This window comes from Helicobacter vulpis (assembly GCF_003660395.1).
GTDB lineage: Bacteria > Campylobacterota > Campylobacteria > Campylobacterales > Helicobacteraceae > Helicobacter > Helicobacter vulpis.
Map to the genome: position 1 here is coordinate 1 of NZ_QXQT01000009.1, position 56,383 is coordinate 56,383.

At 48.8% G+C, this 56,383-nt stretch carries 54 protein-coding genes, 6 tRNA genes and 2 pseudogenes; 38 read left to right on the top strand and 24 right to left on the bottom strand.

Going from position 1 to position 56,383, the window contains the following annotated elements; translation table 11 throughout:
* Positions 1 to 223 precede the first annotated feature (223 nt).
* Genes EAO38_RS04130 through EAO38_RS04140 form a run of 3 tightly spaced genes read left to right on the top strand, consistent with a single transcriptional unit; the run spans position 224 to position 3,589 of the window.
* Positions 224 to 1,549, top strand: a complete 1,326-nt coding sequence (locus tag EAO38_RS04130; protein ID WP_121021506.1) for a short-chain fatty acid transporter — start codon at positions 224 to 226, stop codon at positions 1,547 to 1,549.
* 10 nt (positions 1,550 to 1,559) lie between these two features.
* Positions 1,560 to 2,921 (top strand): TrkH family potassium uptake protein, encoded by a 1,362-nt coding sequence (locus tag EAO38_RS04135; RefSeq protein ID WP_121021398.1) that lies wholly within the window; start codon positions 1,560 to 1,562, stop codon positions 2,919 to 2,921.
* Complete coding sequence (locus EAO38_RS04140; protein ID WP_121021400.1) at positions 2,918 to 3,589, top strand: potassium channel family protein; 672 nt, start codon at positions 2,918 to 2,920, stop codon at positions 3,587 to 3,589. The genes EAO38_RS04135 and EAO38_RS04140 overlap by 4 nt, the downstream gene beginning before the upstream one ends.
* Position 3,590: 1 nt before the next feature.
* Here the strand turns inward: EAO38_RS04140 and EAO38_RS04145 are convergent, their stop codons facing one another.
* Both EAO38_RS04145 and galE read right to left on the bottom strand, forming a co-directional pair.
* The gene (locus tag EAO38_RS04145; RefSeq protein ID WP_121021403.1) at positions 3,591 to 4,403 is read right to left on the bottom strand and encodes an SDR family NAD(P)-dependent oxidoreductase; all 813 of its coding nucleotides are present in this window, start codon (positions 4,401 to 4,403) and stop codon (positions 3,591 to 3,593) included.
* Entirely contained in the window at positions 4,396 to 5,421 is a 1,026-nt protein-coding gene (galE, locus tag EAO38_RS04150; RefSeq protein WP_121021405.1) for a UDP-glucose 4-epimerase GalE, read from the bottom strand. Before galE ends, EAO38_RS04145 begins: the two co-directional genes overlap by 8 nt.
* 72 nt (positions 5,422 to 5,493) lie before the next feature.
* On the opposite strand from galE, the gene EAO38_RS04155 reads away from it, so the two are divergent.
* Together EAO38_RS04155 and EAO38_RS04160 are read left to right on the top strand one after the other, a co-directional pair.
* Positions 5,494 to 5,979 (top strand): hypothetical protein, encoded by a 486-nt coding sequence (locus EAO38_RS04155; RefSeq protein ID WP_121021407.1) that lies wholly within the window; start codon positions 5,494 to 5,496, stop codon positions 5,977 to 5,979.
* A gap of 52 nt (positions 5,980 to 6,031) precedes the next feature.
* Positions 6,032 to 6,574: an acyl-CoA thioesterase gene (locus EAO38_RS04160; RefSeq protein ID WP_104752017.1), complete on the top strand. Its 543-nt coding sequence runs from the start codon at positions 6,032 to 6,034 to the stop codon at positions 6,572 to 6,574.
* Here EAO38_RS04160 and pdxA read toward each other — a convergent pair.
* The 3 genes and pseudogenes from pdxA to EAO38_RS04175 form a co-directional block, all read right to left on the bottom strand.
* On the bottom strand, positions 6,571 to 7,491 hold the full coding sequence (pdxA, locus tag EAO38_RS04165; RefSeq protein WP_121021409.1) for a 4-hydroxythreonine-4-phosphate dehydrogenase: 921 nt from the start codon (positions 7,489 to 7,491) through the stop codon (positions 6,571 to 6,573). The genes EAO38_RS04160 and pdxA overlap by 4 nt on opposite strands.
* Entirely contained in the window at positions 7,481 to 8,260 is a 780-nt protein-coding gene (locus tag EAO38_RS04170) for a pyridoxine 5'-phosphate synthase (protein ID WP_121021411.1), read from the bottom strand. The genes pdxA and EAO38_RS04170 overlap by 11 nt, the downstream gene beginning before the upstream one ends.
* Positions 8,251 to 9,223, bottom strand: a pseudogene (locus EAO38_RS04175) (glycosyltransferase family 4 protein). The gene EAO38_RS04170 and the pseudogene EAO38_RS04175 overlap by 10 nt, the downstream one beginning before the upstream one ends.
* A 39-nt stretch (positions 9,224 to 9,262) precedes the next feature.
* Here EAO38_RS04175 and EAO38_RS04180 point away from each other — a divergent pair.
* The 6 genes and pseudogenes from EAO38_RS04180 to EAO38_RS04205 all read left to right on the top strand — a co-directional run bounded on the left by EAO38_RS04180 (position 9,263) and on the right by EAO38_RS04205 (position 15,913).
* Complete coding sequence (locus EAO38_RS04180) at positions 9,263 to 9,853, top strand: phosphatase PAP2 family protein (protein WP_162982674.1); 591 nt, start codon at positions 9,263 to 9,265, stop codon at positions 9,851 to 9,853.
* A gap of 60 nt (positions 9,854 to 9,913) precedes the next feature.
* Positions 9,914 to 11,590: a methyl-accepting chemotaxis protein gene (locus tag EAO38_RS04185; RefSeq protein WP_121021413.1), complete on the top strand. Its 1,677-nt coding sequence runs from the start codon at positions 9,914 to 9,916 to the stop codon at positions 11,588 to 11,590.
* 137 nt (positions 11,591 to 11,727) lie between these two features.
* Entirely contained in the window at positions 11,728 to 13,404 is a 1,677-nt protein-coding gene (locus EAO38_RS04190) for a methyl-accepting chemotaxis protein (protein ID WP_121021415.1), read from the top strand.
* 35 nt (positions 13,405 to 13,439) lie between these two features.
* A pseudogene (locus EAO38_RS04195) lies at positions 13,440 to 14,081 on the top strand (UPF0323 family lipoprotein); the annotation flags it as partial.
* A gap of 123 nt (positions 14,082 to 14,204) precedes the next feature.
* A complete protein-coding gene (locus tag EAO38_RS04200) occupies positions 14,205 to 15,377 on the top strand; it encodes a glutathionylspermidine synthase family protein (RefSeq protein ID WP_162982675.1) in 1,173 nt (390 codons plus the stop codon).
* The gene (locus tag EAO38_RS04205; RefSeq protein WP_121021422.1) at positions 15,377 to 15,913 is read left to right on the top strand and encodes a PepSY domain-containing protein; all 537 of its coding nucleotides are present in this window, start codon (positions 15,377 to 15,379) and stop codon (positions 15,911 to 15,913) included. The genes EAO38_RS04200 and EAO38_RS04205 overlap by 1 nt, the downstream gene beginning before the upstream one ends.
* On the opposite strand, the gene corA is transcribed toward EAO38_RS04205, so the two are convergent.
* From corA to EAO38_RS04220, 3 genes are read right to left on the bottom strand one after another with little or no spacing between them, the layout of a single operon-like run.
* Positions 15,910 to 16,863, bottom strand: a complete 954-nt coding sequence (gene corA / locus EAO38_RS04210; RefSeq protein ID WP_121021424.1) for a magnesium/cobalt transporter CorA — start codon at positions 16,861 to 16,863, stop codon at positions 15,910 to 15,912. The genes EAO38_RS04205 and corA overlap by 4 nt on opposite strands.
* 42 nt (positions 16,864 to 16,905) lie before the next feature.
* The gene (locus tag EAO38_RS04215; RefSeq protein ID WP_121021426.1) at positions 16,906 to 18,126 is read right to left on the bottom strand and encodes a phosphoglycerate kinase; all 1,221 of its coding nucleotides are present in this window, start codon (positions 18,124 to 18,126) and stop codon (positions 16,906 to 16,908) included.
* Positions 18,120 to 19,115, bottom strand: coding sequence for a type I glyceraldehyde-3-phosphate dehydrogenase (locus EAO38_RS04220; RefSeq protein WP_162982676.1), 996 nt, complete (start codon positions 19,113 to 19,115; stop codon positions 18,120 to 18,122). Before EAO38_RS04220 ends, EAO38_RS04215 begins: the two co-directional genes overlap by 7 nt.
* A 144-nt stretch (positions 19,116 to 19,259) precedes the next feature.
* Here EAO38_RS04220 and EAO38_RS04225 point away from each other — a divergent pair, with 144 nt between their 5' ends.
* The 10 genes from EAO38_RS04225 (at position 19,260) to dnaK (ending at position 30,124) form a co-directional block, all read left to right on the top strand.
* Complete coding sequence (locus EAO38_RS04225) at positions 19,260 to 19,568, top strand: HU family DNA-binding protein (RefSeq protein WP_121021428.1); 309 nt, start codon at positions 19,260 to 19,262, stop codon at positions 19,566 to 19,568.
* A 24-nt stretch (positions 19,569 to 19,592) separates the two neighbouring features.
* Positions 19,593 to 19,669, top strand: a tRNA-Arg gene (locus EAO38_RS04230).
* Positions 19,670 to 19,742: 73 nt separating this feature from the next.
* Complete coding sequence (locus EAO38_RS04235) at positions 19,743 to 21,050, top strand: TolC family protein (protein WP_205588348.1); 1,308 nt, start codon at positions 19,743 to 19,745, stop codon at positions 21,048 to 21,050.
* 9 nt (positions 21,051 to 21,059) lie between these two features.
* On the top strand, positions 21,060 to 21,755 hold the full coding sequence (locus EAO38_RS04240; RefSeq protein WP_121021430.1) for an efflux RND transporter periplasmic adaptor subunit: 696 nt from the start codon (positions 21,060 to 21,062) through the stop codon (positions 21,753 to 21,755).
* Between the two features lie 9 nt (positions 21,756 to 21,764).
* The gene (locus tag EAO38_RS04245) at positions 21,765 to 24,812 is read left to right on the top strand and encodes an efflux RND transporter permease subunit (RefSeq protein ID WP_121021432.1); all 3,048 of its coding nucleotides are present in this window, start codon (positions 21,765 to 21,767) and stop codon (positions 24,810 to 24,812) included.
* On the top strand, positions 24,812 to 25,375 hold the full coding sequence (locus EAO38_RS04250; protein WP_121021434.1) for an outer membrane beta-barrel protein: 564 nt from the start codon (positions 24,812 to 24,814) through the stop codon (positions 25,373 to 25,375). Before EAO38_RS04245 ends, EAO38_RS04250 begins: the two co-directional genes overlap by 1 nt.
* An 87-nt stretch (positions 25,376 to 25,462) precedes the next feature.
* On the top strand, positions 25,463 to 26,611 hold the full coding sequence (locus tag EAO38_RS08880) for a tRNA methyltransferase (protein ID WP_162982677.1): 1,149 nt from the start codon (positions 25,463 to 25,465) through the stop codon (positions 26,609 to 26,611).
* 283 nt (positions 26,612 to 26,894) lie between these two features.
* Entirely contained in the window at positions 26,895 to 27,692 is a 798-nt protein-coding gene (locus EAO38_RS04260) for an HrcA family transcriptional regulator (protein ID WP_121021435.1), read from the top strand.
* Positions 27,693 to 27,703: 11 nt separating this feature from the next.
* Positions 27,704 to 28,222 (top strand): nucleotide exchange factor GrpE, encoded by a 519-nt coding sequence (grpE, locus tag EAO38_RS04265; RefSeq protein WP_121021437.1) that lies wholly within the window; start codon positions 27,704 to 27,706, stop codon positions 28,220 to 28,222.
* A 21-nt stretch (positions 28,223 to 28,243) separates the two neighbouring features.
* Positions 28,244 to 30,124, top strand: a complete 1,881-nt coding sequence (gene dnaK, locus EAO38_RS04270) for a molecular chaperone DnaK (RefSeq protein WP_121021439.1) — start codon at positions 28,244 to 28,246, stop codon at positions 30,122 to 30,124.
* Here the strand turns inward: dnaK and EAO38_RS04275 are convergent.
* The 3 genes from EAO38_RS04275 to EAO38_RS04285 are packed head-to-tail and all read right to left on the bottom strand — an operon-like array spanning position 30,114 to position 33,914.
* On the bottom strand, positions 30,114 to 30,860 hold the full coding sequence (locus tag EAO38_RS04275) for an MIP/aquaporin family protein (protein ID WP_121021441.1): 747 nt from the start codon (positions 30,858 to 30,860) through the stop codon (positions 30,114 to 30,116). The genes dnaK and EAO38_RS04275 overlap by 11 nt on opposite strands.
* 9 nt (positions 30,861 to 30,869) lie before the next feature.
* Positions 30,870 to 32,357 (bottom strand): glycerol kinase GlpK, encoded by a 1,488-nt coding sequence (glpK, locus tag EAO38_RS04280; protein ID WP_121021443.1) that lies wholly within the window; start codon positions 32,355 to 32,357, stop codon positions 30,870 to 30,872.
* A 9-nt stretch (positions 32,358 to 32,366) separates the two neighbouring features.
* Positions 32,367 to 33,914 (bottom strand): glycerol-3-phosphate dehydrogenase/oxidase, encoded by a 1,548-nt coding sequence (locus EAO38_RS04285; RefSeq protein ID WP_121021445.1) that lies wholly within the window; start codon positions 33,912 to 33,914, stop codon positions 32,367 to 32,369.
* A 122-nt stretch (positions 33,915 to 34,036) separates the two neighbouring features.
* Here EAO38_RS04285 and EAO38_RS04290 point away from each other — a divergent pair, with 122 nt between their 5' ends.
* The 4 genes from EAO38_RS04290 to EAO38_RS04305 all read left to right on the top strand — a co-directional run bounded on the left by EAO38_RS04290 (position 34,037) and on the right by EAO38_RS04305 (position 39,331).
* The gene (locus EAO38_RS04290; protein WP_235852514.1) at positions 34,037 to 34,885 is read left to right on the top strand and encodes an outer membrane beta-barrel protein; all 849 of its coding nucleotides are present in this window, start codon (positions 34,037 to 34,039) and stop codon (positions 34,883 to 34,885) included.
* Positions 34,886 to 34,914: 29 nt separating this feature from the next.
* Entirely contained in the window at positions 34,915 to 36,975 is a 2,061-nt protein-coding gene (locus tag EAO38_RS04295; protein ID WP_121021449.1) for a carbon starvation CstA family protein, read from the top strand.
* Between the two features lie 43 nt (positions 36,976 to 37,018).
* Positions 37,019 to 38,458: a type I glutamate--ammonia ligase gene (glnA, locus tag EAO38_RS04300; protein WP_121021451.1), complete on the top strand. Its 1,440-nt coding sequence runs from the start codon at positions 37,019 to 37,021 to the stop codon at positions 38,456 to 38,458.
* Positions 38,459 to 38,617: 159 nt separating this feature from the next.
* Positions 38,618 to 39,331, top strand: a complete 714-nt coding sequence (locus EAO38_RS04305) for an HpaA family protein (RefSeq protein ID WP_121021453.1) — start codon at positions 38,618 to 38,620, stop codon at positions 39,329 to 39,331.
* Between the two features lie 24 nt (positions 39,332 to 39,355).
* Here EAO38_RS04305 and EAO38_RS04310 read toward each other — a convergent pair whose 3' ends face one another.
* From EAO38_RS04310 to EAO38_RS04365, 12 genes are read right to left on the bottom strand one after another with little or no spacing between them, the layout of a single operon-like run.
* The gene (locus EAO38_RS04310; protein ID WP_121021455.1) at positions 39,356 to 39,670 is read right to left on the bottom strand and encodes a hypothetical protein; all 315 of its coding nucleotides are present in this window, start codon (positions 39,668 to 39,670) and stop codon (positions 39,356 to 39,358) included.
* Positions 39,660 to 40,979 (bottom strand): DHH family phosphoesterase, encoded by a 1,320-nt coding sequence (locus EAO38_RS04315; protein ID WP_205588344.1) that lies wholly within the window; start codon positions 40,977 to 40,979, stop codon positions 39,660 to 39,662. Before EAO38_RS04315 ends, EAO38_RS04310 begins: the two co-directional genes overlap by 11 nt.
* On the bottom strand, positions 40,979 to 41,731 hold the full coding sequence (locus tag EAO38_RS04320; protein WP_121021457.1) for a 7-carboxy-7-deazaguanine synthase QueE: 753 nt from the start codon (positions 41,729 to 41,731) through the stop codon (positions 40,979 to 40,981). Before EAO38_RS04320 ends, EAO38_RS04315 begins: the two co-directional genes overlap by 1 nt.
* Positions 41,728 to 42,363 carry a 6-pyruvoyl trahydropterin synthase family protein gene (locus EAO38_RS04325; protein WP_121021459.1) on the bottom strand — a complete coding sequence of 212 codons (636 nt, stop codon included), beginning with the start codon at positions 42,361 to 42,363 and terminating at the stop codon, positions 41,728 to 41,730. Before EAO38_RS04325 ends, EAO38_RS04320 begins: the two co-directional genes overlap by 4 nt.
* A gap of 3 nt (positions 42,364 to 42,366) precedes the next feature.
* Positions 42,367 to 43,026 (bottom strand): hypothetical protein, encoded by a 660-nt coding sequence (locus tag EAO38_RS04330; RefSeq protein ID WP_121021518.1) that lies wholly within the window; start codon positions 43,024 to 43,026, stop codon positions 42,367 to 42,369.
* 36 nt (positions 43,027 to 43,062) lie between these two features.
* Entirely contained in the window at positions 43,063 to 43,830 is a 768-nt protein-coding gene (gene surE, locus EAO38_RS04335) for a 5'/3'-nucleotidase SurE (protein WP_121021461.1), read from the bottom strand.
* Positions 43,827 to 44,711 (bottom strand): polyprenyl synthetase family protein, encoded by an 885-nt coding sequence (locus EAO38_RS04340; protein ID WP_121021463.1) that lies wholly within the window; start codon positions 44,709 to 44,711, stop codon positions 43,827 to 43,829. The genes surE and EAO38_RS04340 overlap by 4 nt, the downstream gene beginning before the upstream one ends.
* On the bottom strand, positions 44,698 to 45,699 hold the full coding sequence (locus EAO38_RS04345; RefSeq protein WP_235852515.1) for a DUF7488 domain-containing protein: 1,002 nt from the start codon (positions 45,697 to 45,699) through the stop codon (positions 44,698 to 44,700). Before EAO38_RS04345 ends, EAO38_RS04340 begins: the two co-directional genes overlap by 14 nt.
* A gap of 6 nt (positions 45,700 to 45,705) precedes the next feature.
* On the bottom strand, positions 45,706 to 46,008 hold the full coding sequence (locus EAO38_RS04350; RefSeq protein WP_121021466.1) for a YbaB/EbfC family nucleoid-associated protein: 303 nt from the start codon (positions 46,006 to 46,008) through the stop codon (positions 45,706 to 45,708).
* Positions 46,002 to 46,370 carry an aspartate 1-decarboxylase gene (panD, locus tag EAO38_RS04355; protein ID WP_121021468.1) on the bottom strand — a complete coding sequence of 123 codons (369 nt, stop codon included), beginning with the start codon at positions 46,368 to 46,370 and terminating at the stop codon, positions 46,002 to 46,004. The genes EAO38_RS04350 and panD overlap by 7 nt, the downstream gene beginning before the upstream one ends.
* Before the next feature lie 8 nt (positions 46,371 to 46,378).
* Positions 46,379 to 48,595, bottom strand: a complete 2,217-nt coding sequence (locus EAO38_RS04360; RefSeq protein WP_121021470.1) for an AAA family ATPase — start codon at positions 48,593 to 48,595, stop codon at positions 46,379 to 46,381.
* A gap of 17 nt (positions 48,596 to 48,612) precedes the next feature.
* Positions 48,613 to 49,029, bottom strand: coding sequence for a universal stress protein (locus EAO38_RS04365; protein WP_121021472.1), 417 nt, complete (start codon positions 49,027 to 49,029; stop codon positions 48,613 to 48,615).
* Between the two features lie 80 nt (positions 49,030 to 49,109).
* On the opposite strand from EAO38_RS04365, the gene bioD reads away from it, so the two are divergent.
* The 5 genes from bioD to EAO38_RS04390 are packed head-to-tail and all read left to right on the top strand — an operon-like array spanning position 49,110 to position 52,644.
* Positions 49,110 to 49,772, top strand: a complete 663-nt coding sequence (gene bioD, locus EAO38_RS04370; RefSeq protein ID WP_121021474.1) for a dethiobiotin synthase — start codon at positions 49,110 to 49,112, stop codon at positions 49,770 to 49,772.
* A gap of 47 nt (positions 49,773 to 49,819) precedes the next feature.
* A complete protein-coding gene (gene sodB, locus EAO38_RS04375; protein WP_121021476.1) occupies positions 49,820 to 50,461 on the top strand; it encodes a superoxide dismutase [Fe] in 642 nt (213 codons plus the stop codon).
* Positions 50,461 to 51,237 (top strand): thiazole synthase, encoded by a 777-nt coding sequence (locus EAO38_RS04380; RefSeq protein WP_121021478.1) that lies wholly within the window; start codon positions 50,461 to 50,463, stop codon positions 51,235 to 51,237. Before sodB ends, EAO38_RS04380 begins: the two co-directional genes overlap by 1 nt.
* Positions 51,234 to 51,929, top strand: a complete 696-nt coding sequence (cmoA, locus tag EAO38_RS04385) for a carboxy-S-adenosyl-L-methionine synthase CmoA (RefSeq protein WP_121021480.1) — start codon at positions 51,234 to 51,236, stop codon at positions 51,927 to 51,929. Before EAO38_RS04380 ends, cmoA begins: the two co-directional genes overlap by 4 nt.
* Before the next feature lie 22 nt (positions 51,930 to 51,951).
* Positions 51,952 to 52,644, top strand: coding sequence for a tetratricopeptide repeat protein (locus tag EAO38_RS04390; RefSeq protein WP_121021522.1), 693 nt, complete (start codon positions 51,952 to 51,954; stop codon positions 52,642 to 52,644).
* Positions 52,645 to 52,658: 14 nt separating this feature from the next.
* Here the strand turns inward: EAO38_RS04390 and EAO38_RS04395 are convergent, their stop codons facing one another.
* Positions 52,659 to 53,687, bottom strand: a complete 1,029-nt coding sequence (locus EAO38_RS04395; RefSeq protein ID WP_121021524.1) for a bifunctional 3,4-dihydroxy-2-butanone 4-phosphate synthase/GTP cyclohydrolase II — start codon at positions 53,685 to 53,687, stop codon at positions 52,659 to 52,661.
* A gap of 102 nt (positions 53,688 to 53,789) precedes the next feature.
* Between EAO38_RS04395 and EAO38_RS04400 the strand changes: the two genes are divergently transcribed.
* The 8 genes from EAO38_RS04400 (at position 53,790) to EAO38_RS04435 (ending at position 56,371) form a co-directional block, all read left to right on the top strand.
* Entirely contained in the window at positions 53,790 to 54,488 is a 699-nt protein-coding gene (locus EAO38_RS04400) for a 5'-methylthioadenosine/adenosylhomocysteine nucleosidase (protein WP_121021483.1), read from the top strand.
* A gap of 42 nt (positions 54,489 to 54,530) precedes the next feature.
* Positions 54,531 to 54,603 (top strand) — tRNA-Thr (locus EAO38_RS04405).
* Positions 54,604 to 54,605: 2 nt separating this feature from the next.
* Positions 54,606 to 54,691, top strand: a tRNA-Tyr gene (locus EAO38_RS04410).
* A gap of 2 nt (positions 54,692 to 54,693) precedes the next feature.
* Positions 54,694 to 54,770, top strand: a tRNA-Gly gene (locus tag EAO38_RS04415).
* Between the two features lie 17 nt (positions 54,771 to 54,787).
* Positions 54,788 to 54,863: transfer RNA gene (locus tag EAO38_RS04420), tRNA-Thr, on the top strand.
* Positions 54,864 to 54,909: 46 nt separating this feature from the next.
* Positions 54,910 to 56,109, top strand: a complete 1,200-nt coding sequence (tuf, locus tag EAO38_RS04425; RefSeq protein WP_121021485.1) for an elongation factor Tu — start codon at positions 54,910 to 54,912, stop codon at positions 56,107 to 56,109.
* Between the two features lie 8 nt (positions 56,110 to 56,117).
* Positions 56,118 to 56,276 carry a 50S ribosomal protein L33 gene (gene rpmG, locus EAO38_RS04430; protein WP_013468982.1) on the top strand — a complete coding sequence of 53 codons (159 nt, stop codon included), beginning with the start codon at positions 56,118 to 56,120 and terminating at the stop codon, positions 56,274 to 56,276.
* Between the two features lie 19 nt (positions 56,277 to 56,295).
* A tRNA-Trp gene (locus tag EAO38_RS04435) sits at positions 56,296 to 56,371 on the top strand.
* Positions 56,372 to 56,383 lie beyond the last annotated feature (12 nt).

The following is a 56,383-nucleotide window of genomic DNA, read 5'->3' on the forward strand; positions in this document are numbered from 1 at the left end:
GGATGGCTTTAGCTTGCTCTTGTGTCTGTGCAAAATTGTAGAGTTTGGGGAGTTCTTGCTCTAGGGTGTAGGGGGTGAAGAGGGTGTTGTGCAGGGGGGAGATGTAAGAGTCAAAGAGAGTGGGCATGGGGGTCTTCTTGTGATCTACCTTGTTGTAGTTCTTTGGGGTATTTTAGCATGGGATGGGGGGCATTTTGGCTATACTTGGGGCGAAAGGATTTGCATGCGCTCTTTTGTCTTGTTTTTGCAAAATTACGCGCCCTCGCCCTTCATCTTTGCCATCGCGCTCACTTTGGTGGCGATGTTGTGTACCTATGGCGTGGTGGGGGTGGGGGTGGAGCAGATTTTAAGCCAATGGGGGCAGAGTTTGTTTTTGCTCTTGAAGTTTTCTATGCAAATGCTCTTGCTCTTGGCCACGGGGATCGCCCTGGCCCAATCTAGCCCCATTAAAAAGCTCTTTTATGCGCTAGCCTCTTTGGTGAAAACCCCCAGAGGGGCTATTTATACGATCACCTTAGTGGCGTTGGTGGGGTGCTATGTGAGCTGGGGTTTTGGCTTGATTGTGGGCGCGGTGTTTTCTAGGGTCTTAGCCCAAAAGATCAAGGGGGTGGATTACCCCCTCTTGGTGGCTAGCGCGTATTCGGGCTTTTTAATCTGGCATGGCGGGCTCTCAGGGAGTATCCCCCTAAAGATCGCCACTGCTGATGGGGATTTGGGCAAACTCAGCGGAGGGGTGATCACTAGCCCCATCCCTCTAAGCCAAACCCTCTTTGCGCCCTTTAATTTGGCCATTGTGGGCTTTTTGCTCGTGGGCCTGCCTTTAATTAACATGTACTTGCACCCCAAAAACCCCACCCCCATTGACCCGGCACTGCTCAAGCCCCCCCATCAGAGTGATCCTTCACCCACGCCTAATTTTGCCTACCGCCTGGATCATAATAAGTATTTGGGCTGGTTATTGGGGGGCTTGGGCTTGATCTACTTGGGGGGCTATTTTGCCCACGGGGCTTCTTTGAATCTCAATAGCTTGATCTTGATCTTTTTGTTTCTAGGCCTGCTCTTGCATGCTAGCCCGCAGAAATATTTAAAGACGATGGAGAATGACATGAAGAGCGTGACCGGGATTGTCTTGCTCTTCCCCTTTTATGCGGGCATTATCGGGGTGATGGGCTTGAAAAATGCCCAAGGGGTGAGTTTTGCTAGCCTGCTAGCCGACTCCTTTGCTAGCTTTGCCACTAAGGACACCTTCGCGCTCTTTAGTTATCTCTCTGCTGGCTTGCTCAATTTGTTTATCCCCAGTGGGGGAGGGCAATTTGCCGTGCAGGGCCCCGTGCTCATCCCTAGCGGGGTGGCTTTGGGGGTGAGCCCGGCGCTGACAAGCATGAGCATTGCATGGGGGGATGCGTGGACGAATATGATTCAGCCCTTCTTTGCTCTGCCCTTGCTAGGGATCGCCCGCTTAGATGCGCGCGCCATTTTGGGGTATTGTTTGGTGGGTTTTGTGTATGCGGGCGTGGTGAGCATGCTCTGTTTGTATTTTTTCACTTAAAGGTTTGGGTTTGGCAAATGAGAGTTTTTTAAACAAGGCAGAATCTGTCAATAAGACCTTTAGCACGATTGTGATTAGCTATGTGCTTTTGGCGTTATTGGGCGCGGTGTTGTTGAGCTTTGAGCCCATGCGTACTAAGCCCATTGCCTTTATAGATTTGTTTTTTACCACCGCTTCGGCGGTGTGTTTGACCGGGCTCATCACGGCCAACCCGGCCGTGGACCTCACTATCTATGGGCAGGGGGTGATCATGGGCTTGATTCAGGCCGGGGGGTTTGGCTACATGGGCTTGGCGGGCTTTTTGTTCTTACTTCTGGGCAAGAAGATGGATTTTAGAAACCGCGTTTTGCTCAAAGAATCCCTAGATTATCCTAACCTACAGGGCATTATCAAGTATCTTAAAAAAATTCTGCTCTTCACTCTGGCCATTGAGGGGGTTGGGGCCTTGATTCTCACTTGGCATTTTCTCTCCACCATGTCCTTTAAAGAAGCCTTATGGGCGGGGATTTTTCACGCCATTTCGGCCTTTAACAACGCTGGGTTTAGTATCTTTGAGCCCAATTTGATGGATTATCGCGATGATGTTTTGGTGAATTTGGTCATTTGTGTGTTGATCGTGTTGGGGGGGCTGGGGTTCTTGGTGCTGAGTGAATGCTATAACTACCGCCATAACGCGCGCTTGAGCGTGCACACCCGCATTGTGCTCATCGCCACGGCGATCTGTATTGTGCTGGGCGTGCTGGTGCTCTTGCTCTTTGAGTGGCATAACCCTAAGAGTATCGGGTCTTTAAATTGGTTTGACAAGTTCTTGAGTACCTTTTTTATTTCGGTGAATTTGCGCACCGCTGGGTTTAACACCATTGACATGGCCGGCTTGCACGATCAGAGTTTGTTTTTCTGCTCCTTGCTCATGGTGATTGGGGCTGCCCCGGGGGGCACGGCTGGGGGCATTAAGATCACTACGGTGACTCTCTTGCTAGTTTATGCCTATAGCGCGCTCAAGGATAAAGAAGTGGTGCTCTTCCAGCGGGCGATCCCTGAAAACATCGTCAAAAAATCCTTTTTGGTGTTCATCATCACCATGTTTTATATCATCATTTCGGCGATGATCTTAAGCGCCACGGACGACACGCAAAACAAGTATTTCTTACACCTGCTCTTTGAAATTTGTTCGGCTTTTGGCACTGTGGGGGCGAGTACGGGCAATGGGGGCAATCTCTCATTTGCGGCAAATTTTAGCCATTTTGGTAAACTTTACCTCGTGGTGCTCATGTTTATGGGGCGCGTGGGGGTCTTGGTCTTTAGCATGGCGTTGCTGGGCAGAAACAAGGCGCGCCGAATCAAATATCCCGAAGAAGGAGTGGTTTTATGAGAACTTATGCGGTGTTGGGCTTGGGCAAATTTGGCTCGCATGTGGTGCGCGGCTTGGTGGAGAATGGCGAACAGGTGATTGCTGTGGACATGAATGAGGACACGATCAAGGCCTTTAGGGGGGTGTGCGACAATCTCTTTATCGTTGACACCACCGACATTAACGCGCTCAGAGATGCGGGCATTGCGGAGGTGGACACGGCGATTGTGAGTATCGGGCAGAGAGTAGAGGCCTCTATTTTGAGTGTGATGGCGCTCAAAGAGATTGGCGTGCCCGAGGTCATCGCCAAAGCCTCTACCCTCATTCATGGCAAAATCCTCTCTAAGATCGGCACGGATCGCGTGATCTACCCGGAGCGCGATGCGGCTAAACGGCTGGTTAAGGGGCTCTCTTTCAACCCCAATTTAGAAGTGATTGACATCACCAATAGCATGAAGATTGTGCGTTTGAGCATTGGCAACGCGCACACCAACATGGCCGCTCAAGATTTTTTAAATCTCTTCAAGGCGGATTTGAAGATCATCGCGCTCAAACGGGAGAACAAATGGGAGTATGACATTAGCGTTTCTCTCATTTTACAGCATGGGGATATTCTCTTGCTCTTTGGGCATGCCAAAGAGGTAGAAACCTTTATGGCGAGCAAAGAAGTCGCCAAATTCAACAAATAAGCTAGCCTAAAATCCGCTTTCTAAGGATGGTGTCATAGAGTTTATCGGGTAGCCATTGCTTTGCCCACACCAATAAATGGGCGTATCTGCCCACCAAATAGCGCGTTTTAGGGCGATCACTCTCTAGGGCTTTTAAAATGGCGCGCGCCACGAGCAGGGGTGGGTCTGCGTCTTGGTAGGTTTTAGCATAAAAGCGCGCGCTTCTGTCTAGCTCTTCTTGATAGGGGCTAGGCTGGCTCACATACGCCCCAAACGCCCCCTGCCCCCATTTGGTTTGGATAGTGCCCGGCTCAATGAGCACCACTGGTATTTTAAAGGGGGCTAACTCCACACGCAACGCATCGCTATAGGCTTCTAGGGCGTATTTGCTCGCATGATACCAACCCAAAAACATGCTAATGGATCGCCCCGCAACTGAGCTCACATGGAGGATTTTAGGGGGGTTGGGGTTCTTGCGCAACGCGCCTAAAAGCAAAGAATTGAGCCTGCCAATGCTAAAGAGATTGAGCATGAAGAGATTTTGTACCTGTTTTAAATCTTGCTCTTCTAAGCTCCCAAAGAGTCCACGCCCGGCGTTGTGAATCACCCCATCTAGGCATGTTTCTTGGGCTAGAATCTCTTTAGCGCGCGCTTCTAGCTGGGCTAAATCGCACAGATCACAATCCAAGCGCACACATTGGGGGTGTTCTAACTCTTTGAGCGCGCTTACCTGCCTAGAGAGGACATAGACCTTATAGTCCTTTTTTAAAAGCAAATGCGCGCACTCTAGCCCGATCCCACTGCTTGCCCCCGTGAGTATGACCACCTTAGCCATGTTGTTTACCTAAATATTGCTCCCAAACATACGCGCTTTGGATAATCCTCTCTAGGCTGTCAAATTGGGGTTTAAAACCCGTGTGGCTTAAAATCTTGGCATTGTCCGCAATGAGGCTAGCAGGGTCGCCTGCGCGCCGCGCTTGGAGCTCCACTTTAAAATCCACGCCTGAAATCTCTTTGACCTTCTCAATCACTTCAGCCACACTATAGCCCCGCCCATAGCCCACATTGTAAATTTGGCTTTTGTTTTCTGCCTGCAAGGTCTTAAACGCCTCTAAGTGGGCGAGGGCGAGATCATCTATATGGATGTAATCGCGCACACAAGTGCCATCTGGGGTGGGGTAGTCTGTGCCAAAAATCCCCATAGAGGGGCGTTTAAAGGTGGCGCATTCGCAAGCGACCTTGATGAGGTGGGTGGCATTTTGCGCCCTCTGACCCAAAGCATAGGGGCTAGTGTAGTCATTAAAGCGAGTCGCCCCCGCGACATTGAAATAGCGCAAGATCGCACAAGAAAAGGGCGCCACTTGGGCGGTGTCTAGTAAGATGCGCTCGCTCATCATCTTAGAAGCGCCATAAGGGTTCATGGGATTGAGGGGGGCTTGTTCGTCTATGAGTGTGTCGGTTTGCCCATAAACTGCCGCCGTTGATGAAAAGAGAAAATGTTTGATCTGATGTTTTATACAAAGTCTCACTAATTGTAGGGTGTTAAGGGTGTTGTTAGAGTAGTATTCTAGAGGGAGGCGAGTCGACTCTTCAACCAAGAGTTTAGCCGCAAAGTGCAACACCCCTTGAATAGCGCGCCGGCTTTGCAAGAGAAGATCGAGGGCTTGGACATCATGCAAGTCAAGCTGTACAAATTTTATGCGATCTTTGTAGTGGTGTTCTAGGGTCTTGGCGTGGACGCTAAAGCCCGTGCTGAGGTTATCAATGATGAGAATGTCCTGATTTGTGCGCTCCAAAAATAGCCGCGCCACAGATGCGCCAATATACCCACAGCCCCCGGTAAAAACTAGCATGCAAGCCCCTTTTAGATAATCTTATCTAAATTTGGCTTTAGGGGTGGGCTAGATCAAAGCAAGGGGTTAGGCATGCAAGCTGACGCATTTTCTAAAACTAAAAAGTTCATCGCCATTTTATGGGCATTTGTGTTGGCGGTGTTGGTTTATGTGGTTGTTTCAGATGCCTTTGAGAGAGGGGGCAAACAACTTCTATTAAAGCTAGCCCATGAACCAAGCATCGCGGTTTTTATTTTAAGCATTGTGCTTGCCAATGTGAGCGTTTTGATAGATTTTTACCAACAACGCGATCTAAGTGTCCTCTATTTTTTGAGTTGGTTTTTTGGGTGGGGTGTTTTTGTGATTCTGCTCAACATGGTGCATTGGAGTAATGGGGTGAGGTATGACACTCTCCCGGGCGTGCTGGTTGTGCTTTTGTTCTCTAGCTACTCTCTGTATGGCTTGGTTTGTTATGTTCAAAAACGCTACCGGCAAACGCAAATCTGTTGCCATGTCTTTTTATTTGTGTCCTATCTATTTTGGATTTGTCTCATCTTGGCAGTTGTGCTCTCTCTTTAGATAGATGTTATCTAAATTTGGTTAAAGTTGGCATCATCATCAAGGAGTTTTTATGAGCGAAAGCGAGAAATTGCGTGCAGACACCACCGCGAGCATTGGCGACCCTAGACAACTAACCATGTCTTTTTTGGTAACCCCTAATATGGTCAATTTCAACAATGTCATGCACGGGGGCGAATTGCTCAATCTATTAGACAAAGTGGCTTATGTGTGTTCTACGCGCTATTGTGGGTATAGCACGGTCACTTTGAGCGTGGATCGGGTGTTGTTCAAACACCCCATCCCCATTGGCACTTTGGTAACTTTTTATGCCAGCATTAACTATGTGGGCACGAAAAGTTGCGAAGTGGGGATCAAGGTGATTTGCGAGGATTTTAAAGCCAAAACGGCGATTCACACCAATAGTTGTTATTTTACTATGGTCGCTATGAAAGATGGCAAGACCATGCCCATGCCCCCCTTTGTCCCCCAAACAGATAAAGAAAAAGAACGCCATGAGCGCGCCATTCGCCGTAAAGAGATGCTCAAGCGCACCCAAAAGGCTGCCCTCAAAGAAGAACAAGAACGCCTAACCCAAGCCCAGCAAAGCAGCTAGGTTAAAAGGTAATCAATCGCGTTGCCATAGCTTTTGGTGCTTGCTTTGTTTTGATAAGCAATGTCAAAGGCACAGCCGTGATCCACGCTACTACGCTGGATGGGCAAATTTAAAGACACATTGATACTCTCTTCAAAATAGAGGGCTTTGAGCGGGGCTAGCCCCACATCGTGGTAAAGCGCGACAAAATAGCGGTACTTCTCTCTAAAATGGGGCGCAAACGCGCTATCAGCCGGGATAGGTCCTAGAAATTTAGGGGTGTTTAAAAGCATATTGGCTTGGGTAATCGCCTCCTGCACGATGTGATCTTGACTCCCAATCGCCCCCCCATCTCCACAATGCGGATCAAGTCCTAAGACCACAATCTGGCTAGCTTGGGGTAACACCCGCCCTAGAATGTGTAAAAAATCTCTCAAAGCTTGTAATTGCACGCGATCGCTCACCGCGCTTAAGGGGATATGATCGCTAAAAAGCGCGACCCACAAGCTAGGGCAACCTAACATCATGATCGCCTCTTGCTTGTAACGATCTCTTAAAAGCGCGGTGTGCCCGGGCGCGCACACTTCGGCTAATTGCCATGCTTTTTTATGAATGGGCAGAGTACACACCCCACTCACTTCTTTAGAGTCCGCTAAATCTAGGGCGTGTAAAAAGCTAGCATGGCTATAAGCTCCGCTTGCCCTGTCTATTTGCCCGGGCTTTAGGGCGGGGGGGGGCGCGTTGATTTCTACACATTGCATACTTTCTAGAGTGGTAGTGTGGGCGTGATCTAAAAGCGCATTCGCCCGCTCTAACAACTCTCTATGTACGCAGTAAAGGGGTTGGCAGATTTTATTAATCTTGGCGTGGGCTTTGAGCGCGATCTCTACACCTATGCCATTGACATCTCCAATAGAAATGGCAATTTTAGCGCGCATTTTTCATCGCCTCTTGCATATCTTTCAAAGCGCGCTCTAAGCCCACTAGAATCGCCCGTGCCATGATCGCATGCCCGATATTGAGCTCTTGCAAGCTTTGGATGCGCGCGATGAGCCCCACGCTAAAATAATTCAAACCATGTCCGGCGCACATTTCTAGCCCCATTTGCGCCCCGGCTAGCGCACTCTGTGTTAATTCTTGCAAACTGGTATCTAGCATTGCTTTGAGTGTGGCGCGATCTTGGGGGAGTTCTAGGCGGTTTTTATGGTGTTTGAAGTTGGAGTAAAGGGTGTTGTACAGATTGCTAAAACGCCCCGTGTGCAACTCCACCACCCTAACCCCTAGATCGCGCGCACGCTCCAAGTTTTCTAACCCCGGGTCAATAAAGAGCGCGACTTCTATACCATGGTCTAAATAGGTTTGAATGGTTTGGGGGAGTTGGGGGTGTTCTAAGTTAAGCCCCCCCTCTGTGGTGATCTCAGCGCGCTTTTCGGGCACTAAAGTTACTTTAAAGGGGCGTTGTGCGCACAGAATTTGGGTGATCTGCGCGTCGATCGCACACTCCACATTGACCGGCATAGGCGCGTGCTTGATGATACTAAAGACATCGTCTTCATGGATATGGCGGCGATCTTCTCGCAAGTGCAAGGTGATCAAATCCACCCCCACATTTTTGGCGATGAAAATCGCCTCTAGGGGGTCGGGTTCGTGGATTTTGCGCGCCTCTCTGAGTGTGGCGATGTGATCGATGTTTAAACCTAAGCGCAAGAAGACTCCTTAGAGTGGTTGATAAGCCATTGATAGAGGGTTAAATACCCGCACACAAACACCCCAATCAAGCCTAAGAGCGCATAGGGGTGGTGGCGGCAGGTAAAGCTAATGAGCATAAAGGGGATGTTCAAGAGCACCACTGCTAAACCCGTTAGAGCGTTGGGGTTAAGCGGGGTGTTTTGGCGCGATAGGACTTTAAAAAGCAAGGTGTGCAGGTGCAGGGCATCGGGCAGAGTGGCTTTTTGTTTTTGGAGTTTGCGCCTAGCAATGGAAAAGAGCACCTCTGTAACCGGATAGATCATCAATGCCAGCCCAAACCACACACTCACCACCCCCCTAAGGGCTAAATCCATCAAACTAACCCCACAAATAAAGCCCAAGAGATACGCCCCCCCATCGCCTAAGAAAATATACCCCTTAGGGAAATTGAGGGTTAAAAAGCCCAACACCCCTAGCAAGAGGGCTAAAAGCGTGGGGTTGGGCTCAATGGCGTATAAAATCCCCAACACCGCCACACTCAAGCCTCCAGCCAACCCGTTAAAACCATCAATGATATTCATCGCGTTGATCACCCCCACCAACATAAAGACACTCAAGGGCAGAGCGATCCAAAGGGGCAGGCTAAATAGGGGGCTAAAATCGCTCAAGATGAGCGGGCTTAGTAGAATAACCAGCCCCGCGCCCAAACTTTGCAAACACAAACGCCTTTTAGGGCTAAGGGGGCGGTTCATGTCCTCTAAAAAGCCGCTCACAAAGACCAAGATCGCCCCTAGCAACATCCAAACACTCCCCCAACCCCCCACACAAAGACCAAGAAAACCCCCAACCCCCCCGCGCGCGGGGTTTTTGGGTGTGAAAGCCCTGGGGCTTGTGGGCGTTGTCTAGGAAAAGTTGGGCGCGTTTAGAATACAAGATCACCCCCCACGCACATGCCAAACTGAGCAGAAAATAGACCAACATGCAGAGCATTATACCTAACAAAATGCTATAATGGAGGTTATGCGAAAAATCATGCGGGCGGGTTTGGCGTTGTTGCTCTGTGTGCGCTTGGAGGGCGCGCCCAGTGCGCAAGAGGCCAAGATTTTAGAAGATATAGGCGATGTGTTGCGCTTGATGCCTATTTTTGTGGGCGTGGTGAGTTTGGGCATGCGCGATTATCGCGGCATGGGGGAGCTAGCGGTAGGGAGCATCGTTACTCAGGGGGTGATCTATGGAATCAAGGGGGCATTTCAAAGCGCGCATGATAGAGGCGCGCATGTGCCCTTTGCCAAACGCCCTTGCTGTGATAGCTGGAGAGGGATGCCTAGCGGGCATGCGGGGGGGGCGTGGAGCGCGGCCGGGTTTGTCTTTTATCGCTATGGCTGGAAGCCGGCTTTGCCCGTGATCGCTTTAGCCGTGCTCACGGATGCGAGCCGCGTGGTGGCGCGCAAACACACCATTTTACAGGTGGTGGTGGGGAGTTTGATTGGCTGGGGCTTTGCCTATCTCTTCACCTCCAAATACCGCCGTAATTGGGAATTGTACCCTGAAATTGGCTTAGATGAAAAAAGGGGGGCACATTATGGGCTGGGTGTGCATTACAGATTTTAGAGCTCGTGCTTATCTTTAGGAGATAATGCTAGAATTGTCCTTTTAGTTTCAGGAGTGCGCATGCGCTTAGGCTTCAAAATATTACTCAATGTGTTCTTGTCCTTAGTCGTGATGGGGGTTATTTTAATGTCCATGACCGCCCAAAAGCGCAAGGAACTCGTCCAGCACGTTGCGCGCATCGCCCAAAAGCAAGACATCGCTAAAAAAGAATACAATTTAAAGCATATGTTTTCTGTGTTGGAATACTCTTTGAAGATTTTCCACCGCACACAGAGCAAGGAGGTAGCCCTGCGCTCGGCCTTAGACCTCATCGCTGAAATCAATAATGACCCAGATGTGTACTACATTGTGGCGGTGGATAAAACGGGGACAGTGGTCTATGACCCTGTCATGCCCCACATGCAGGGCAAAAGCGGGCTAGATCTTAAAAGCGTGGATGGGGTTTATTATGTGCGCGCGTTTTTAGATGCGGCTAAGGCGGGTGGGGGGTATGTGCGCTATGCGATGCCCAAAGTGGCCGGGGGTGTGCCCGAGCCCAAAGTGGCTTATGCGCATTTCGATCCGGAAGAAAATTTGATCTTTGCGGTTACTTCCTACTATAGCGATATTGAAAAGGACTCCCAAGAACTAGAAAAAATGGCCAAGGCACAAGAGATCAAAGAGTGGGCCGTGTTGGTGGTATGGTACGTCTGTGTGATCGTGGGGCTTGTCATCTTTTCGGCCATCCTCATGCGCTGGACGATTTTAACACGCCTGAGGACTTTGGTCAACAAGGTGATCGCCTTCACACAGGGTGATAAGGATTTAACTAGCCGTTTTGCCCCAGACAATTCCAAAGATGAGATCGCCCAAACGGGGGTTTACATCAATAGGTTCGTGGAGGATATCCACGATGTGGTGAAAAACATCTCTTACCACAGCGTGCAAAACCACCACCTTGCCGCTTCGCTCAATGCGATCATCGCTAAAACCACTGCGAGTACCCAAAACAATATTCAAGAGATCAAGCGTCTTTACAGTGTCTCTTTGGATCTCTCTGCAACTATCAAAACTTCTTTAGGCGAAGCCCAAAGCGTGAGCGATAAATTGGGCAAAACCCAAGATTCGATTAACCAATCCAATAGCGCGCTCAGTGGCATGTTGGAGTATATTTTGGAAACCGCGCACACTGAAGAAGCCCTTGCCTCTCAGATCGAACGCTTGAGTCAAAACGCCGACAGCGTGAAAGAGATTTTGCACATCATCGAAGAGATCGCCAAACAAACCAATTTGCTCGCCCTGAATGCCGCCATTGAGGCCGCGCGCGCAGGCGAGCACGGACGGGGCTTTGCAGTGGTGGCTGATGAAGTGCGCAATTTAGCCGCGCGCACGCAGCAAAGCCTAGCGGATATCAATTCCACCATCGGCGTGATTGTTAAAGAGATCAATGACGTGGCCGATCAAATGGGTTCTAATTCTAAGAAGATCAAGGATTTGAGCACCAATAGCGCGCAAGTGCAACGCAGATTTGAGGGCATGAGTGTGGAGATGGAAGGCATGTTAGCAGACACCCAAAGCTTTATCCACAATTACCTCAAGACCAGTCAGGATATCGCAGGGATGATCGACAAGCTCAACGCCATTGAAAGGAATACCCAAGAGAGCGCGCAGAGTGCCCAAGAAGTACTCAATCTTTCCAATTCTTTACACACGTCATCAGTAGAATTAGACGCAAATATCAAACAATTTAAGATTTAATTTAGCTTAAAAGTGCTTTTCATAAACAAAAAAGATTATGAGAAGCAAATTTAAGAAAATTTTCACTATACTCCGTGGTTTTTATTTTGTTTTGTGATATATAATTGTGAATCTTGATATTCCATCAAGGATAGCGCATGCGTTTGAGTCTGAAAATCATGGGGAATCTCTTTGTATCTTTGGTGGTGATGGGGACTGTGCTGGTAATCGTGGCGGATTATAAGCGGCATAAGTTGGTGGAAAATATTATTCAAGAGACCGAGCAGGATGATATTCAGAAGAAAGAACACGCGCTCAAGTACATGTATGGCTTGTTAGAGCGTTCTTTGCGCACGTTTTATCAAAACCAAAGCAAGCAAGAGGCCCTGCGTTCTATTTTAAGCTTGCTCAAAGAGATCAATGGCGACACCAGTATTTACTACATCACCGTGGTGTCAAAGGACGGCACGATACTCTTAGATCCAGGCAATCCAAATTATGTAGGCAAAAATGGCTATGATTTGACAAGTATCGATCACATCCCCTATGTCAAGAGTTTTATCGAGCGCGCCAATGCGGGCGGGGGATATGTGCGCTATAAAATCCCTAGATCTCCAGGGAGCAAGCCCGAATCCAAAGTCGCCTATGCCCATTACGACCCCTCTGGGGACATTGTCTTAGCCATCACCTCCTATTACAGCGACATTATCAAAGATTTTGACAGCTTAGAAAAGCGGGTTAAAAAGCAAGACGCAGACGATTCTGAGATTCTTGTGGCATGGAATATGAGTATCATGGTGGGCATTATTGCCATTTCGGCCATCTTGATGTACTTCACAATTTTTAACCGCCTCAAGGCTTTGGTAACGCGCATCGCCGCCTTTTCGCATGGGGATAAGGACCTCACCAACCGTTTTAAGGTAACCCATCCCAAGGATGAGATTGGGCAGGCAGGGACTTATATCAACCACTTTGTGCAGAGTATTCACGAGGTGATGAAAAATATCCAACACCATAGCGTGGAAAACAAAGCTCTAGCAGACACCTTGCACAAGATTATCACCGAATCGACCGGACACACACAGACCAACCTTTCGATCATCAAAGAGCTCCATCTCTCCTCTTTGGATTTCTCTAACACCATGCAAGTGTTGGTGGGCCAAGCCCAGGGAGTGGGCAGCAAACTTAGCAAGACTCAAGATTCCATCCATGTTTCAGACACTTCGCTTGCTGGCATGCTCGAACACATCTTAGAAGTGGCGCGCACAGAAGAAGAGCTCTCGGTGCAAATCGAACAACTCAGCAAGAACGCTGACAGCGTGAAGAATATTTTACACATCATTGATGACATCGCCGATCAAACCAATCTATTGGCCTTGAACGCCGCCATTGAGGCTGCGCGCGCGGGTGAACATGGGCGCGGGTTTGCGGTGGTGGCTGATGAAGTGCGCAATTTGGCCGCGCGTACCCAAAAGAGTTTGGCAGAGATCAACTCCACCATTGGGGTGATCGTTCAAGAGATCGGCGATGTGGCTAGTCAAATGGAATTCAACTCCAAGAAGATCAAGAACTTGAGTAAAAATAGCCTAGAAGTGCAGAAGAATTTTAAGGGTATGAGCACGGATATAGAAACAATGGTGGAAAACACGCATGGATTTATCCGCGACTACACCCAAACAGGCGAAAATATCAGCACCATGCTTGAAAAGCTCACCAATATCGAGAGAAATGCCCAACAATCCGTTAAAAACGCTCTCAAGGTGATGGAATTAGCTAACTCTTTGCACTCCTCAACGATAGAGCTGGACGCAGACATCGGGCAGTTTAAAATATAATATGCTAGCATAGTGCTTTTAAAATAAGGATATGAATGCGTACACCATTTAGGAAAATTTCAGATTACGCCATTGTGGGGGGGCTTAGTGCGGTGGTGGTGGTGGCTTTGGCTGGTTGTAAGAACGATTCACAAAACACCCCACAGAGCACCCCAGAAAAGCCCAAAGAAAGCAGTAACCAAACCCAGCAGATCAAAAAGGGTGCGTTGGTGATCTTGCAAGAACAGCCTGATAAGAGCTATAAGGTGGCTGAGGAATACCCCAGCGATAAAACCCGAGTCGTGGTGCGCGACATGCAGGGCAAGGAGCGCATGCTTTCTGATGAAGAAGTACAAAAGCTCATCAAAGAAGAAGAAGTTAAAATTGACAATGGTACAAGCCAGCTGACCAAACCCCCCTCTGAAGGGGGGGGCTCGGGGCTGGGCATTGGGGGGGCGATCTTGGGCAGCGCAGCCGGGGCGATTCTAGGGGCTTATATCGGCAATAAGCTTTTTAACAATCCTAACTACACCCAGAACGCCCAAAGGAATTACACCTCTCCGCAGGCCTACCAACGCAGCCAAAATAATTTTAGGGGAGCGGCAGGTTCAAGCCCAGCTAGCCCCAACCGTAGCGGGTTTTTTGGCCAACAAAACCATAGCCCGGCCACAAACTCGAGCCCAAGCTCAACCAATACCGGGCAAAACAGACCCCTAGCCCACCCAACCACCCCTTCAGCCCCCACGCAAAGCACCACACAGCAGGGACGTAGCGGGTTTTTTGGAACGCAACGGGGCTCTAATGTCTCTTAAAGGATAAACATGCAACTCAAAACCCTACAACCCCTAAACTCCCAAGCCCTAGAGGAGATCGGGCTAGATTGGCACACCGATCCGGATAAAAGCCCCTATATTAGCAATGATCTAGTGGTGGTGAGCCAGCAAGAGGCCAACGCGTATTATGAAGCGTGTAATGAACTCTATGACATGTATGTAGAGAGCGCCCAAATGGTCATCGAACAAGAACGCTTTTTTGAGCTAGACATTCCTAATAGCTTGATTCCGCTGATCAAACAGAGCTTTGAAGAAGAAGTGCATTGGCATATTTATGGGCGTTTTGATCTGGCCGGGGGGTTAGATGGCCAACCTATTAAGCTCTTGGAGTTCAACGCGGACACCCCGACCATGCTTTATGAGAGCGCGCTGATTCAATGGGCGTTGCTCAAGCACAATGGCTATAATGAGGATTTGCAGTTTAACAACATCCATGAGGCTTTGAGTCAGAATTTTAAACGCCTTGTAACTTTAAGCGAGGATGTGAGCGCGTTTGAGAGCATGTATGAGGGCTGGAAGATTCTCTTTTCTAGCGTGCGGGGGAGCTCTGAGGAAGAGAGAAGCGTGAAATTCTTACAAGATGCTGCGCGGAGCGCGGGCTTTGAGACACATTTTGCTTATATGGACGCAGTGCAATTCAACGCGCAAGAGGGGGTTTTTTTTGAGGGCGTGAATTACGAATTTTTATTTAAATTAGTGCCTTGGGAGAGTATCGCCATTGATGAACCCGAATTGGCCTTGCTCATGCAAGAGATGATGGCTAACCAAAACACCATCTTTTTAAACCCCGCCTACACGCTATTATTCCAAAGCAAACGCTTTTTAAAGGTACTCTGGGAGCGCTACCCCAACCACCCCCTGCTTTTAGAGGCTAGCTATGAGCCCTTGCAAAACAAAAAGCAGGTGCGCAAAGTGGCCTTTGGTCGAGAGGGGGCCAATGTGCAGATCTTAAACCCGGATCTGAGCGTCCTACACCAAACTCAGGGGGTTTATGGCAACCACAAGCCTGTGTATCAAGAATACGCCCCGCTCAACAAGGTGGGCGAGTTTTACTACCAGCCCAATGTCTTTTTTGCCTATGAGGCGTGCGGGTTAGGTTTTAGAAAGGGGGGGCTTGTGATGGACAATTATTCAAAATTCGTGAGCCATATTTTACAATAATGCGCGTCCAAACCATTTACAAATTCCACGCTTATACCAGCGTGTTTTTCTTGCCCCTAGTGTTGTTGTTTGTGATCAGCGGGGTGGCTTTTCTTTTGGATTTTAATCCTAATAGCGGGGCTAAGATCACCAAGTGGGGCGCGCCCTCTGTGCCTAAAGAACAGGAGTTAGCATTTTTGCTAGAGTTTTTAAAACAAAAAAATGTCCCCCTACCGGCTAAGATCGCGCCTAGAAGACATAAAGGGGCTTTGATCATTGGCACGCCTAGCTATGAAATCAATTTGAGCACTAAGGGGGAGCAGAGTGTGATCACGGCCATCGAACGCAACGCGCTAGGAGTGCTCATGCAGGTGCACAAGGGCAAGGCGGGCAAGGCTTTAGAGATTCTAGGGATCGTCTTTGGGGTGTTCTTATGCCTGTTCTATGTGAGTGGTTTACTCATGGGCTTTAAGCGCAAGGACACTAAGGGCATCATCAGCGCGTTTGTGCTGGGCTTGGTGGTGCTGGGGGGCTTGCTTTTAGGGGCGTTAACCTAGAGCCAGCCCTTCTTTTTAAAGTACAAAATGGGCAAAATGGTAGAGACAATCATCGCCACGATCGCGGTGGGGTAGCCGTACTCCCAGCGCAATTCAGGCATCACCTCAAAGTTCATCCCATAGATTGTCCCAATCAAAGTGGGGGGCATCATCGCCATGGTGGCCACGGTGAAGAGCTTGATGATTTTGTTTTGTTCCACATTCACCTGCGAAGTGAAGAGGTTTTGGATATTGTCTAGGGCGTTGAGATTGGCCGTGCTAAACTCCACTAGAGAATTAAAATCCTTGATAATGATATTAAAATCGTTTTTTGTTTCACTATCTACTTTATTGCTCTTTAGCAAAGCGGTAATAATGCGCCTTTTGTCAAAGAGCGAATCGCGCAATTCCATGTTAAATTCTTGCAAGAAAGAAAGAGAAATTAAGGTTTCCTCATGCGTGCGGGCCTCTAGTTCAAAGACGATCTGTTTGCGCAACGCGCTGGTTTCGCGATTCACCTCTTCTAAACAATCCGCACCCTTCTCAAAATAGAGTTCTAGGATTTTGGCCAAGATGTCAAACCCGTCATGAAATTTCTTAGGGCTGGCCAACACACGCCGCTGCACCTCTTGAAAAATGGGGAAATCCCCGCGGTAGAGAGTGAAGAGGATATTATTGGCGATGAAGTAGGTGATGGCCTGTGTGTGGAAGGCTAGGGGTGAGTCTTTGTAAATAAAATAGGTGTTGATAGTGATGGAAGTGCTGTTTTCCCAATACTTGACCACCGCGCTTTTTTCGGGGTCTTCATAGAGATTGAGATTGTAATTTTGGGCGATACAGGCGAGTTCAGCAAAGGTGGGATTGACAAGCTCATACCACAAGATATTGCGCTCTTCAAAGGGGAAGTCTTCAAAGCCATGGAAGGCAAAGACTTCAACTAATTCGTTATTTTTCGCAAAGACATTGATCATGCCCAGCGCTCCTGTGTTGTGGTGGGCATGGGGGCCTCTCTTTCATGGTCTGCGATCCAGTACTTCAAAGGCGATCAAAATCTTGCCTTCTAGAAGCTCTAAACTCGCCCCCCCACCTGTGGAGATAAAACTCACGCTGTCTTTATAACCCGCACGCGTCAACACATCAATGGTATCCCCCCCTCCAATTAACGAAAAGGCATAGGTGTTAGAAATGCTATGGGCAATTTGAAAAGACCCCCGACTAAACAAGGGCACTTCATAAACCCCCAGCGGGCCATTCCAAATGATCGTCTGGCTGCTTTGAATCACTAGAGAAAAGAGTTTAGAAGTGGCCGGGCCAATGTCTACGGCCATGTAATTTAAGGGGATGTCTTGAGCGGGGGTGATTTGGACTTGATCGGTGTGTTCTAAATGCGCGGTGCTCACCACATCCACGGGCAAGTAGACATGCACACCCCTTTGCTTGGCTTTTTGTAAAATCTCTAAGGCATCTTGAATCAAATCCTCCTCCACTAGGGAGGCTTGCATATTGTAGCCTAAAGCCTTTAAAAAGGTGTTGCTCATCGCGCCCCCGATGACGATCTTATCCACCCGATCTAGGATATTGCGCAAGAGGGTGAGTTTAGAGCTCACCTTAGAACCCCCCACAATCAAGAGTACGGGGCGCAAGGGGTTGGCTAGGGCTTTGGCAAAGGAGTTGATCTCCTTTTTAAGCAAGAAACCTGCCACTTTGACCGGTACATAGCTAGCGATCCCATAGGTGCTCGCGTGCTTGCGATGACTCGTGCCAAAAGCGTCATTGACATAAACATCGCACAAATTAGCCAATTGCCTAGAAAACTCCGGATCGTTTTGCTCCTCCCCCCTGTAAAAGCGCAAATTCTCCACTAAAATCACGGGGTTAGGGTGTTCTGCTTGGAGTTTCTGGGCCATGGGCAGAGAATGCGCAAACAAAACTTCTTTATTGAGCAGGCGTTCTAGGCGTTTCACCAAGTGGCCAAAAGAAAATTGACTCTCTTTTTGCCCATCTATTTTAGGTTCTGGACGCCCCAAATGCCCCACCAACACCACCGAGCGCGCCCCATTGTCAATACAATAATTGATCGTAGGGATGCTTTCGCGCATGCGGGTGTCCTCCATAATGTTGAAATCTTTATCCAAAGGCACATTGAAATCCACGCGAATCATGATATTTTTGTGGGCAATCTCCACATCTTGAATGCCTAAAACCTCCTGCATGCGCTTGATCCCAGCTAGCATGTTGCTCCTTTCATGGTGTAATAGGCCATGTCCACAAGCCGCTGCGCATAGCCCATTTCATTATCATACCACGCCAACACCTTAGCATGGTGTTTATCCAAGATCAAAGTTTGATCCTCAATGTAGATCGCGCTATAGGGGCTGTCAATAAAATCGCTAGAAACCCTTTGGTGGGTGTCAATGCCCAAAATACCCTCTAAGTGGGTGCGGCTGGCCAACTGCATGGCCGCATGGACACTCTGTACACTCATTTCTTGATGGGTGTGCACGCTCAAATCAATCAAGCTCACCACCGGAGTGGGCACACGCAAGGCTAAACCCTTCACTTTGGGGGCTAGATGGGGCAGAATATGGGCTAGGGCCTTATTGACTCCGGTGCTTGTGGGGATCAAATTTAGCCCCGCGGCTCTAGCGCGGCGCAAATCCTTGTGTTTGGAATCGAGTAAATTTTGATCATTGGTGTAGCTGTGAATCGTGCTCATCAAGGCATGTTCTACACCAAAATGTTGATCGAGCACCCATAAAAGCGGGGCTAGGGCGTTGGTGGTGCAAGAAGCATTAGAGATCACGGACTCCCCAGCGTAATTGGTGTGGTTAACCCCATAAACAAAGGTGGGGGTGTTGGTGGCGGGCGCGGAGATGATCACCCTTTGCACGGCGTTTTTCAAATGCGCTTGGGCTAGGGCGTGATCGTTGAATTTGCCCGTGCACTCTAGCACCACCTGGGCGTTGCCAAAATCTAGCTTGGCTGGGTCGCGCTCGTGCAAAACACGCACAAATAAGCTATACCCCATGCACAAGCCCTCTTCATTGACCTTTTCCACATGCACGCTTGGCCTGTGTAGCGAATCATAGCGCAACAGATGGATCAACGCGTCCAAATCGCAAGTAGAGTTGAGAGCGACAAGTTCCATGTCCTCGCGCTGCGCTAGGATACGCGCGGCACACAAGCCAATCCGTCCTGTCCCATTGATCGCCACACGCACCACTCTAACCCCTTTGAGTTTGGATTAAACTTTGTATCATACAATAGCTAACTTGAAGGGCTCTTAAACGCGCAGTTGACGCGATTAGGCGATTTTATAGTATAATGATGCCCGTGTTCTGCGAAAATCATCATGGAAGGAAGCGCAATGAAAAAACTGGAGTTTTTGGATTTGATGCAAAAAGAAGGCGGGTTTAAGGACAAAAAGGAAACAGAATTAGCGTTGAATGGCTTTGTCAAGGCGGTAGAAAAGGCCTTGAGTGGGCATGAGAGTGTGGAGTTAGTGGGTTTTGGCAAGTTTGAAGCCGTGTTGCAAAAGGGTAAAAAGGGCAAAGTCCCTGGGAGCGATAAGAATTACACCACTAAGGATAAAATGGTGCCTAAATTCAAACCGGGTAAAGTGCTTAAGGATGTGGTGGCCGCTTCTAAAACCACTGCTAGCAAGAAGAAAAAGTAATCCGCGCGCCTTAAGGGCGCACTTGTCCTTGTAGCTCAGTTGGATAGAGCGTACGATTCCTAATCGTAAGGCCGTGGGTTCAAATCCCGCCAAGGACACCATTAAGACACTTGAATATGGAGTTTTGTATTGCATTCTAGGTTTTTCCTGTGGTTCTTGTATTTGTGGTTTGGGATGTTCTTGCACGCTTTGGAATTGGAGGCGTATCGCCCCACAGGTACGCTTGCTCTAGGGATCGAACAATTAGAGGCCATAGAGGAGAACAAATTTGCCAAGACAACGCAGGGGGCTTTGAGTTTGGCTGAATTGATTAGAAACGCTAACAACAATTATTCTCTACAAGCAGCCCAGTTACAGGTGGGTCAAGCCCTTAAGAATCACACCATCGCTAAGGCCAAGTTTCTCCCCACCATGAGTAGCAATTACACCTTTAACCGCCGGGACAGAAACACACTCTTTTTCCCCAATTACAACATGCAATTGCTCAACACGAATCTAAAATTGAACCTCTTCAATGGTTTTAGCGACATCAACAATGTACGGGAAAAATCAGCCACCTACCGCTCTAGTGCTGCGAGCATGGAATACACAAGGCAGAGTATCTATTTACAAGTGGTGCAACAGTATTACCAATACTTTAACAACATGGCACAACTGGTCGCGCTCAAGCGCAAATTGGCTGAATTGCGCTCAGACATCAAGCGCGTCAGCCAGCTTTTCGATCAGGGCTTGACCACCATTGACAATTTAGAAAGCGCGAAAGCCCAAGGCGCGCTCAGTCAAAACGACATCACCGATATGGAATTTGCCATCGAACAAAATCGCCTCACTTTGGAGTATTTGACCAATTCTAAGATCCCCTCTTTAAGACGCACCACCATTTTAGAGCCCAGTTTGGGGCTTAAAGAGCGCGCCGATTTGCGCTCCCTGCGTGAGCAGATCACAGCCATCCATTACCAAAACAAGCAACTCAATTACTACCCCACAGTCGATGTCAATGACGATTGGCAGTACTACATCGAAAAGCCCGCCTTTGCCCGGGGTAAAGACAATAGATTTGGCAACCTCTTCCCAAACCAACAAAACACCTTTGGGATCGTGGTGGGGCTCAACATCTTAGGCGACATTGGCATTAATTTACAAAAGCAGTATTTGCGCCTTAACCAACTCTCTCAAGAAAAAACCCTCATGTATAAGAAAATGGAACAGCAAAAAGACGAACAGCTTTACCGCAAATCCTTAGACATGGCGCGCTCTAAAATCCGCAGCTCAGAAGCTAGTTTGAAATCGGCTACTGTGTCCTATGAGAGCATTAAGAAAAAGTATAACGCGAGTTTGGTGGATTTCACCACCTATTTGAGGGCGTTGCGTACCCGCTTTGATGCGGAGGTGATCTACAACCAATCACTCAATAATTACGAAATGCAAAAAGCCAATTACATTTTTTACAGCGGACACCATATTCAAGACTACGTGCGCTAAGGATCCATCATGAAAGCCATTGTATGCGCTTTATTGTTGTTAGTAGGACTTCAGGCCAAAGAGGTGTATGCGATCTTCAATGTGCAAGCGTTGCAAGACGCCAATCTCACTTTGGATTCTTCAGGGATTGTGGATGCGATTTATGTCGATGTGGGCAGTAAGGTCAAAAAGGGCGATGTCTTGCTCACCCTGTACAATAAAGATAAAAAATCTCAAGTGGACTCCATCATCCAACAATACGATTTTATGCAAAAACAATACGAACGCTACAAGAAAATCGGGAGGGCGATTGATAAAAACACCTTGGATAAGTACTATGCCGATTATAAAAAATTAGAATTTGATCGCAATTATGCCCAAGCGGTGGTAGAAAAAACCATTTTGAGAGCCCCCTTTGATGGCGTGATCGCTAGCAAGAACATTGAGCTAGGCGAGGGGATGGGGGCTAATAACACCGTTCTCTTTAGACTTGTGAGCAAAAAATTGAAAATGGTTTTGGAGTTTGACTCCAAATACCTCCCCGTTGTCAAGATAGGGGATTTATTTGTCTATAGCATTGATGGCGCGCCAGAGAAAAAGCAGGTGCGCATCACTAAGATTTACCCCACCATTGATGCGAGCACGCGCAAGGTGAGCGCAGAGGCCCTCCTGCCCCCTAATAGCCCTTTGGTGCCCGGGGTCTTTGGGGATGGGTTTATCCAATAGGGGGGTTGTGTGTATAAATTTGCCATTGAAAGACCCGTTACAACCCTAATGTTTGCCCTCATGGTGGTCTTCTTTGGCACCATGGCGCTCAAAAAAATCAGTGTGGCCCTCTTCCCCAATATTGACTTCCCCATTGTGGTGGTCAAAACCTCTTACCCAGGGGCGAGTGCGGACATTGTAGAGAGCAAGGTTACTGACAAGGTAGAAGAGGCGGTCATGGGGGTGGATGGGATCAAAAAAGTTACCTCCAATAGCGCGCGCAATATCAGCATTGTGGTGGTGGAATTTGTGTTAGAAAAGCCCATCACCATCGCGCTCAACGACATCATCAACAAGGTCTCTTCGGTGAGCTTTGATGATCCCAATATCCGCAAGCCTGCCATTGACAAGGTGGACACCAGCGGGCAGGCGATCCTCTCTATCTTTCTGACTAGCAAGCAAAAGACTCTAGCTGAGATCAACGATCATGCCAAAAATATCATCAAGCCCATGCTCCAAAAGATCGAGGGCGTGGGCGGGGTAGAGTTGCAAGGTTTTCAAGAAAAGCAGGTGCGCATTTACGCCGATCCTAGCTTGATGAACAAGTACGGGCTCACTTATGTAGACCTCTACAACGCCCTCAAAACCCAAAACCTAGAAATGGACGGGGGCAAGATTGTCGGGGACAAGAAGAATTACGCCATCTTAGTGGATGGCAATAGTTACACCCTAAGCGATCTAGCCAATATCCAAATTGGCAACCATGTGCGCTTGAGCGATATTGCCACCATTGAAAAGGGGATTGATCCAGACATCACTTATGCGAGTTATGGGCACGAACAGGGCATTGTGCTAGAGGTGCAAAAGATCGCCGGGGCCAATGAGATCAAGATTGTAGATGGCATTTATAAAGAAATGGACGCGATGCGCGCGGTCAGTCCGGGCTATTCTTTACGCCCCTTTTTAGACACCACCGACTACACCCGCCACTCCATTAAAGATGTCAAGTTTGACTTGATCTTGGGGGGGATTTTGGCGATCTCGGTGGTTTTTGTCTTTTTGCGCAGTTTTTCTATCACCTTTGTTTCGGCCATGAGCATCCCCATCTCTGTGATGGGGACTTTTGCGCTCATCAACTGGATGGGCTTTTCGCTCAACATGCTCACAATGGTCGCCCTCACCCTCTCCATTGGGATCATCATTGACGATGCGATCGTCATCATTGAGAATATCCATAAAAAGCTTGAAGCGGGGATGGATAAAAAGAGCGCTAGCTATGAGGGCGTGCATGAGATCGCCTTTGCCATCATCGCCATCTCGGCCATGCTTTTATCCGTCTTTATCCCCGTGGGCAACATGAGCGGGATTGTGGGGCGCTTTTTTCAAAGCTTTGGGATCACGGTCGCGCTGGCCATTGTGATCTCCTATGTGGTGGTGGTTACAGTGATCCCCATGTTAAGCTCTATTTTAGTCAGCCCCAAACCCTCTTGGCTTTACCAGCGCACCGAGCCCTTTTTTCAAGGCATGGAGAAGGCGTACGCGCGCTTATTGGGTTGGATTTTAGAGCACAAATTGATCGTGGGCTTGGTGGTGGCCGGGGTGTTTTTTTCTTCTTTGCATGTGGCTAAAAAATTGGGCATGGAATTCATGTTGCAAGAAGATCGGGGCATGTTCTATGTCTTTGTGAAAGCCAACACCGATATTAGCCTTAAAGAAATGCTCAAAAAAATGCAGGCCTTGCAGAGCGTGATTGAAAAGGACCCCGATGTGGAGTTTAACTCCATGCAAGTGGGCTATGGGAGTGTACAGAGCACCTTTAAGGGGAAATTCTATGTGCGCTTAAAAACTCCCCACACTAGAGACCAATTTGTCATCATGAACCAAATGCGCGCCAAACTCCATGCCCTGCCTGAGGCCAAAGACCTTGTCTCCATCAATCTAGCCCAAGTGCCCTTGATTGGGGGGGGGGATAGTTCGGCCTTTCAAGTGTATATTTATGCCTCTTCGCAAGCTTTAGTGGATAAAAGCGTGGCTAGTTTGAAGAAATTCTTGCTAGAAAGCCCGGAGATGAAGGGCAAGGTTACAGGCTACCACACCAACACTTCAGACTCCCAAACCCAATACCAGCTAAGAGTCTTGCGCGCGGCCACCACCAAATACGGCGTGAGCGCCCAAGGGATCGCCTCTGTAGTGAGTGATGCGCTCTCGGGAGAAAACCGCGTGAGCTATTTTAAAGAACACGGGCATGAATACGACATCATCATCCGCGTCCCTGCCAATAAAAAAACAGATATTGATGCGATCAAACGCCTACAAATCCGCAACAAAGATGGCAAGTTGATGTTCTTAGACGGGTTGATTGAAATTACAGAGCGCAAGGTGGCTTCTAACATCACCCGTTATAACCGCCAGCGCAGTGTAACCGTGCTAGCTAGACCTGCTGAGGGGGTAGATTTAGGGGAGCTGTTAAGCCAAGTACAACAGCACTCTAAGCAGTGGCTAGCCCAAGGGGCGGCCTACACCTTTGCTGGCGATGCGGACAAACTCAAAGAAAGCAATGAAGCCTTTGGGGTGGCCATTGCTACGGCCTTTATTCTCATTTATATGATCTTGGCCGCACTTTATGAATCTTTCTTAGAACCCTTGATTATCATGGTAACCATGCCCTTGAGTTTCTCCGGGGCGTTTTTTGCGCTAGGTTTGGTACACCAACCCATGAGCATGTTCTCTTTAATGGGCTTGATCTTGCTCATTGGGATGGTGGGCAAGAACGCCACCCTCATCATTGATATTGCCAACGATCGGCGCAAAGAGGGGCATGCCATTAAAGAGGCGATCATTTTAGCCGGGGAGTCGCGTCTGCGCCCCATTTTGATGACCACGATTGCGATGGTGTGCGGGATGTTGCCCCTAGCTTTGGCCACCGGGCAGGGCGCGGCGATGAAATCCCCCATAGGGATTGCCATGAGCGGAGGGCTCATGGTGTCTATGATGTTGAGCTTATTGGTCGTGCCTATTTTTTATCGCCTCTTGGCCCCCTTAGACGATAAAATTAAGAAATTCTATCGGGGTACTTGATGTGGAGATTTGCGCCTGTAGTTTTACTATTCTCTTTGGCTTTGGCGAACGAAGCGCGTAAAAACCACATTTTTATCGGGGTGAGTACGGGTTTTCAAACCACAAAACCCGCTTTAATCCCCTGGCAAAATAATTTTTTATGGGGGATTCGCGGGGGGTATCAATTTGATGCCCTCAAATATCTAGCCATCAGGGTGGATATGGATTACCTCATGGGGCTTAGACCCACCGCGTTGCACACACAGGTCTATTCTTTCTTAAGTGTGAATGCGGATGTGATCAACGACTTTTATCGCCTCTCTAAAAAAATGACAGTGGGTACTTATTTGGGCTTGGGTTTTGGATATTTTCAAAACGCTGAAGTTCTCAATAGCTCCGTGAGCGCGCGCAGTTTTATGGGCTATAATGGGGTGCTCAATTTGGGGGTGGGGGGTACGATTGAACACCAGCACCGCGTGGAGTTGGGGGTTAAAATCCCCTTTGGGAAAATCAAATCCCTCTACCACCACGGAGCCACCATGCAAGCTTACTACTGGGTCGCTTCTTACGCCTATTTGTTTTAAGTGTCCAATGTGCCTTTTGACAAGGGTGGGGTTTTTCCACCACTCAGCTAGGACAAAAACGCTTCATCTTCACACAAAGGCTCAAATGTGATCCGCCTACTCCTCTTAGCTCTCTTGGTCTTAAATCTGCAAGCTAAAGAAAGGGTAGTAACCATCTTTATCCCAATAAGCACGCTCCAAGAATTCCAATTTTTCAAGGCGTTTAAGGTGCTCTATGACTACATGCAAAAATCCTTTATTGAGATAGATGATAGTCTAAGAGACCCAGATGACCCAAATGGCAGAATCCCCCTACCCGCACTAAATCAGGCTACTGGAGATTATACAGATGCCTCCATTCCCCTAGCCAAATCTGTGGCTAAGCAAATACCCTTATTTAAAGAGTTTAAGCCCAAAAACCAAAGAGAAGAGCTTTTCTTAGCCCATGTTAAGGATATGGCAATGCTCCACTCCATAGACATCATGGATACATCGCCTACAGAAAAGCTTACACCTCTTGCCCACATATTTTTAAACGCCAACACATGGCTCTATGCCCCGCTTTTCAACGCCCACAAGGCTGGGCTAGATGTGATCGCCTATCTAGGGCAACTTCATCGTATCTTTTCTAAAAAGCAGGTTGGTGTTGGAAATATCGTTGGGTTTAATATGGCAAGACTTGATGAAAAAAATTTAAAAAACATTGTCCCCCATAAGTCTTTTAGAAAACGCTTAGTTCAAGACATGTATATTGCAGATACACCCACGAACATCTTTTGTGGAGAGTATGGTTTTTGGGTCTCGCTAGTTTTAAACACAATCTTTAATGGAGGGATACCTCCGGACTCCATAGCTGACGCATACGAGTTTTCAGACTTCATAGACAAAAACGCCCAGCGCATAGACCCCGAACATCTCTTTGATCTCTACACAGCACGGGTGATCCCTCTAGAGCGCAACGCCCCTTTCTATGACCGCTTAAGAAATGATAATCCCAAGATTTTAAAAGACACACTCAAAGATCACCCCACCATGTGCCTAAGCCCCAAATACTTAAGCCCACAATCTAAGCAAACCTGCCAACAACTCTTTCAATCCCAAACCTACAACGCTAAGGACATTCAAGAGCAAGTACAACTCGTGCGCCTGCTTTCTATTGATGATACTCCCTATGTGTATTTAGACCCTAAGGACAAGCTCCAAGTGTTTAAGTCTGACAACGCGATCTGTCAAGCCCTGCAAAAGATGAAATTTTAAAGGCGCGCATGCGCGTTGCGCTGCCTTGAGCGCGCTCTTTTTGCTCCAACACCCCAAACCACTTAATTGTTAAAAATCTCCAAGGCTTTTATCTCTTTTTCATCAATTTTACATATAAGATAGAAAGTATTCTAAGTATATAATTTTAGTAAAGTTTAGTCTGTATATATAAGATTATGCCTAAAAATCCCTAAATTTTAGCAATATTTGAAAAATAATGCTAAAATTTGTGAATTTCATGCTATAATGCGCTTGATTTAAAGATAGAAAGAAAGGTTGAGCGATGGGTATTAAAAAAGAGTGGTTGCTAGACGCGTTCATTAGAGCGTACTTGAGTAGCCACACGCCCATTGGTTCAGAGAGTTTGCGCGCCTTCGTGCGCACCCATCAAAACAGACAAATCTCTTCAGCAACGATTCGTAACCACTTTAAGCGGCTTACCAAACAAGGGGTTTTGTGCCAAAGCCATAGCAGCGCAGGGCGCATCCCCACCCCCCAAGCACTTAAGGACTATTGGCGCGCCAAGCTCAATCCTTGTATGCCCTTAGAAGTAGATTTAAAGCGTTTAGAGCAAGCCAGCGCGCATTATGGGATTTGCAGTATTGTGGAGTTCTACGAAAAGGCGCGTTTGCAAGCGGTACATAACCACGCGTATAAATGGTTAATCTTGGACTTTGGAGCATTACAGATTTCGCTAGATTACCATAGGAAGTTAGAGGATTTTCTTAGCACATTGGTTGGGCTAGAGTGCCAAGCGATTCGCCAAATCGCGCTTTCTGTGTGCGCCATGCGCTTGGCTAGGCAGATCGAACATTTCTACCAAAAACGGCTTTACTTCGGGCTGGGTTTTTTGATCCCCTTAAGCGCGCAAGGGGCACAGGGTCTATTGTTAGAGATGTTGGGGGGGCGTATTTTTAGGTATTTAAAAGAAGGTTTGTATTTTGAAAGTCTGTTGCCCTTGGGTTTTTTAGGGGTGTTGCAACCCATTAAAACCCAGGGGGAGGAGACCAAAATGCTGTGCGTGGGAGGTTTAGAGCAGAATTTTGAGGGCTTCTACCACGCCATCGCGCAGGCATCTTAAAAAGGGAGATCATGACAGAACAACCAGAAGAGACGCAAGAACTAGAGAGCGCCTCACAAGAGGATACACCCAAGCCAGATATTGATTATCAGGCCAGATTCAAAGAGGCGCAGGACTTGTATGTACGCACCCATGCGGATTTTGAAAACGCCAAAAAAAGACTAGAGAAAGACAAGGCGATGGCGTTGGAGTACGCCTATGAAAAAATCGCCTGCGATCTCTTGCCTGTGATCGACGCGTTGCATGCCGCCCTAGAGAGCGCGCGCAAAGAGGAGGAGACCAGGGGGGAGCGGCCTATTTCTAAGGGCTTGGAGCTCACTTTGCACAAAATGCACGAAGTGTTGGCCAAGCATGGCATTGAATGCGTAGAATGCGTGGCAGAATTTGACCCCAGTGTGCATAACGCGGTTATGCATGTGAGCGCAGAGCACAAGCAAGAAGGGGAAATTGTGGAGGTGTTTCAAAAAGGCTACAAGTACAAAGAGCGCTTATTGCGCCCCGCGATGGTGAGCATCGCTAAAAACAATTAAATTCAACACAAAGGATACAAAATGGCAAAAGTGATCGGAATCGATTTAGGGACTACCAACTCCGCAATGGCGATCTATGAGGGCAATGAGGCAAAAATCATCGCCAATAAAGAGGGTAAAAACACCACCCCTTCTATCGTGGCTTTTACGGATAAGGGGGAGATTTTAGTGGGCGAGAGCGCCAAACGCCAAGCCATCACCAATCCAGAAAAAACCATTTACTCCATCAAACGCATCATGGGTTTGATGAGCAATGAAGACAAGGCTCAAGAGGCTAAAAAGCGCTTGCCCTATAAAATCGTGGATCGCAATGGGGCATGCGCGATTGAAATTGCGGGCAAAATCTACACCCCTCAAGAGATTTCAGCCAAAATCTTGATGAAACTCAAAGAGGATGCGCAAAGCTACTTGGGCGAAGAGGTGAATGAGGCGGTGATCACCGTGCCAGCCTATTTCAACGACAGCCAGAGAAAGGCCACTAAAGAAGCCGGTACGATTGCGGGTTTAAATGTCTTGCGCATCATCAATGAACCCACTTCGGCGGCTTTGGCCTATGGCTTGGATAAGAAAGGTTCTGAAAAGATCATGGTCTACGATCTAGGCGGGGGGACTTTTGATGTGACAGTTCTTGAAACCGGGGACAATGTGGTGGAGGTCTTGGCCACTGGGGGCGATGCGTTTTTGGGGGGCGATGACTTTGACAACCGCATCATTGACTACATCGCCAAAGAATTCCAAAGCGAGAGCGGAATCGACATCAAAAAGGACATTATGGCCTTGCAACGCCTCAAAGAAGCTAGCGAAAATGCCAAGAAAGAGTTGAGCTCGGCGCAAGAAACAGAGATCAATTTGCCCTTCATCACCGCGGATGCCAGCGGGCCTAAACACTTGGTGAAAAAACTCAGCCGCGCTAAATTTGAAAGCTTGATTGAGGATCTCATTGAGGACACCATTAGCAAAATTGACAGCGTGATCGAAGACGCGGGGCTTAGTAGAAATGACATTGCCGAAGTGGTGTTGGTGGGGGGTTCAACGCGTATCCCCAAAGTACAAGAGAGGGTAAAAGCCTTTATTAACAAGGAGCTCAACAAATCTGTGAACCCCGATGAGGTGGTGGCAGTGGGCGCGAGCATCCAGGCGGGCGTGTTGAAAGGCGATGTGAAAGATGTCTTGCTCTTGGATGTGATCCCCTTAAGCCTTGGCATTGAAACCCTAGGGGGCGTGATGACAAAGGTCATTGAAAAGGGCACCACCATCCCGGCTAAAAAAGCCCAAGTGTTCTCCACCGCAGAGGACAACCAGCCCGCGGTCTCTATCTTGGTCTTGCAGGGGGAAAGAGAATTTGCCAAAGACAATAAATCTTTGGGCAAGTTTGATTTGACCGGAATCGCCCCCGCTCCCAGAGGCATGCCCCAAATTGAAGTGACCTTTGACATCGATGCCAATGGGATTCTCACCGTCTCTGCTAAGGATAAGAACACCGGCAAATCCCAAGAGATCAAAATCTCTGGATCGAGCGGTTTGAGCGAGAGCGAAATTGAAAAAATGGTCCAAGATGCCGCATTGCACAAGGAAGAAGACGCGCGCCGTAAAGCGGTGGTAGAGGCTAAGAATCAGGCTGAAAGTTTGGCACACCAAACCAAGAAAAGCCTAGAAGAACACAAGGCCAATTTAGAGCCCAGCGAAGTGGAGAAAATCCAAGCCGCGCTAGGGGATTTGCAAGCCGCGCTCAAGGACGAAAACGCCACCAAAGAGATGTTAGAAGCCAAAATGAAACATTTGGGCGAAGTTTCAGGCAAGCTTACCGAAGCGATGATGCGCAAAGATCAGGGGCAAAACCCCCAAACAAATAAAAAAGAGGACGATGTGATTGACGCAGAAGTAGAAGACGCTAGGCGATAGCTCCCAGCGCACTATACAAGCCCACAGCCAACGCCCCACCCACTAGGGGGGCGCTGAAGGGAATCCAGCCATAGGCAAAATCGGGGGACACCTTTAAAGGCAAAAGAGCTAGCACAATTCTAGGCCCCATGTCCCTAGCTGGGTTGATCGCATATCCGGTTGTGGAGCCTAAAGACAACCCAATTGCCCACACCAACAAGGCCACCGGTAGCGCGCCTAAGCTCCCCAAGCCGATCTTAGCGCTAGGGTCTTGGGTGTGGATGGAGGGGTCGCTAAAATGCAAAATCACAAAGATTAGCACAAAGGCCCCTACCAACTCGCTCAAGAAATTAGACAAGGGGTTTCTAAGAGCCGGTTCTGTGCAAAAACACGCCCGTTTCGCGCCGGCATCTTGGGTGATCTTGAAATGTTCGTAATACAGCCCATACACCAACAGAGCCCCCAACATCGCGCCTAGGAATTCCCCTGCCAAGTACACCGGCAGGTTTGAAAGGCTCACCTTGCCTAGCAAAACTAGACTAAGGGTTACCACCGGGTTCAAATGCGCCCCGCTATGTGGGCCTGCCACCACCACCCCCACAAAGACCCCAAAACCCCACGCGGTGGTGATGACCATCCACTGAGCCGCCCCAGCTCCCCCGCATTTTGTGCCCTCCAAACAGCATGCGGCCACTACGCCATTGCCCAGCAAAATCATCAAGGCCGTTCCCAAGAGTTCGTAGATGAAAATCTCCATGGCTCACCCCTAGCTTAACCAATGCCTTGAAGCCTGTACCGCTTTATTCCAAAAGCGCAACATTTCCTTGACTCTCTGCTTGTCCAGTTGGGGGTTAAAGGTCTGCTGGATCGCCCATAAGGATTTGATTTCTTCTAGATTTTGGTAAAAACCCACCGCTAAACCCGCTAAATAGCCCGCACCCAACGCGGTGGTTTCGATATTTTGGGGGCGGATAATCTGCACATCACAAATATCAGCCTGAATCTGCATCAAGCAGTCGCTCGCGCTAGCCCCCCCATCTACGCGGATTTGGCGCGCCTGTGTGTGCGCGTCCTTTTGCATCTCTTCAATGATGTCGTGTACCTGAAAGGCGATCCCCTCCAAAATGGCGCGCGCAATATGCCCGTCTGTGCTCCCGCGCGTGAGCCCAAAGACACTTCCCCGGGCATACTGATCCCAATAAGGCGCGCCTAAGCCACTGAAGGCGGGCACGACATACACCCCTCCATTGTCCTCCACTGTGCCTGCTAGATTATTGATGTCTGCTGCGGTGCGAATCATGCGCGCCCCATCCCTGAGCCACTGGATGGCCGCTCCACCCACAAACACTCCGCCCTCTAAAGCGTAACTGGTTTCCCCCCCCACCTGCCAAGCGATGGTACTCAGCAAATTGTTTTGGCTGGCTACCGGCTTGTCCCCCGTGTGCATCAAGAGAAAACAGCCCGTGCCATAGGTGCTTTTGATAAGCCCGGGTTCTGTGCACATTTGCCCAAAAAGGGCCGCTTGCTGATCCCCGGCAATGCCCGCAATGGGGATTTCGCGCTCCACCCAACGCGTGGCGCTGTGTCCATAGATTTCACTAGAAGATTTCACTTCCGGCAAGATCGCAGCGGGGATGTCAAAGAGTTCTAAGAGTTCTCTATCCCATTGCAAGGTGTGGATATTATAGAGCATGGTACGGCTGGCGTTGCTAGGATCGGTGGCATGCACTTGGTGGCGCGTGAGATTGTAAAGTAACCAAGAGTCAATTGTGCCAAAGCACAGATCCCCCGCTTGGGCTTTAGACCTAGCCCCGGGCACATGTTCTAAGAGCCACTGGATTTTGGTGGCTGAGAAATACGCGTCTACCACTAGGCCGGTTTTGTCATAGATCCATTGCTTTCTAGTGGTTTTAAGGGCTTCGCACACATCGGCGGTGCGGTGGTCCTGCCACACGATGGCGTTATAGATGGGCTCTCCGCTGGCGCGATCCCAAAGCACGGTCGTCTCGCGCTGGTTGGTGATTCCAATGGCGGCGATATTCTTGGCATCTAAATTGGCCTTAGCCAGGGCTTCTGTCAGCGTGGCGATCTGGCTAGCCCAAATTTCTTTAGGGTCGTGTTCCACCCAACCAGGCTTAGGAAAAATCTGTTTGAAGGGCTTTTGTGCCATCGAGACAACACGCCCCTGTTTGTCAAAAATCAAAGTACGCGAAGAAGTGGTGCCCTGATCTAGGGCCATCAAATAAGCCTGCATCAACTCTCCTTATTCCAAGATATAGGCGCGCGCAAGGCTTTGAAAACTTGCGATCTCCTGGGTGGTTTTTTGCGCGCTCCAGCCCAAGTACGTGCCCATAAATTGCCCCACTGGCATGGCGCAATCATAAGCCGCGCGCGCGTCTAGCAAAAGCAGGCGTATGCGTCTTGAGAGGACATCCTCTAGGCTAAAAGCCACTTCGTGTTCTAGAGCCCAAAATACTTGTGCATAACTATAGGGGTGTGCGGGGTGGATTTTGCGCGCAAGGGTGGGGTCAGCGCGTTCTAAATCCAAAATATCTTGGGCCTGCGCTCCATAGACTCTTAGATGCGAGTCTGGCGCATCTGTGGTGTAGCCATGCAATTTCAAACTCTTAGTTTGGCAAGTTTTGGGAGGCAGTAGGCCCTGTTGGGCACACAAATCTAGGGTTTCTTGCGCCATACGTCTATAAGTTGTCCACTTACCCCCATTCAAATGCACCAAACCGCTAGGGGCGATGTAAATCTTATGGCTTCTAGAGAGCTTTTTGGTCGCGCGGGTGTGGCTGGAAGCCATCAAGGGTCTAAGCCCCACAAAGACAGAACGCACGTCCTGCCTTGTGGGAGGCTGTTCTAAATACCGCCCCAAGGTGTCTAAGAGGAAATCGATTTCCTCTTCTAAAGGGAGGGGGTCATAGCGGACTTCTTGAAGAGGGGTATCCGTGGTACCCACGAGCAATTTACCATGCCAAGGGATGGCGAATAACACACGTCCATCGGGAGTTTTAGGGATCATGAGCGCGTGTTTGGAGGGCAGGAATTTGGAGTCTAGCACAAGGTGAATCCCCTGACTAGGCGTGATGGCGTTTTGCGCGGTACTGGGGTCCATTTGGTTGATGCGTTGGGTAAAAACCCCTGTGGCGTTGATCACACATGGCGCGCGCAATTCAAAACTCTGTTGACCCAAGCGATCTTGTGCCCCCACCCCACAGATTTTTTGATCCAAATCAAAGAGTAGACGGTCTACCTCCATGTAATTGAGCAAGTTAGCCCCATGGGCATGCGCGCTCAAAGCCAAGGTGATCCCCAAGCGCGCGTCATCAAATTGCCCATCATAATAGCGCACGGCATATTGGCATTTCTTGGGGCGTACCCCAGGCAACAACCCTTCGGGTCTGAAAACAATATCGCTACCATGCGCTTGCAATTTGCCTGCCATAAGAGCGTAGATCTTTAGCCCCAAGCCATAAAATAGCGCGTGCCCCAAGTGAGAACAGGGGATTACAAAGCCCTGCCATGCGCATAAATGCGGGGCGTTTTCAATCAAGGTACCTCGTTCATGCAAGGCTTCATAAACCAAGCCAAAATCCCCTTGAGCTAGGTAGCGCACCCCTCCGTGCAATAATTTAGTGGAGCGGCTGGAGGTGCCCTGAGTGAAATCGCGCGCCTCTAGTAAGAGAGTTTTATAGCCCCGACTCGCCCCATCCAAAGCCAAACCCAGCCCACTGGCCCCCCCTCCAATGATGATCAAATCCCACGTTCCCCCTTGTAAGCCTTGTAATTGTCTTGCGCGTTGCATCAAATCCCCAACTCTATAATATAAAAGTGTTGGGTGTAATAGTTAATAAAACGCTAATGGCAGGCACAACACCAAAGCATCTCTATGATATATTGTGCAGAATCAACTCTAAGGGATCAAGTTTGTTACTTTTGAGACTAAAGCATGCCATCGGTTTGCTTGCATGGTTTGTGGGTGGGTTGTGTGCAGAGAAAAATGGGGTGTTTGTGGGGGGTGGGTTTGTTTACTCCCATTTTACGCGTGTGTGGGGTTTTAAAATGGTGATGGAAAATCTTTACGAACCCTTTGCGCCTGTCCCCCATGTGGGCGATAAGATCACCGGGGGCGACACACACACGGGCGCGCTCTATGGGGGTAATTTGCAAGTGGGCTATAAGCAATTCTTTGGCAAACCAAAACTCTTTGGCCTGCGTTACTTCGCCTTTGGCAGCGCGCAGGGGGGGAGTTACTCTTATTTGACTTTCAACGCCCAAGCCCAAAGGATCAATGCTACCCAAAGCGCGGCGGTTTTTTTCTACGGAGCGGGGCTGGATTTGCTGGCCAATTTCTACGATAAGGGCGATCAGAGTTTTGGCATGTTTGTGGGGGGTATTTTGGGAGGAGAGAGCTGGCTACTAGGCAAGAGTTATGCCAGCAATAAGACTTGCCAAACCCAACTGCCTCTTTTAGCGCGTGAATGCGTGAGTGCGGACGCGGTGTGGAAAAATCAAGCAGCAATCATACAGGCCAGTGGCAATCAGGCCAAGTACTTCCAACTACCCAGTTTCCAAGTGGCCCTTCAAGCCGGCTTGAGAGTGCATTTAAGCAAGCATCAAGGCTTTGAAGTGGGGGTACGCTACCCCTTCATCTCCCACCCCTACTACAAGGAAGTAGATAAGAATAAGTGGGGGAATTATGGCAAGGGTGGCTCTGCAGAAATCACCCTCCAGCGCAAGTTGGCATTGTTTGCTAACTATATCTATAATTTCTAGCAATTTCTAGGGACGCAAAGGAGTCTTCCATGCCTAAGTCTTTGGGTTATTGGCTATGGGGATTGGTGGCACTTGTGGGGGCGGTGTGTTTGGGGATGTTGGCCTTGCACAAGGGGGAGAGCATTAACGCGCTCTGGCTGGTGTGTGCGGCCATTTGTATTTATTCTTTGGGGTATCGTTTTTACAGCCATTTTGTGGCCTATAAGGTTTTGTGCTTAGATAACGCGCGCGCCACGCCCGCTTGCATACACAATGACGGGCGCGACTATGTGCCCACTAATCCGGTGGTGATGTTCGGGCATCATTTTGCCGCCATTGCCGGGGCGGGGCCTTTAGTGGGGCCTATTTTGGCCGCGCAAATGGGATACTTGCCCTCTGTGCTGTGGATTTTAATTGGGAGTGTGTTGGGGGGCTGTGTGCATGACTTTGTGGCGTTGTTTTGTTCTATGCGGCGGGATGGGAAGTCTTTAGGGGAAATGATCAAAGATGAGATGGGCCCGGTGGTGGGCTGGTTTGCGATGTTGGGGATTTTGGCGATCATGATCATTCTGATTGCCGTCTTGGCCATGGTGGTTGTCAAAGCCCTAGCGCACTCCCCCTGGGGGCTTTTTACCATCGCGATGACCATCCCCATTGCCATTTTGATGGGGCTTTACATGCGCTTTTTGCGCCCGGGCAAGGTTTTAGAGAGTTCGCTACTGGGTTTTGCGCTCTTGATGGGGGCGATCTCTTATGGCAAGGTGGTGGCCAATGATCCCGTGTTGGCTTCTTATTTCACACTCCATGAGGGCACTCTAGCATGGCTCATTACCGCTTATGGTTTTGTGGCCGCTATTTTGCCCGTGTGGTTCTTGCTAGCCCCTAGGGATTATTTGAGTACCTTTTTAAAAATCGGGGTGATTGTGATCTTGATTGGGGCAATCGTTGTGGTCGCCCCGCCCTTGCAAATCCCTAAGATCACCCATTTTATAGACGGGAGCGGTCCGGTCTTTGCCGGCGCGCTCTTCCCCTTTCTCTTCATCACCATCGCCTGTGGTACTATTAGCGGTTTTCACTCCCTCATTGCCTCAGGCACCACGCCTAAAATGATCGCCAAAGAGAGTCATGCGCGTTTGGTGGGCTATGGCTCTATGATGATGGAGTCCATTGTGGCGATCACCGCTTTGCTCATGGCCACTATCTTGCACCCCGGGTTGTATTTTGCCATCAACGCGCCCGCTAGCGCAATAGGTCATGACATCGCCCAAGCTGCCCAAGTGATCAGTTCTTGGGGCTTTTCTATCACCCCTCAAGAAATCCAAGAGATCACGCGCAATATTGGCGAACAGAGTATTTTAAGCCGTACGGGGGGCGCGCCCACCTTTGCCATCGGGTTGAGTATGGTGGTGTACAAACTCGTGGGCAACCCTAGTGTGATGGCCTTTTGGTATCATTTTGCAATCCTCTTTGAAGCCCTCTTTATTCTCACGGCTGTAGACGCGGGCACGCGCACCGCACGCTTTATGATTCAAGACATTCTAGGACATTTATACAAACCTCTAGGCGACACGAAATCCTATGGCGCGGGGATTTTGGCCACGCTCTTATGTGTGGCGCTATGGGGGCATTTTGTACACCAAGCCACCATCGATCCCAAAGGGGGGATTTACACCTTTTGGCCCTTGTTTGGGGTGAGTAACCAGATGCTAGCGGGCATGGCGCTCTTGTTGGGTACCACTGTGCTTTTTAAAATGCAACGCTTTAAATACGCGCTAGTAACCGCAGTCCCCGCTAGTCTCATTTTAGCAATCACCCTTTATAGCGGGGTGCTAAAAGTCCTGCCCAGGGGGGATAATAGCGTGTTAAACCATGTCTCCCATGTCGCCACCCTCCAAACCCTCTTAGAAAAGCTGGCCACCACTAACGATCCCAAGCAACTTAGCCTGCTCAAGCATTCTATAGCCAACCACACTATAGATGCGATCCTATGCGTGTTTTTCATGTTGGTCGCTTGTATCGTGCTCGTGGCCAGTGTACGCATTTGCTATAGGGCCTACAAGGGTCAGGTGAACCCGCCCTTAGCAGAAACCCCCTTTGTGGCTGTGTCTTAACCTAGAACATGTTAGAATGGAGATAAAAAAAGAAAGGCTGGGCATGGACATTCATAATAGCGACGCTGATATACAACAATTCTTAGATTTTTGCAAAGAAAAGGAAGTGGAGTTTGTGGATTTCAGATTCACCGATGTGAAGGGCACTTGGAATCACATCGGGTATTCTTTTTCCAGTGTGGATAAAGAGCTGTTGCAACAGGGCATTCCTTTTGACGCAAGTTGTTTCAAGGCGTGGCAGAGCATTGACAAATCAGACATGATCTTACAGCCCGATCTGGTGCGCTACTTTCTTGACCCCTTTAGCGCAGACATCACGGCCGTTGTCTTTTGCGATGTTTGGGATATTTACAAACAACAAGAGTATGAGAAATGCCCTAGAGTGATCGCCAAGCGCGCCTTAAAGCATTTGCAAGAGAGTGGCTTGGGGGACATGGCCTATTTTGGGGCTGAGAATGAGTTTTTCATCTTTGACTCGATTAAGATGAAGGGGGATGTGAATTGCCAATACTACGAAATTGATAGCGAAGAGGGGGAGTGGAATCGGGATCGCAGTTTTGAGGGGGGGGTGAATTTTGGGCATCGCACCGGGCGTAAGGGCGGGTATTTGCCCACCCCTCCCACGGACACCATGATGGATTTGCGCGCTGAAATTGTCAAGGTGTTGAATCAAGTGGGGTTAGAAACCTATGTTGTCCACCACGAGTTAGCCCAAGCGCAAGGAGAGATCGGGGTGCGCTTTGGGAATTTAGTAGAAGCGGCAGACAATGTGCAAAAGCTCAAATATGTGGTGAAGATGGTTGCGCATTTGAATGGCAAGAGCGCGACTTTCATGCCAAAGCCCTTGCATGGAGACAATGGGAGCGGGATGCACACCCATGTGAGTATTTGGCAAAATGGGGAAAATCTCTTTTATGGGGGGGTGTATAAGAACCTAAGCCAAATGGCCTTACACTTTTTGGGTGGCGTGCTCAAACACGCTAGGAGTTTGGCGGCGTTCACGAATGCCTCTAGCAATTCTTACAAACGGCTGATCCCGGGTTTTGAAGCCCCTTCTATTCTGACCTATTCGGCGCAAAATCGCAGCGCGAGCGTGCGTATCCCCTATGGCGTGAGCGGCAAGGCGACCCGCTTTGAACTGCGTTTTCCAGACAATTCGTCCAACCCCTATTTGGCCTTTGCAGCGATCTTGATGGCCGGGCTAGATGGCATCCACACCCAAAGCGATCCAGGCGCGCCCATGGACATGAATCTCTTCAAACTCACTCTAGATGAGATTAGAGATCAGGGTATCAAGCAGTTGCCCCACACTCTGCGCAGTGCTCTAGAAGAGATGTTAGCCCACAAAGACTACTTGAAAAAGGGAGCTGTCTTTAGCGAAGAGTTTATCCAAGCCTACCAGAGTTTCAAATTCAAATCTGAGGTGTTTCCTTGGGAGAGCAAGCCCCACCCCTTTGAGTTTGAAACCACCTATTCATGCTGATGGCTAGGCGTAGAAGGGGCGCGTCCCTTTGGGATAGTCTCAAAAAGTTCAAGCTAATGATGCGCATGCTAAAATTAGCAACGCGCTTTTTAAAAAAACGTTAAGCTTATTAACTATTTTAAGCTAACATGGCAAAAATTTTTTTAAAAAAGGATTGGTATGTATAAGAAGGTAGTTTTATGCGCTTTCTTGGGAGTGGCTGGGCTGGCTTATGCTGCAGAACACCACGCAACAACGGATAAGTATGTCTATGAATTGCATGAAAAAGTCCAACCCAAAAATCACTACACGCTAGCACTAGCCCCTTTGTCGCTGGATTTCAGTAAAAATGTCTCTGCGGCCCTGCAGGACAAGTTCACGAAATCCTTACAAGAGCAGCTCGCCCAAATGCTCAAAAACCGGGGCTTTTCCGTGTTTACTGGGGCTAAGCTCAGTCCCGAGCAACAAGATGAGGTCTTTGCAGTGGTGCATGTGAGTGCCTTTATCAATATTTTAGAAGACGCGGACATGAAACTCACTCAAAACAATCAGGGCATTGAAGAGGACTTTACAGATGTCTCTGCGGGCTTCTTGCGTCTCAAATTAGTAGAGCCCAAGAGCAATAACGCATTCCACATGGCCAGCATAGAATTGCCCAGCTTCAAAGTCAAAACGCACACCGTGATTCGCAGGCAACGCACCAGTTCGGGCGGGTTCATGCCTGTTAGTCAAAGTGTGTCCGTGCGCGATAAAAACTTTGACAAGCATGTCGATGCTGTGTTATCTAAGGTCTATGCAAGGAGTGTGGCTAAACTCTCTCAAGATCTCATGCCTCAGAATCTCAAACCTTTCAAGCATTTAGTTGAGAACTTCAAACAGACCAAATCCCATTAACCCTTTTGGCGCACACGCGCCCCATTAGAGGCGCGCAAAATTTATACAGAGCAGTTTGCAATCCACATAGTCGTAAGTGCCCACCACGCGCACCAAATCCCCCTTTTGCAAGCAGGGGAGTTTGTGAAACCACCACAAGACTTTGAGCAATCCGCTAGAATCCTCAAGCTCCAAGCGGGCATGTTCGCGATTGCGCCCCATTAAGACATGATTTTTCAAGCGCGCCCGCACGGCAAATTGCGGGGGTTCATTGCCCACGCCATAGGGCTCACCCTGTTTGAGCAGGGCTAAAAACTCGCTAGAGTGCAAAGTGGCGATGCGATCCACTTCAAAAAGCATGGTGTCTTTCTAAATAGATCAAAGCGTCTTGAAAATCTTGTTGGCTCTCAAAGACCATCCCACAAGCGCGTTTGTGCCCACCCCCCATGACATTGATCCCGCTGGTTTGCAAATGCCCTAGTAGGGCGATGAGATCGATTTCTTTGGAGCGCAAAGAGGCTTCAATGCTCTCTTGTTCGTAGCGCCAACACAAACTCATTCTGCTGGCATGTTGCTCTAAGAGTTGGTTGGCAATCAAGCCCATAAGCCCGCGCGCGATCGCCCCACCCGCATGCACCACCCCCCCACACACCACCGCCTTTAAACTCTCTTGAGTTTGGGCGATCAGATCTTTGCGCTGTTGGTGGGCTTGGAGTAAAAGATGGGCGTAATGGGGGTTAGCCTCTGTATTGGAGAGCAAATCCACCACCACGCTACAATGCACGCACCCCTCAATGCCATCCATGCGCCCCACGGCGTTAATGGGGGCGATAATGTCCCAACTGAGCATGCTCAATTTGTATTTTTGGGGGTAGGAGCGGCTTTTGAGCTGGTAGAGTTGGGCTAGATTGGCCGGCATAGAGGTTTGCAGGGTGTGATCCATGCGCTGGACTAGGTGGCGGTTATAGGGGGTGCTCAAATCCATCATATCCCCAATGGTACTAAGCCCGGCTAAAACCTGCATGTAAGTCCAATCTTGCGGGCGCATTTTAATGTGGTAGCGCTTGGCGTAGGCAAGCATGAGCAAATAGCCCACACACGCCCCGCTAATACCATGAAAGGGGTGGTTATCACTTAAGAGTGGATGCACAAAGGTATCGCAGGCAGGGATACGCCCCTCTAAAAACTCATGGTGATCGCTCAAAATTAAGGGAGTGTTGTGGGCATGCAAAAAATCACAGACGGCATCTAGAATAGTCGCGCCATTGTCAATGGTTAAAAATAGGCTATTGTGAAAATCTAGGGGCTCTCCCCCTGCTAATTGCCCCTGAGCGTAGCGCGTGCGTACAAGGCGGCGTTTTTGGGCGTATTCTTCTAAAAGCTCCACACTCATGCCATAGCTATCGGTGTTGCGGCGCGGGATGATGTAGGCAAGTTTGGGATGCTTGATCACATGTCTTAAAAAATAAAGTACAAGTGCTGTCCCGCTCATGCCATCGCAATCGTAATCGCCTCCAAGGATGATCTGGCGTTGTGTTTGGATGGCTTCATGCAAAAGGCTTAGGGCTTGGGACACCGCGCCCATTTCTAACACGCTCTCTAGGCTAAATTTGTGCTTGCCATCGTCCTTAGTGATGTTTGCAATATGGGCACGAAACGCCTCTAACATCAACGCCCCCGCGTATCGCCCCATAGGCGGATATGCAAGCGATCGCTCAAATGATACCCTCTTTGCAAGCACACAGGGGCTAAAATTTTGGCATGTTCTTCTATGCTATGGGTACCTAGAGGCATCAGATAAATGGGTGGGGGAGGGCAGGCTAGAGTCTCTAAGATGGAGTCGATTTGGGCTAGGTCTTGATCTAGGGCTTTGGGGCGCACCACGAATTTAAAGATCGCGCGCGCGTGCTCTAGGATCGCATGCAGGGCGGCGTAATTGAGTCGTTTGTGCGCGCTCTCCAAGCTGAAGGCGAGTTTGACACTCAAGGTAAAATGCAAGGCGCGCAGGGGGGGGCAGAACTCAAAAGACACACTCCCATTACTCTCCACACTGATAAAATACCCCTGCTCTAAAAGTGTTTCTAGCGCGCTTAAAAGGAGGGGATTTTGAAAATGCAAGGTGGGTTCGCCTCCTGTGAGCACGATATGGGGTAGGTGGGGCGTGGGGGGAGTGAGCGCGTAGATGAGATCTAACAATTCTTGAGCGCTCTTTAGCTTGCGCCACTCTTGGGCATAGAGGGGATGTACCGCATACGCGCTATCACAGCCCACAATCTTACGCCCCTGTACAATAGCCTCAACCCCAAAACCCTTACAGCGCAAATTACACCCGCCCAAGCGCACAAAGACACTGGGCGCGCCCACATGCGCCCCCTCCCCCTGCAGGCTGTAAAAGGCTTCCACGAGGGGGATGGGTGTCATAGGGGGATTTGCTGTAGGGGTGGGGGGCTGCTAAAGGGCTTTTTGGGGGGGATGATCGCGCAGGCTAGGAGATAATAATACTGCTTGAGCTGATCTATCAAAGCGGGGTTTGGCATCTCCTCTAAAATGCCCGGAGAAAAACACACACTCTCTAAAGAGATAGAACGCATTAAATCCGGATTTTGCAAATCGGCTTTAAAACTTTGGGCATAGCCATAATTGGTTTCATGTACGCGCACCGCACTCACACTCAAAGGCGCTTCGCCATTATGAAACTCTGTGGCGCGCACTATCGCGTCTAAAAAGAGATGAAACATCAGGGCATACCCCTCCGCACTGGGGTTAAAACCTAATTTCACATGGCGCGTGCAGGTGGTGGCAATGAAGTCTTGAAATTCTGGGGATTCGCGATCCCAAAAGTGGTGGGCGTGATCAAAGGCATCAATGAAGCTAGCGATCTCGTTTTTAAACAAGCCAAAATCTAAGATCATCCCTGCATGATCGAGCTTGTGCGCCTCCACAAAAACCTCTAGGGTGTAATTATGTCCATGGATACTGCTCGCACAACGCTTGGAGGTGCAGTTGCGCACGATATGGCTAGCACAAAAATGAAAAGTTCGTCTAATTTGCATGATCTAACGCTTGTAACATGGCATGTAGATGGGGAGTTTTTGGTAGTAGCGGTAGTGCTCAGAGCGGGTAAAATCAATGCGCTGGATGGTGTCGCCAATCAAATCCTCATAGAGCTTATTGTAGCCACAAGTCTTACCGCTCACACTCCCATCAATGTAGAGTACGCGCCTATTGCGCACATTATCCCACCAATCTAGGATGAAATGCGAGCCGACCAACATTTCACTAGAGGCAGAAAACCCGCTAATGGCGTAGTAATTGGTGGGCACTTTGGCGCAATAAAACTGCCCTTCATGCCAGTAACAACGGTGGCGCTTGGTGCGCTCAATCAAGGTGTAATCATAGCTATAAACTGGCTGTGCCATGATATTGCGTACCACATGGACATAAATGGTGTTCTTAGCTTGAGAGATGGGATAGTCTTGAGGCCTAAAGACATTGTAAAAGCCTAGTTGCTGCAGTTTGTAGATGATGAATTGCAAATAATACGCACTGACCATGTCCTCTTTATCATGCACCACCACAATGGGCGCGTTGTAATTAAAGGCATAATCCCCCCGCACTTCGGAGAAATACCCCATATTCAAGCGGTGGCAACCCGTGAGTACAAACACTAAGGGCACCAACAAGACCAAAAAAGCACGCCGTATCCACACCGTCATTTCCATGCCCGCCATTTTACTACAAAGTTTGGGCATTTACACCCATTCCTGCAGAATTTGTAAATCGGTATAACTGGTCATGTTGAGCGTGATAGGGGTGATAGACACATAGCCATGCGCGATCGCTTCAAAATCGTTCAACCCCCCCGCGCGCTCTTCCCATTTCAAAGGATTGAGTCCTAGCCAACAATATTGTTTGCCCTTGGGATCGGTTTTAAGATGGATATTATTGGCATAGAGACGCACGCCTTGTTGAGTGATCTTAATGCCTTTGGGGGCGCGCTGGGGGATATTCACATTCAAGAATTTACGCGCTGTTGGGGCAAAGGGGAAGCCATGCTTGATACATTGTTGCACGAGGCGCAGGACAATTTTAGTGGCCATGCCAAAATCGTGTTGGGCAAATTTAACGCGATCTTGAATGCTTTGGGAGATGGCGATGGAGGGGATTTTTTGCAGAGTGCCCTCAATGGCCCCGGCCACCGTGCCTGAATACAGTACATCTTCACCCATGTTAGACCCGTGGTTGATTCCTGAGATCATCAGATCAAATGGTCTTTGACTCATGGAAACGGCTAAAGAAACGCAATCGCTGGGTGTACCATCGTCTACACGGAAATACCCCGCGCCCATCTCTTCCACACGCAAGGGCACTCTAATGGTGATCCCATGCCCGCAGGCCGATCGTTCGTTTTTGGGCGCGACCACCATCACATCGGCGATACTCTCTAGCGCATCTCTTAGCGCTAACAGCCCTTTGGCTTCGTAACCATCGTCATTAGTGAGCAAGATATGTGGTTTCATGCGAGCTCCTTGAGCAAGGTCTGTAAATAGAGCGCAAGAGTGGGGGGGAAGGCTTGCAGTGCCTCTAATAACTCCTCTTTGAGGTTTTGCAAATAATCCTGTGCTTCTTGAAGTCCTAAGAGATTGACATAATTGTTTTTAAAAGTGTCTAGCTGGGTGCTCTTGCCCGATTGGGCGGGGCTTTGGGTGCGATCGATGATGTCATCGCGTACTTGAAAAAACAACCCTAATTGGAGTCCAAAATCAAAGAGGGCTTGGGGCAAATTTGAAGGAGCGCGATCGCCCACCACCAGCGCGCCCATCTTCAAGCTCGCCGCGATGAGCTTGCCCGTCTTCAAGAGGTGCAAACTCTCTAATTGATCTCTTTGGAGGGGTTGGTGCTCAAAGTGGCAATCTAGCGCTTGTCCTAACACCATGCCCCCAACTCCCCCACATTGCGCTAAGGTGGTGATTAAAGAGATTTTTAGAGTGTCCACAAGAGAGGCTGTGGCCAAGAGTTCGAAGGCATAGGTGTTGAGCCCATCGCCCACTAAAGTGGCGGTGGTAACGCCATAGGTTTTATGCAAAGTGGGGTGGCCTCGGCGCAAAGAGGCGTTGTCCATACAGGGCAAATCATCATGAATGAGCGAATAGGTGTGCAGGACTTCTAGAGCAAGGGCCACCGGGAAACACGCATGCAGGGCCTTTAGGTCGCTTTCAAAAGCGCATAGTACCGCTAAGAACAATTTAGGCCTAAAGCGTTTGCCCCCATTTTCTAACATCTCCCAAAGGGCGGTTTCAAAAAAGGGGTGAAAAGTTTCTATCTTAGGCTTGGCATAGAAAACATAATGATTAAAGTCTTCACAGACACTAGCATACAAATCCAGCTTAGAGGCGCACATAAAATTCAAACCCATTTCTAAGAATTAGCATTTCAATGCGCCCCTGCATAAACGCCCCGCTCAACGCTCTTTGCAAAGCCACGCGCGCAGATTGCCCGGGCTTGACAATGGGGTGTTTATTGATCCAGAGCAATTGATCCCCCACTTGGAGTTTGTCCAAAGGCGGGGCTAGGCGGGTGGCTTTGGTGATCACTAGATTGCCATTGAGAGAAATCCCAAAGCGTTCTAAAAAAGTGTCGGGCAATAAAAATCCCCCATGCCTTTTGTCCACGCGCACCACAAGGGTTTTTAGGGCACGGCCTCTTTTAACGATGATGCGTGCATGGCTTTGATAGGCCAAATTGCTCACCACCCATTCAAAATCTTGGGCGTTGCGGATGGGTTGATCGTTGATACGCGTGATCACATCGCCTTCTAAGAAAGGGTTGTGTTTGAAAAAGGGGTCTACACTCTGTACGATCACCCCCGTGCGCACCCGCACCCCAATATCGCCATAGTAGGGGCTTTTCTGCTGTAAAAAGCGTTTGAGATATTTCGATTCAATGAACTCATGCCCGCCCACACCCACGCCATAGATTTGGTAACAAATATTGCTCACCACCGCATTGACAGGCATGGGTTTAGAAAAACGCGCAAAGTGCAAAAACCCCCTTTGGCGTTGCAAGATAGACCCCGCTCTAGCTTGCGCGCTAACACTGGCTAGGGGGCGTTTATAGGCTTGTGCGTCAATGTCTAAAAGATGGTAGGCAAATTGGGTTTTAGGGGCTTGGATCAGATAAAACCCGATGAAGGGGTCGTGTTTGAGGATTTTAACCCCCTTGGGCGCGTGCATAGAACGCATAAAAACAACCTGTCTGTGATCCCAAAAGAGCGACACGCCTCCGCTATGCGTGGCATGGTGGTGGTATTGGATGCATTGAGAAAAATCATAGGCTTTTAAGGACGCACAGCAGAATACAACCGCTAATAAACGCCCGATCAAAGCCAAACAAACCTACTTGCCAAAGGGGTTTAAGCCACCCAACATGCCAAAAGCGGAGTTCTTGCGCCCCTCTTCGACTTGCTTGTAGGCTTCATTGAGTGCGCTCATCAAATAGATTTGCAGAGCTTCTTTATCCTCTAAGAGGCTATCGTCAATGTGGATGTCCAAGAGTTCGCCCGCACCATTGATAGACACCTTCACCAATCCTCCCCCGCTTTTGGCATCAAATTGCGTGGCTTTTTGTTTGGCCTCCATCTCCTTAAATTGTTCTTGAAGTTGGGACAACAACCCACCCAACTGGCCCAAATCTAGCATGGCATTCCTTTCTCCAAGATCGCGTTATTCTCCCCTAGCAAAATAATATGAGGCTGGTGGGTGGGGATCTGCTCTAGGCTTAAGTGCATGTAGGCCAAGATGATCACCTGATCTCCAATTTGTACCAGGCGGCTTGCCGCACCATTGACACAGATCTCATGGCCGTCTTCTCCAACGATCGCATAGGTGCTAAAACGCGCCCCATTGTTGATATTCACCACATCCACTTGCATCCACGGGTGCAATTTAGCCGCCTGCATCAAAGTCTTGCCAATGGTGATCGAACCTTGATAGTGCAAATTCGCATCGGTAACCACTGCGCGGTGAATCTTAGAATAAAGCACTGGCATAGAAGCAGACATGGCCATCCTTAAGAGTTTCTCAATTTCTTAGCTTTGGCGCGCGTTTTCTGTTTGCACACCACCTTGATCTCTTGATCTTTGAGCACCACACGCGCGCTCCCCCCATCTTTAAGCCCGCCAAAGAGAATCGCCTCGCTGAGTTTGACCTTGATGTGCTCATGTACTAATTTTGCCATCACGCGCGCGCCTAGGGGGTCTTTGAAACAGAGATTGGCCAAATACGCCCCAGCACTCTTGTCTAAGCTGAGGCTAATATTTCTAGGGGCGAGCAACGCCTCCAATTTGCGGCACTCCTTATAGGCGATGCGCTCCAAATGCTCCAAACTCAAGGGGTTGAAAGTGAGGACTGCGTCCAATCTCGAGCGCAGTTCTGTACTGAACAAATCCTTTAGTGCCTTGTGGTATTTTTGGTTGTGATCGTCTAAAAAGCCCACATGCCCTAAGGTATTGCTGCCCGCATTGGAGGTTAAAATGAGAATAGCATGCCTGAAATCCGCCCTGCGCCCGGTATTGTCCGTGAGCGTGGCGTTATCAGTGATTTGCAAGAGCAGGTCGTAAACATTGGGGTGCGCTTTCTCAATTTCATCGAGCAAGAGTACACAGTGGGGATGTTTGCGCAGGGCGTTCACCAAGAGCCCGCCCTGATCAAAGCCTATATAGCCAGTAGGCGCGCCAATGAGCTTTGAAAAACTGTGGGGCTCTCTGTATTCGCTCATGTCAAAACGCTCTAAATGCAGGTTTAGATGCTTGGCTAGGGCTTTGGCAAGCTCTGTTTTGCCCACCCCACTAGGCCCCACAAATAGAAAACTCCCAATGGGCTTTTGCTCCCCGGCTAAACCGGAGGCGTGGATTTTAATCGCCTCTACCAAGCGTTCAATCGCGCCATCCTGAGCGACCACTTCTTTTTTGAGCTGCTCCTCAAGCCCCTTTAGCTGATTCTTTTTTTCTAAGCTCAAGCGGGCTTTAGGGATGTCAATTTTAAAAGAGAGTACATTTTCAATATCGCTTTTGGAGATCGTAGGGGGCGGGGTGGCAGGGGCATAAATCTTTTTAAAGGAGCCGGCCATGTCCATCAAGTCAATCGCTTTATCTGGGAGAAAATTTTCATGCAAATAATGCGCAGAGAGGTCTACACAGGCTTTTAGCGCCTCTTTGGTGTAGCGCACATGGTGATAGCCTTCATAGTAGGCACAAAGATTGTCCAAAATGCCATAGCAATCCTGCTTAGAGGGCTCTAAGATGTCAATCTTGCCAAAACGCCGACAAAAGGCCTTGTCCTTTTCTAGGACGGATCGAAACTCATCAAAAGTGGTCGCCCCAATACAGCTCAAGCTCCCATCGGCCAGCATGGGTTTTAAGATATTAGCCCCATCGAGCGCGCCCGAACTAGAAGCCCCTGCCCCTAGGATTGTATGGATTTCATCAATGAATAGAATGCTTCCCTTGTCCTTTTGCAATTCTTTGAGGGTTTTTTTTAAGCGCTTTTCAAACTCGCCTCGGTATTTGCTCCCAGCCACCATCGCGCTCAAATCCAGCGCGTAGATAGTGCGCTGGAGCAAGAAAGAGGGGACATCCTTTTGCACGATTTTAAGCGCCAAGCCCTCTGCGATCGCGGTTTTACCCACGCCTGGCTCGCCCACCAACAAGGGGTTGTTCTTTTTGCGCCGCCCCAACACTTCAATCACCTTTTTGAGTTCTGTATCGCGGTGTGAAACCGGATCAATGGCGTTTTTCTTGGCCAATTCGTTGAGGTTTTTAGCAAACTTCTGTAGGGTTGAAACTTTTTCTTTAGAGAAAGAGAGGGGGGGGTGCTCTAGGATTTTGAGGCTATCCACATGGAAAGAACGCAACACCCGCGCGCTGTAACTTTTGTTCTCTTGCAACATGATAAAGAGAAAGTCCTGCACATCAATGACCTTATAGGGCGTGTCTTGAGCATAGCCTTCCAAAGCTTGGAATAGGTCTAATAGCTCTTGATCGTGCTTGGGGCGTTTGCGCTCTTCGGTGCTGGAAAAAATGGGCACGCTCTCCACGAGATAACTTTGGATAATCTGTTTAGCGTCTAAAATATCTACTTCCAACTGCCGTAAAAAACCTTGTACTTCTTTATCGTTGAGCATTACCAAAAAGATGTGTTCGACGGTGGTGAAGCGGTGAGATAACTTAGAGGCAAGCGCTACAGAAGCGTTGAGAATACGATGCAAGCGAACAGTGATAGAGGGCATTGACAACCTTTAAAAATTCATTTAGCGACCAAAACAGGGATGGGGGAATTATCAATAAAACTATTTTGATGGGACCCAAAGATTTTATAAAAGGCCGAAGACTCACTCGCCCCAATCACTAAGAGATCAAAACTAGGGGCCATCTCCAAGATCACATCCACTGGGTTACCCACTTTCAGCAAACCTTCACAGGCGATCCCCTCTTGGGTGAATAATTGGGTAAATTCCTCTAAGAGTTGGTTGGATTGCTCATGCGCGACCACTTCTGCTTGGCTGTAATTCATGATCCCACTCTCTGGATAAATCAACACCTCAGGGCTCACATGTACAAGAGTAAAACGCACTTCTTTGAGCTTGGTAAAAAGCTTCAACACCGCGTCCAGCCCACTTCTGCATTCCTGCGTATCGCTAATTCCAAAAAGAACCCTTAGCATGCGCCACCTTTGCGAAAATCTTAAAGCCATTATAAGAGAAATAAGCTTAAGCTACTGCCTAAAATACGCAAAGGATCCTCATGTATGCCCCCATCTTTGTGAGCGCGACTAATACGCATGTGGGCAAGACGACACTTTCCTTAGAAATTGCCAAATTGTGCAAGGCACGTGGGATCAAAACTTTACTGGCCAAGCCCATTGAAACCGGGGTCAGTGCAGGGGAAACAAGCGATGCCGGGCTATTTCTGCAAGAAAATTTGGACACAGAAGCGCATTTGCATTTAGAAGACATCAGTTTTTACCGCTATGTACTGGGGGCGAGCCCCTTTGTGGCAGCCCGTTTTGAACCCCACTTAGATACCCTAGATTTTAAAGAGATCAAAAAAAAATTAGACGCTCTGCAAGATCGCTGCGATTTACTCATCGTAGAGGGAGTGGGGGGGTTGCTAGTCCCCCTAGATGCTAAGAATAACATCCTCGATCTATGTGTATTTCTCAAAATGAAGCTCCTGTTAGTGAGCACGGATCAGTTAGGCATGCTCAATGATGTGCGACTCAATCAAGAGTATCTCAATGCGCGTAAAATTCCCCATCAAATCCTCATCAATGTGCGCGACAAACGCGCCTATTATCAAATTTGCAAACCCTATATTGACCACCTCAACACCGCGCTTAAAACCCCGATTTTAGAATTCCCCGAACAGAGCGCGCGCCTTTTAGATGCGATATTAGTCCCTTGTTGAGAATATGATGTTATAATGCGCGCTCAATTTAATTTGAAGGAGACACAATGTTCACTTTACGCCAGTTGCCCTACAGCAAAGACAGCATGGGGGATTTTTTAAGCCCTACGGCCTTTGACTTCCACCATGGCAAACACCACCAAGGCTATGTCAATAATCTTAACAACTTGGTTAAAGACAGCGAATTTAAAGATAGTTGCCTGTTTAGCATTTTGACCAAGTCTAGCGGGGGGGTCTTTAACAACGCCGCCCAAATCTACAACCACGATTTTTATTGGGACTGCTTGAGTCCTAAAGCGACAGAGATGAGCGATGAGCTCAAAAGCGCGCTAGAACATGATTATGGCTCTTTGGAGAGCTTTAAAGAGGCTTTTCTCAAAAGCGCGACCACTCTTTTTGGCTCAGGTTGGAATTGGGCGGTTTTCAACCCCGCTAATGGCAAGATTGAAATCGTGCAAACCAGCAACGCCCAAACCCCCGTTACAGACAAAAAAGTCCCCCTCTTGGTGGTAGATGTGTGGGAACATGCCTACTACATTGACCACAAGAACGCCCGCCCCGTGTATCTAGAAAAATTCTACGAACACATCAACTGGGCATTTGTCTCCCAGTGCTTGGAGTGGGCTAAAAAAGAGGGCGTAGGCTCTGTGGATTACTACATCAACCAGATCGTGCATAAGAAAGCCTAATGCACGACCCCCTCATCATCGGCTCTAAAGCCTTTGCCTCCCGCTTGATTGTGGGCAGTGGCAAGTATAAGGATTTTGCCACCACCAAGCAAGCCACGCTAGCCAGCGGGGCGCAGATGCTCACCGTGGCAGTTAGGCGAGTCAATATCACCGACCCTAGTAGTGAAAATTTATTAGACACTTTCAAAGACACGGACATTAGCTTTTTGCCCAATTCGGCCGGATGCACCAACGCCAAAGAAGCCATCGCCCTTTTTAGGCTAGTCAAAGAAGCCACGGGGATTACTTTTATCAAGCTAGAAATCATCGGGGATGATCGAACGCTTTATCCAGATGTCATGGAAACCTTAAATGCTTGTGAAATCTTAGCTAAAGAGGGTTTTTGTGTGCTCGCTTACAGCAATGACGACCCGATTATGGCTAAAAAGCTAGAAGACGCGGGCGCAAGCGCGGTGATGCCCTTAGCCTCCCCCATAGGTAGCGGGCTAGGGATTCAAAACCGCTATAACATTGGTTTTATTAAAGAAGCTGTAAAAGTGCCCGTGATTGTGGATGCGGGCGTGGGCTGTGCCTCCGATGCGAGCATGGCTATGGAGCTTGGGGCTGATGGGGTGCTCACCAACTCTGCCATCGCCCTAGCTAAAGACCCCGTGCTCATGGCTGAGAGCATGAAATTTGCCGTGCTAGCCGGGCGCAAGAGTTATTTAGCCGGGCGTATCCCTAAAAAAGCTTACGCGAGTCCTAGCTCGCCCGTCTTTGGGCTAGCGCAGTTGTGAAGGACACCCTTTTTAGCACCGCTTTACCCAAACGCTTTGAGTTTGACAGCCAAGTGGCGGGCATGTTTGATGACATGCTCACCCGTTCTATCCCCTACTACCAAGAAACCCTAAAGCTTGCTAGCCACTTTGTAGCCCAAGACTTAGAGGGCGTGGTTTATGATCTAGGCTGTTCTACGGGCAATTTCTTAGCCATCCTAGCCCCCTTGCTCCCCGATGCGCTTTTAGTGGGCGTGGATAACGCCCCAAGCATGCTAGAAAAGGCGCAAGAAAAATTGCAAACTGCTAAGGTAACTTGGCGTTGCGAAGATCTCTTAAACACCTCTTTAGACAATGCCGGGGCCGTTGTCTTGCTCTACACTTTGCAATTCATTAGACCCTTGCAACGCCAAGCCTTGATCGAGCGCATTTTTGCCGCCCTAAAGCCCGGGGGCGTGGTGGTGGTAGCCGAGAAAATGATGAGCTTGGATCGCATTTTAGACAAGCAGATGGTCGAACTTTACTATCTTTACAAGCAAGCGCAGGGATACACCCTAAGCGAAATCACCTTTAAAAGAGAAGCCCTAGAAAATGTGCTTGTGCCCTATAGTTTGCAAGAAAACACCGCCCTTTTGGAGCAAGCGGGCTTTAAGCATGTAGAGGTACTCTTTAAGTGGGTGAATTTTGGGCTCTTGATTGCCCGTAAGGTTTAGATTGATCCTAAAAAGCAGAGAGATGACACGCACCGCTAAAAACATCCTTAAGATAGCCCTCATCAGTCTGTGTTGTATGGCAAGTCTTTTTGCCCATGACAACCAAACAAAAGCCCAGCAAATTAAACAATACCTCTCTATAGCCAACAAGGCTTATCATCGCAAAAATTACAACAAGGCTTTCACATACTTTCAAAAAGCAGCAGATATGGGGAGTGTTAAGGGTTATATCGGTTTGGGGGATCTGTATAGCGACAGTGATAGTGGTTTTAGTGATTATGCGCAAGCCTTGTTCTATTACAAAAAAGCAGCGGATTTAGGGAGTGCAGAGGCTTATTTTTGCCTAGGCTATCTGTATGAAGTGGGTGGCGATTGCGATAGATTCGAATGCGCTGTGAAGCCAGATAATAAAAAAGCCCTGCAATACTTCAAAAAAGCAGGCGACATGGGATATGCAGCAGGCTATCTCGATGCGGGATCGATGTATGAGGGTGATGAAGGCATCCCCAAAGATTACGCCAAAGCCAAAGAATACTACCAAAAGGCAGCAGACATGGGGGAGCCCGCAGCTTACAGTAATTTGGGAATTATGTATGCACATGGTAAAGGTGTCAAGCCCGACAAAGAAAAAGCGCGCCAATACTACCAAAAGGCTTGCAATATGGGTTTTGACACTTCTTGTTGGCTCCTAAAGGAGCTAAAGCACAAGAACTAAAGGAGTGCAAGGTGCTAGGGTTGCAAAGTCTCTAGTAGATTTAAACCAAAGCCCCTTAAAGCCGTGTATTCTGGGTTGTCTTGCGTGGTGATGAGCTTAAAATCCCCAATCCCTAAACTCTTTAAAATCAACGCCCCCACCCCAAAGCTTTTCATGGTGTCTGTCTTGGCTTGTGGATCAATGAAGACGAGGTAACCCCCTTGGGCATGCAGTGTTTGCAGGGCTCTTAGAAAAAAGTGATACTGTTCTGGATGGCTTAAAAAGGTGTGGTCATTTTGCACCACATGGAAGCGCACTAAAGGCACGGCAGGATTGCCAAATTGATAAACATGGTGTTCGCGTTGGAGATGATCTAGGAGTTTAATATAGGTGCAATGGTAATCCATAAAACACGCGGGCGCGCTATACACCAAATGCACGAGATTTTCGGTTTGGAGGCGATAACTCACTAAATCCGACACATACAAAATTTTAAGCTGATGTTCTTGGGCGAAGTCTAGCAAGAACTTATCTCCCCGTTGTGCCATCGAACCATCTTCTTTCATGATCTCACAGATCACACTCACTGGTTTTAGCCCGGCTAACTTGCATAAATCCACGCTCGCCTCTGTGTGCCCCGTGCGCACCAACACCCCCTCATCTTTAGCCACAAGGGGGAAGATATGCCCGGGGCGCACAAAATCTTGCGCGCATGTACTTTCGCGACAGAGCAACTCAATGGTCAAGGATCGCTCATAGGCAGAAATCCCCGTTTTAGCTTGGCGCGCGTCTATAGAAACTGTGAAGGCTGTTTCGTGCTTAGAATCGTTATGGGGTACCATGGGCTGTAAATCAAAACGATGAGCCAGCTCTTTGGTGAGGGAAACACAGATCAGCCCACGGGCATGTTTGGCCATGAAATTGATCTTGTCTGGATGGCTAAACTCCCCGGCCATCACCAAATCCCCCTCATTTTCGCGATCTTCATCGTCCATAAGAATAATAAGATGTCCTTGTTGGATGGCCATAATGGCCTCTTGCACTCTCTCTAAAACGCCTTGCATCATATCCCCTTTGAATTGATCGCGCCATTGTAGCACAAAATGAAAACAACACTCAGAGTTTAAAAAAACCATGTTAAAATACGCGCTTTGCAAAGGATGATCATGGAAAAGATTATCGGGGTGATGGGCGCGATGCCCGAGGAGATCGCCCCTTTTTTAGCCCTCTTTGGCGCGCACACGCAGGAAAACATAGGGGGCAATGTGTTTTATTTGATCCCCTTTAAGGGCATGCGTATCGTGTTAGCCTATAGCAAGATCGGCAAGGTGCATGCCGCCACCACGGCCAGTACGATGTTGTTGCGTTATGGCGTACAAGCCTTGATTTTTAGTGGGGTGGCGGGGGGGCTTGCCCCTCACTTGCGCATTAACGATCTGCTACTAGCGACCAAACTTTGCCAAGCCGATGTGAATCTATGCGCCTTTGGACACCCTTTAGGCTTTATCCCGGAGAGTGCGCTATTTGTGCAAAGCGATCCCAAATTAAACGCCCTAGCCCAGAGCGTGGCACAGGATTTGGACATTGTGCTTAAAAGCGGGGTGGTCGCCACTTGCGATCAATTTGTCAGCTCCAAAGAACGCAAGGCAGAATTGGTACGCGACTTCGGGGCAGATGTGGTGGAGATGGAGGGGGCCAGCGTGGGCTTTGTGTGCACGAATTTTGGCGTGCCCTTTTGTGTACTGCGCAGTGTGAGCGATAGCGCTAATGGAGAAGCCCCGCAGGATTTTGATCGCTTTTTAGCCCAAAGTGCCCAAACCAGCGCGCGCTTTGTCTTCAACATGCTAGAAAAGATGGCTACTTGACAAGTAGATAAAAAAAGTGTTATAATTAAAATTTGTGTTAGTGCTGGCTTAGCTCAATTGGTAGAGCAGCTGCCTTGTAAGCAGCAGGTTGGGGGTTCAAGTCCCTTAGCCAGCTCCGGTGAGATACTCAAGTGGCCAACGAGGGCAGACTGTAAATCTGCTGACTTTCGTCTTCCGTGGTTCGAATCCACGTCTCACCACCAGCGCGGGAATAGCTCAGTTGGCTAGAGCATCAGCCTTCCAAGCTGAGGGTCGCGGGTTCGAGTCCCGTTTCCCGCTCCATTAGGGGGTTTTTAGATGCCCATATAGCTCAGGGGTTAGAGCACTTCCTTGGTAAGGAAGAGGTCGGCGGTTCAATTCCGCTTATGGGCTCCAGTGCAACTATCCCTAAAGGCTTTAAAATTTAAATATAGGAGCGCAAATGGCAAAAGCAAAGTTTGAAAGAAACAAACCCCATGTCAATGTGGGTACCATCGGGCATGTGGACCATGGTAAAACCACTTTGAGCGCAGCGATTTCTGCCGTGCTATCCCTAAAAGGTTTAGCCGAGCTCAAAGACTATGACAACATTGACAACGCCCCCGAAGAAAAAGAAAGGGGCATTACCATCGCCACTTCTCACATTGAATACTCTACAGAAAACCGCCACTATGCCCATGTGGACTGCCCCGGACACGCCGACTATGTCAAAAACATGATCACCGGCGCTGCCCAAATGGACGGCGCGATTTTGGTCGTTTCAGCGGCTGATGGCCCCATGCCCCAAACCCGTGAGCATATTCTACTCGCACGCCAAGTGGGTGTACCCCATATCGTGGTGTTTTTGAACAAGCAAGACATGGTAGACGATCAAGAACTCTTAGACCTCGTAGAAATGGAAGTGCGCGAACTCTTGAGCGCCTATGACTTCCCCGGGGACGACACCCCTATTATTGCCGGCTCCGCGCTCAAAGCCCTAGAAGAAGCCAAATCCGGCAACATCGGCGAATGGGGGCAAAAAGTGCTCGATTTGATGGCACAAGTGGATGGTTATGTGCCCACCCCTGAGCGCGACACAGAAAAAGCCTTCTTGATGCCCGTAGAAGATGTGTTCTCCATTGCAGGGCGTGGCACTGTGGTAACTGGTAGGATTGAGCGTGGCGTGGTCAAAATTGGCGATGAAGTGGAAATTGTGGGGATTAAAGACACCCAAAAAACCACCGTTACTGGTGTGGAAATGTTTCGCAAAGAGCTTGACAAGGGCGAAGCGGGCGACAATGTGGGCGTGTTGCTCAGAGGCACCAAGAAAGAAGAAGTCTTTAGGGGTATGGTGCTTTGTAAACCCGGCTCCATCACACCTCATAAGAAATTTGAAGGCGAGGTGTATGTGCTCTCCAAAGAAGAGGGCGGCCGCCACACGCCTTTTTTCAATGGCTATCGCCCCCAATTCTATGTACGCACCACCGATGTAACCGGCTCTATCACCTTGCCTGAGGGCACTGAAATGATCATGCCCGGGGATAACACCAAAATCGTGGTGGAGCTCATCAGTTCTATCGCTCTAGAAGTGGGTACAAAATTTGCCATCCGTGAAGGCGGTAAAACCGTGGGCGCGGGCGTGGTAACAAAGATCCTTGAATAGGGATAAGCATGAAAATCAAGGTTGGTTTGAAATGCGCAGATTGTGCAGAAATCAATTACAGCACAACCAAGAATGCCAAGACAAACACGGAAAAACTGGAGCTCAAAAAATTTTGCCCTAGGGAGAATAAGCGCACCACGCATAAAGAGGTTAAACTCAAAAGCTAGGGGTGCTTGGGGGGGACATAGGTCAGTAGCTCCAATGGTAGAGCGCCGGTCTCCAAAACCGATTGTTGGGGGTTCGAGTCCCTCCTGGCCTGCCATGGTGGCAAAAG

Bases quoted from the DNA above. Each gene is read 5' to 3' on its own strand.
- EAO38_RS04130 (WP_121021506.1), top strand. From the start codon at position 224: ATGCGCTCTTTTGTCTTGTTTTTGCAAAATTACGCGCCCTCGCCCTTC.
- EAO38_RS04140 (WP_121021400.1), top strand. From the start codon at position 2,918: ATGAGAACTTATGCGGTGTTGGGCTTGGGCAAATTTGGCTCGCATGTG.
- EAO38_RS04145 (WP_121021403.1), bottom strand. From the start codon at position 4,403: ATGGCTAAGGTGGTCATACTCACGGGGGCAAGCAGTGGGATCGGGCTA.
- galE (WP_121021405.1), bottom strand. From the start codon at position 5,421: ATGCTAGTTTTTACCGGGGGCTGTGGGTATATTGGCGCATCTGTGGCG.
- EAO38_RS04155 (WP_121021407.1), top strand. From the start codon at position 5,494: ATGCAAGCTGACGCATTTTCTAAAACTAAAAAGTTCATCGCCATTTTA.
- EAO38_RS04160 (WP_104752017.1), top strand. From the start codon at position 6,032: ATGAGCGAAAGCGAGAAATTGCGTGCAGACACCACCGCGAGCATTGGC.
- pdxA (WP_121021409.1), bottom strand. From the start codon at position 7,491: ATGCGCGCTAAAATTGCCATTTCTATTGGAGATGTCAATGGCATAGGT.
- EAO38_RS04180 (WP_162982674.1), top strand. From the start codon at position 9,263: ATGCGAAAAATCATGCGGGCGGGTTTGGCGTTGTTGCTCTGTGTGCGC.
- EAO38_RS04185 (WP_121021413.1), top strand. From the start codon at position 9,914: ATGCGCTTAGGCTTCAAAATATTACTCAATGTGTTCTTGTCCTTAGTC.
- EAO38_RS04190 (WP_121021415.1), top strand. From the start codon at position 11,728: ATGCGTTTGAGTCTGAAAATCATGGGGAATCTCTTTGTATCTTTGGTG.
- EAO38_RS04200 (WP_162982675.1), top strand. From the start codon at position 14,205: ATGCAACTCAAAACCCTACAACCCCTAAACTCCCAAGCCCTAGAGGAG.
- EAO38_RS04205 (WP_121021422.1), top strand. From the start codon at position 15,377: ATGCGCGTCCAAACCATTTACAAATTCCACGCTTATACCAGCGTGTTT.
- corA (WP_121021424.1), bottom strand. From the start codon at position 16,863: ATGATCAATGTCTTTGCGAAAAATAACGAATTAGTTGAAGTCTTTGCC.
- EAO38_RS04215 (WP_121021426.1), bottom strand. From the start codon at position 18,126: ATGCTAGCTGGGATCAAGCGCATGCAGGAGGTTTTAGGCATTCAAGAT.
- EAO38_RS04225 (WP_121021428.1), top strand. From the start codon at position 19,260: ATGAAAAAACTGGAGTTTTTGGATTTGATGCAAAAAGAAGGCGGGTTT.
- EAO38_RS04235 (WP_205588348.1), top strand. From the start codon at position 19,743: ATGTTCTTGCACGCTTTGGAATTGGAGGCGTATCGCCCCACAGGTACG.
- EAO38_RS04240 (WP_121021430.1), top strand. From the start codon at position 21,060: ATGAAAGCCATTGTATGCGCTTTATTGTTGTTAGTAGGACTTCAGGCC.
- EAO38_RS04250 (WP_121021434.1), top strand. From the start codon at position 24,812: ATGTGGAGATTTGCGCCTGTAGTTTTACTATTCTCTTTGGCTTTGGCG.
- EAO38_RS04260 (WP_121021435.1), top strand. From the start codon at position 26,895: ATGGGTATTAAAAAAGAGTGGTTGCTAGACGCGTTCATTAGAGCGTAC.
- grpE (WP_121021437.1), top strand. From the start codon at position 27,704: ATGACAGAACAACCAGAAGAGACGCAAGAACTAGAGAGCGCCTCACAA.
- dnaK (WP_121021439.1), top strand. From the start codon at position 28,244: ATGGCAAAAGTGATCGGAATCGATTTAGGGACTACCAACTCCGCAATG.
- EAO38_RS04275 (WP_121021441.1), bottom strand. From the start codon at position 30,860: ATGGAGATTTTCATCTACGAACTCTTGGGAACGGCCTTGATGATTTTG.
- glpK (WP_121021443.1), bottom strand. From the start codon at position 32,357: ATGCAGGCTTATTTGATGGCCCTAGATCAGGGCACCACTTCTTCGCGT.
- EAO38_RS04285 (WP_121021445.1), bottom strand. From the start codon at position 33,914: ATGCAACGCGCAAGACAATTACAAGGCTTACAAGGGGGAACGTGGGAT.
- EAO38_RS04295 (WP_121021449.1), top strand. From the start codon at position 34,915: ATGCCTAAGTCTTTGGGTTATTGGCTATGGGGATTGGTGGCACTTGTG.
- glnA (WP_121021451.1), top strand. From the start codon at position 37,019: ATGGACATTCATAATAGCGACGCTGATATACAACAATTCTTAGATTTT.
- EAO38_RS04305 (WP_121021453.1), top strand. From the start codon at position 38,618: ATGTATAAGAAGGTAGTTTTATGCGCTTTCTTGGGAGTGGCTGGGCTG.
- EAO38_RS04310 (WP_121021455.1), bottom strand. From the start codon at position 39,670: ATGCTTTTTGAAGTGGATCGCATCGCCACTTTGCACTCTAGCGAGTTT.
- EAO38_RS04315 (WP_205588344.1), bottom strand. From the start codon at position 40,979: ATGTTAGAGGCGTTTCGTGCCCATATTGCAAACATCACTAAGGACGAT.
- EAO38_RS04320 (WP_121021457.1), bottom strand. From the start codon at position 41,731: ATGACACCCATCCCCCTCGTGGAAGCCTTTTACAGCCTGCAGGGGGAG.
- EAO38_RS04325 (WP_121021459.1), bottom strand. From the start codon at position 42,363: ATGCAAATTAGACGAACTTTTCATTTTTGTGCTAGCCATATCGTGCGC.
- EAO38_RS04330 (WP_121021518.1), bottom strand. From the start codon at position 43,026: ATGACGGTGTGGATACGGCGTGCTTTTTTGGTCTTGTTGGTGCCCTTA.
- surE (WP_121021461.1), bottom strand. From the start codon at position 43,830: ATGAAACCACATATCTTGCTCACTAATGACGATGGTTACGAAGCCAAA.
- EAO38_RS04340 (WP_121021463.1), bottom strand. From the start codon at position 44,711: ATGTGCGCCTCTAAGCTGGATTTGTATGCTAGTGTCTGTGAAGACTTT.
- EAO38_RS04350 (WP_121021466.1), bottom strand. From the start codon at position 46,008: ATGCTAGATTTGGGCCAGTTGGGTGGGTTGTTGTCCCAACTTCAAGAA.
- panD (WP_121021468.1), bottom strand. From the start codon at position 46,370: ATGTCTGCTTCTATGCCAGTGCTTTATTCTAAGATTCACCGCGCAGTG.
- EAO38_RS04360 (WP_121021470.1), bottom strand. From the start codon at position 48,595: ATGCCCTCTATCACTGTTCGCTTGCATCGTATTCTCAACGCTTCTGTA.
- EAO38_RS04365 (WP_121021472.1), bottom strand. From the start codon at position 49,029: ATGCTAAGGGTTCTTTTTGGAATTAGCGATACGCAGGAATGCAGAAGT.
- bioD (WP_121021474.1), top strand. From the start codon at position 49,110: ATGTATGCCCCCATCTTTGTGAGCGCGACTAATACGCATGTGGGCAAG.
- sodB (WP_121021476.1), top strand. From the start codon at position 49,820: ATGTTCACTTTACGCCAGTTGCCCTACAGCAAAGACAGCATGGGGGAT.
- EAO38_RS04380 (WP_121021478.1), top strand. From the start codon at position 50,461: ATGCACGACCCCCTCATCATCGGCTCTAAAGCCTTTGCCTCCCGCTTG.
- EAO38_RS04390 (WP_121021522.1), top strand. From the start codon at position 51,952: ATGACACGCACCGCTAAAAACATCCTTAAGATAGCCCTCATCAGTCTG.
- EAO38_RS04395 (WP_121021524.1), bottom strand. From the start codon at position 53,687: ATGCAAGGCGTTTTAGAGAGAGTGCAAGAGGCCATTATGGCCATCCAA.
- EAO38_RS04400 (WP_121021483.1), top strand. From the start codon at position 53,790: ATGGAAAAGATTATCGGGGTGATGGGCGCGATGCCCGAGGAGATCGCC.
- tuf (WP_121021485.1), top strand. From the start codon at position 54,910: ATGGCAAAAGCAAAGTTTGAAAGAAACAAACCCCATGTCAATGTGGGT.
- rpmG (WP_013468982.1), top strand. From the start codon at position 56,118: ATGAAAATCAAGGTTGGTTTGAAATGCGCAGATTGTGCAGAAATCAAT.